Genomic DNA, 49,294 nt, shown 5'->3' with positions numbered 1-49,294 from the left:
GACCTCACAACACCGACGATCAACTCCCTTTCACTGCAGGCGAAAGCTCCCGCACCAGTTCGATCGCCCTCGCGAGCGTCGCCAGCCGGGCGTCCAGCGTGTCGCCCGCCGGGTAGAGCCGCACGGTGTCCACACCGGCGTCCCGCCACACGCGCAGCCTCTCGCGCACCATCGGCTCGGTGCCGATCAGCGTCGTGCCGAGCACCATCTCGTCGGTCACCAGCGCGGCCGCGCCGTCGCGATCCCCCGCCTGCCAACGGTTCCGCACCTCGGCCGCGACCTCAGCCCACCCCTGCCTGCTGTAGGCCCGGTTGTAGAAGTTCGTCGACGCCGAGCCCATCCCGCCGAGGCTGAACGCCAGCTCCTTCTTCCGCCCGGCCACCATCGCCCGCAGCGCGTCCTCGTCCGGCGCGAACGCCACCTCCGCGCCCTGGCACACGTCCAGATCCGCACGCGTGCGCCCGCTGCGCGCCAGCCCCTCGTCCAGGTGCGCGAAATACGCCTCCGCCGCGCCTTCCGGCACGAAACTCGTGCCGAGCCAGCCGTCCGCGATCTCGCCCGTCAGCCGCAGCATCGCCGGGGACAACGTCGCCAGGTAGATCGGGATCTCGTGCTCGGCGCGCATCGACAGCCGCATCGGCACCGCGTCCCCGCCGGGCAACGGGATCTGGAACTCGGTGCCGGAATAGGAAATCTTGCCGCCCGCCACAACCCGCCGCACGATCTCGACGGTCTCCCGCATCCGCGCCAGCGGCCGCGCGAACGGCACCCCGTGCAGGCCTTCGATCACCTGCGGACCGGACGCGCCCAGCCCGAGCAGGAACCGCCCACCGGACAGATTGGACAGTGTGATCGCGGTCTGCGCCACCGCGACCGGCGTGCGCGTGCCGAGCTGCATGATCCCCGAGCCCAGCAACATCCGCGAAGTGCGCGCCGCGAACCAGCCCAGCGCGGACGGCCCGTCGGAACCCCACGCCTCGGCGACCCAGCAGACGTCGAGCCCGAGCTTCTCGGCCTCCACCACGAAGTCCGTCACCTCGCCGAACCCGCCGGAGGCCTCGACGGTCGTCGCCGTGCGCATCAGGCTTCCGCGCGCTTCTTGAGGCACTCCAGCGTCGCGGTCATGTTGCGCTCGAACTCGCGCATCCGCACGAACACGATCTTCTGTTCCTTCTCCGGCATCCGGTCGATCGCCAGCGACAGCCCGGACCGCCCCGGGCCGAGCCGCATCCACTGCGACAGCTCCGTGCCGCCGTCGCGGGGCTCCACCCGGAACCGCCACGTCGCGCTGGGCTCGGCGGGATCCCCCACGGCCCAGGCGAACACCCGCCCCGGCTCGAACTCGACGATCTCCGACGTGGTGGCCCACTCCCCGAGCGCCTCGTGCTTGCTGCGGCCGACGAACCGGGCCCCCACGGCCGGACCGGTGGTGCCGTCGACCCATTCGACCGACTGCAGCTCGTCGCTCATCGCGGGCATCAGGCCGATGTCGGAGACCAGCGCCCACACCCGCTCCGGCGGGGCGTCGACCCAGGTCCGCACCTCCACCGTCGGGGTGTCCGCGTAGCGCGCGCCCGTCCACTCCATCGCCGGCCGTCCTCCTCGTCGTCGCGGGGTCCGGCCACTACAGTTGCGTAATGAGACTCAGCCTGTCAAGAACCTGTCGCGCACGTCCGGCCTGCTCTTGAGCCGCTCCGGGAAGCCCGGCCCGAGCCGCATCCGGGTGTCGTCCGCGCGCAGCGGCTCGCCGCACCGCGCGCAGACGACCTCGGCGTGGGTGTCGTGGCCGCACGTCTCGTGGTGGAAGGTGATCGGCGCGCCCTCCTCGCCGGCCAGCCAGCGGTCGCCCCACCGGGACAGGGCGGCGAGCACCCCGAAGAAGTCGCGCCCCTTCTCGGTGAGCAGGTATTCGTGGCGGCGGGGCTCGTCCTGGTAGGGCCGCCGCTCCAGCAGCCCCTCCTCGACGAGCCGCCGCAGCCGGTCGGTGAGCGTGTTGCGCGCGATGCCCAGCGACTGCTGGAAGTCGTCGAAACGGCGGACGCCGTAGAAGGCCTCGCGCAGCACCAGGGACGTCCACGCGTCGCCCAGCAGGTCCAGTGACCGGGCGATCGAGCACGGCCAGTTCGCGAACGACGTCCTCTTCATGCGGCCAGGGTAGCCCCGCCGCGCCGGTCAGCTCTCCCGGTAGAGGACGAGGTGCTCGTGGTAGAGCACGCCGTCGCGGACGTCGCCGGTCGCGGTGAAGCCGGTGTCGTCCACGTAGTCGATGTGGTTGCCGGTCACGGTGTAGCGGCCGGTGTAGGCGCTCTTCCGGTTGCCGCGGGCCTCGTCGTAGCGCCCGTCGGGCAGCAGTTCCTGGCGGATGTGGCCGTCGGCGGTGACCCACATGCCGACGAAGTCGTGGTTCTCCATGCCCCCAGGGTGCTCCCCGCGCAGGCGGGCAACCAGGGAGCGCCGCACCCCCTCTACAGGTCGAGCACGAGCGAGGGAGTCTGCGACCGCGAGACGCACGGCATCAGGTATTCCCCGGCCGCCCGCTCCTCGGGGGTGAGCACCGAATCCCGGTGATCGGCCTTGCCACCGAGCACCCGCACCTCGCAGGTGCCACAAGTGCCTTCCCGGCAAGTCGACGGCACCCCGGCGCCGGCTCGGTTCACCGCGTCCAGCACCGACTCGTCCGGACCGACGCGGACCGTGCGCCCGCTCCCGGCGAGCACGACCTCGAACTCCGCGTTCCGGCCGAACTCCTGCGGCTTGGGCGCGAAGCGCTCGACGTGCAGTGCCAGCGCATGTCGATCGCACAGCTCCTCGACCGCGGCCAGCAGCCGCTCCGGTCCGCAGCAGTACACCGCCGTGCCCGGCTTCGCCGAGGCCAGGAGCGCATCGAGGTCGAAACGGCCGCGATCCGAGGTCCAGATCGTCACGTCGCCGAGGCCCCGGAGGACATCGCGGTAGGGCATGCTCCGCACGGTGCGTCCCAAGTAGACCATCCGCCACGGCGCTCCGGCCCGCGACAGCATGGGGAGTAGCGGGGTGATCCCGATGCCGCCCGCGATGAACAGGTACTCCGGCGCCGGGGCGAGCGCGAAGTTGTTGCGTGGCCCGGTCAGCGTCACGACATCACCCACCGCCAGCCGGTCGTGCGCGTGAACTGATCCGCCGCGACCGTCCGCCTCACGCCGGACCGCGACGCGCCACCGGTCCTGTTCGGCCGGATCACCACACAGCGAGTACTGACGCGTCAGGCCGGGCGCGAACCGGATATCGACGTGCGCACCGGGCGCCCACGCCGGGAACCGGCCGTCCACCGGGGTGAACTCCAGCTCGACCACCCCGTCGGCGACGACGAACTTGCCGGCCACCACGGCCTGGATGCCCGGCCGGGTCCGCACCCGTGCCGGGCGCGGGCCGCCGGGGTTCCACCGCACGAGCAGTTCCGGCACCCCGCGCCCTTCGCCGACCGGACCGTACTCCAGCTCGTCGTACGGCGTCGCGAGCCGGAGTCCGGGGAGTCGCTCGTGGATCACGCGCAACTCGGTCTTGAGCAGCAGCCTCGCCAGCGGCGCGCCGAGGCAGGCGTGGACGCCCTGGCCGAACCCCAGGTGTGGTCGCTCGAACCCGCGGTCGAGCAGGACGCCGTCCGGGTTGTCGAACACGGAACCATCCCGGCTCCCCGAGGCGTAGGCGAGGAAGACCTCGTCACCCGCCCGCAACCGGGTCCCGCCCAGCTCCGTGTCGCGGGTGACCACCCGCGACATGCCGGTGATCGCCGATTCGTACCGCAGCAACTCTTCCAGTGCCCGGGCCCGGCTGGCGTCGTCGTGCTGTGCCGCCTCGTACGCGCCGTCGCGCGAGAGGAGGTGGGCCAGCCCCGTGCACAGCAGGTTCGACGACGTCTCGTGTCCGGCCAGCATCAGGCCGGGGAACAGGGACAGCATTTCGAAGTCGGTCGTCTCGGCCTCGCCGCTGTCGCGCACGTTCCAGACGTGGCTGATCAGGTCGTCGCGGCGGTCGCGCCTGCGATCCGCCATCACCTCGCGGATGTGTTCGTGCAACTCCAGCAGCGCATCGGCCTTCTCCTCGGGCGACGCCCGGTAGTGGGTGTCCTTCGGCCCGAGGAAGAATGCCAGCGCGAACCCGATCCAGTCGGCCTTGTCCACGTCCAGGCCGACGATGTGGGCAATGGTCCGCAACGGCAGCGGCAGGGCGAAGTGGCGTTTCAGCTCGATCTCACCGCGGTCGGCGAACTCGTCGATCAGGGCGTGCGCGTTCCGCTCGATCCAGGGTTCGAACCGGGCCAGGCGCCGCGGCATGAAGAACGTGTTGACCGCGGCTCTCAGCCGGTCGTGGTCGGGGTTGTCGTGCCCCAGCAACGTGCCCCGGTCCGGAACCCGGCCGGCGAACCTCTCCCGCCACGGTGACGGCAGTTCGGGCACGGCAGGCCTGGAGGAGAACACCTCCGGCTGGTGCAGCGCCTCGACGATGTCGCCGTAGCGCGACACTACGTAGCGCCCCATCGACTCGCTCCAGGTCAGGCCTGGTCGCGAACGGGCCTCCGCCAGGTCGCCGAACAACGCGCGGGGATCGGTGAAGGGACAGCTCACGCCACCCTCCCGCTGTGCAGCACGACCTCGGCGCCCTCATCCGTCCACACCAGACAGCGCAGCTCGTGGGGGCCTTCGGTGATCTCGCCGGTCTTCAGGCCCGCCGCCGCGGCCTCGACTCGGGCGGCCGCCACGTCGGCGACCCGCAGCAGCAGCGCGGGGTGCGAGGTCACGCTGTCGGTCCCGGCCAGCGCCACCCGCGCCCCGGCCACGTCGAACTGCGCCCACCGGTCGCCGTCGACGAACGTCGGCTCCGCGCCCAGCAGCCGCGTCCACGTGGCGACGGCGGTGGCCAGGTCGGCGACCGGCACCACCGTCGCGATCTTCGACACGTCCATCAGATCTCCTCCGCGATGCGCCGGGCGCCTGCGACGGCCAGCGCGACCGAGGTCAGGGTCGGGTTGCAGGCGGTCGCCGTGGGGATGACGCCGTTGCCCGCCACGTGCAGGCCCTCGACTCCCCACACGCGCGAATCCTGGTCGCACACCGAGGTTCCGTCATCGACGAGTCCCATTCGGACGGTGCCCTGGTAGTGCAGCGAGGCGCCGGCCGCGAGCGTGATCGGCTCGTCGTCCAGCGGCTCGCCCAGCGCCGAAGCGGCCCGGCGCACCGCGGCGCGGGCGGCGTCCAGCGCGGCTTCGTCCCGCGGCGTGAGCCCGTATTCGATGCGCATCGCGGGCATGCCGTAGCCGTCGCGCGCCGCGTCGTCGAACACGATCCGGTCCTCGGCCCGCACGTCCTTGGCGCAGAACCAGCCGAGCCCGACGATCGACCCGGGCGCGGGCACGTCGTCCGGCGCCAGCGGCACCGGGGACGCGTCCAGTTGCATCACCTGGCCGTGGAACGGCTCGGCGTCGGTGAACGGCACCCAGCTCACCCCGCTCTGCCGCACGATCCGCGATCGGCCGCGTGGATCGGTGTCCGCAGCCCCGACATCGCGCAACCGCACCGCGAACACCACCTGCGGCTGGTCGTTGAGGTACCGGCCGAGCGCGGGCGGCCGCACCGCGGACGCCCACAGCAGTTGCGGCGTGCGCAGCGCGTCGGCCGCGACCACGACCCGCGCGGCGCGGACCTCGTGCTCGCCGCCGTCCCGCAGGTCCCGCACCAGCACGCCCGCCGCGCGGCCGTCCTCGACGAGCACACGCGTCACCAGCGCTTCCGGGAACAGCGTGTGCCGCTCGTTGCGCCGGGTCGCCTCGCCGTACACGACGTCCGCGCCGGACCAGACCAGCGAGCCGTCCGGTTCGCACCGCACGGCCAGCGGCATCGGCCGCACCCGCCGGTCCTCGTCACGGCCGGGGTCGAACTCGGCGGAGAGCCGCTTGCGGACCTCGGCGGCGAACGGCGCGTCGTCGAAGGCGTGCGCGGACACCCCGAGCAGCCGTTCCGCCTCGCCGAGCAGGTCGTCCAGGTCCGGCAGGAACCCGATCCGCTCGCTCTCACCCGGCCGCGGGCAGGCGGCCGTCCAGTGCGCGCCCATGCCGCCGACGTTGCTGGACATGGCCGCGGCGGGCAGCGCGTTGCCGCCGAGGAGGAACGTCCCCGGCCGCCCACGCGGCGCGCCGCCCGGCCCCTCCGAGCGCCGCTGCGCCCGCTCCCGCGCGACCGGATCGGCGATGTTCTTGACGTGGACGCCGGGCGGGTCGGCCAGCATCGGCCCGGTCTCGAACGTGGCCAGCCGCAGGTCCGGCCGGGTCTCGGACAGGATCCGCGCGTACGCGGCGCCGCACGGTCCGCTCCCGACGATCGCCACGTCCACCGCGCCGGGGAAGGCCCTCACGCCGCCACCAGCCGCTTGCGGTCGCGCCCGCCACCGGGCACCGGCATGTAGGAGATGCGCAGGCGCACGGACACTTCCACGTCGTGCTCACCCGGCGCGAGCGGCTCGCCGGTGTCGAAACCCAGCACCGCCCGCTCCCCCATCTCCCACCGGTCGCCGGTGATCCCGGGCATCTCGGCGAAGGTGTAGGTGTTGCCGTGCACGGTGAACGTGGTGCGCCCGGGCGGCACCGGGACGCCGTCGAGCACGAGGTCGACGGCCTCCACCATGGACAGGAACAGCCCGCGGTAGTAGGGCATCCGCACCTCCACCTCGCCGCCGGATCGTTCGCGGGCGCGAAGGCCGCACACGATGTACTGGTCGAACATCGGGGTCTCCTCACTCGCCGAGCAGCCGCGCCAGCATCTCCTGCTGGCGGCGCACCTGCTCGACGCTGTCGACGGGGAAGGCGTCCTGGATGTGCCGGTTGCCCTCGTACTCGCTGGACAGGTAGCCGGTGAACCCGCCGCCGGCGAGCACCGGCACGATCTCGTCGTAGGGGATGCTGTACTCGTACCCCTCGTCGGTCATCTCGTAGAACTTCGCCTGCACGTGCCCGATGAACGGCAGGTGCTCCAGCATCTCCTTCGGCTCGGTCCAGATGTAGTGGGTGGCCTGGCGCGCCAGCCCGAACTCGACCGGCCCGCCGCCGCGGTAGTTCACGATGTCCATCAGCGCGTGGGTGTCACCGTGGTCGTCGTAGGTCCGGACGATGTAGTCGACCAGCGCGGGGTCCGCGCCGTCGCGCAGGGCGCGTTCGCTGACCACGCGCGGGAACCGACGGACGTGCACACCCATGTCCGGCATCAGCCCGAGCACGTGCGGCCCGGCGCGGTGCATCACTTCGAGGTGCTCGAGGATCCACGGGTGGGAGAAGTGGAACGGCGCGTGCACTTCGAGCAGCAGCCGGACGCCGCGGTCCTCGGCGTACGGCGCGGCGGCGGCCATCACCTCGGGCGAGAAGTTGATGGTGGCCTTGACGATGCCCGCGCCCAGCCGGACGGCGATGTCGATGTCGCGGCGCACGGAGGCGACCTGCTCGTCGAGGGTGAGCCAGCGGTCGGCGTGGAGCTTGGTGTCGAGGAAGGCGTTGGTGGCGACCGGGGTCGTGCCGTAGGCGGCCATCCAGCCGTGCCACCGCTCGGCGAACTCGTCCGTCACCACCGGGTAGCCGGGGATAGACTGCTCCGGGATGATCTCGATCCCCGTGGCGCCCATGGCCGCGGCGGCGGCGACGCAGTCCTCGACGGACATGGTGCGCAGGAAGTACTCCTCCTGAAACGAGTACAGGCTCACGCCGCGGCGCGGGCGGTCGGGTGGAGCGGTCACCGGGGTTCCTCCTGGTTCAGATTCAGAATGATGATTCTAGTTTTGCGGGCGCGAAAAAGCCAGCGCCATCCGCGGGAAGTGCTAGCGCCGGCGCTTCCTGGGCGCCGGTTCCGGCTGGGTCAGGAACGCCAGCACCATCCGCGCGAGGTCGGCCAGGATGTCCGACCACTCCCCCTCGCCGGAGGCCTGCTGCGTGCTGCCCAGCGCGAGCCAGCGGGCCAGCACGCTGTACACGACGGTGAAGCTCCACTCCAGCGCGCGGTGCGGATCGGGGTGGCCGATCTCGTCCTCGCGCTGGGCGAGCGCGTCGACGAACGCGTCCCGCAGCTCCGCGTGCGCCGCACCGCCCAGCTCGGCGATCTGCGGGTCGGTGTTGGCCAGCAGCATGAACGGGCCGAGCACGGCGGCGTTGCGGCGCAACAGCTCCGCGGCCGTGCCGATGACCCGCTCGACCGCTTCGCCGAACGTCTCCCCCGCGGGGGGCTCGGTGGCGAACGCGGCGCGCTGTTCCTCGGCGATCCGCTCCATCTCACGGGCGTGCGCGGTGCGGATCAGGTCGTCCTTGCTGCTCACCCGGCCGTAGATCGACCCGGTGGACACGCCGGCGCGCTGCGCGACGTCGGCGAGGGTGAAGGAGTCCGAGCGGTGCTCGACCAGCAGGGCGATCACCGCGTCCAGCGCCTTGTCGAACGACAGCCTGCTGCGTTCCTGCTTGGGCTCCCGGACCCGGGCGTTCACGCTCTCCACGGGCCGACCGTACGGCACGCCGGTCACCGCGGGCGACACCGGGATCACGCCGGCACCGCCGCCGCGGCGTAGCGGCCGCGCAGGAACACCATCGGCTCACCCGCCGCCGGGTCGACCTCCAGCACGCGCACCCGGCCCAGCACCAGCTCGTGGTCGCCGGCCGGCTGCACGGCTTCGATGTCGCAGCCGACCCGCAGAACCGTGCCGGACAGGCGTGGCCCGTACGGCGCCGGGCCGGGCAGGCCGTGCACGGCGAACCGGTCCGGCGCCTTGCGCACGAAGTCCCGGCACAGCTCCTCCTGCCCGGCCGCGAGCACGTTCGCGCAGAACCGCCCGGTCTCCCGGATCCGCGGCCACGAGGTGCTGGCCCGGTCGGGCAGGAAACCCACGAGCGGCGGGTCCAGCGACACCGAGGTGAAGGTGCCGACCACCATCGCGATCCCGGCGCCGGCGGTGACCACGCAGACGCCGGTCGGGTAGTGGCCCAGCGCCCGCCGGAATTCGGCGCCGTCGGACGGGTTCACGTCAGTCCTCCTCCTTCGCGGGTGGCGCGGTCGATGTCCGCCGCCATCTGCTCGTGCTTGCCGTCGAGGTCCCAGAACAGCATCGTCAGCGCCTGCAACACGATCAGCAGCAGCGGGGCGCCGTAGAACATCAGGCGGATCGCGGTGAGCGCCGGGCCGGACGCCTCGCCGGGCGTGTATCCCGCGACGCCCAGCCCGTAGGCGACGGCGGCCGAGCCGACCGCCGAGCCGACTTTGGTGGCGAAGCTGATGCCCGACGAGAGCAGCCCCTCGTTGCGGGTGCCGAACCGCCACTGCTGGTACTCGACCGTGTCGGCGACCATGGTGAACATCGAGACCATCGACAGGTTGATTGCCAGCGTGCCGACGATGTAGCAGGTGAGGAACGCCGGGAAGTTGCTCTCGAGCGGGATCATCGCCGCCCAGAAGACGAACCCGACGGCCAGCGCCTGGACGTTGCCGCGCCGCTTGCCGAAGCGCCGGTAGTAGGCCGGGGCGACGAACCCGCCGACGATCATCGCGCCGGACACCAGCGGCAGCAGTACCGAGATCGCCCACGGCGCGTGCAGCACGGCGAGTGCGAAGTAGACGGTCACCGCGAGCACCATGCCCAGGCGCACGAAGTTGAGCACGCCGTAGACGAAGGTGATCTTCCAGACCTTGTTGCCCCACAACGTCCGCAGCGCCGCGCCGGGGCGGAGCGCGTCGGTCTCCGGGGGCAGGGCGTAGCGCTCCTTGCAGGCCACGAAGGTGAACACGAAGAACCCGACGGACAGCACGCTGAAGATCAGCGTCGCGATCGTCCAGCCGCGTTGCTCGTTCCCGCCGCCGAGCAGGGCCACGAACGGCGTGGTGCCCGCGGTGACGATGATCGACCCGACCGAGCTGCCGATCGCGCGCAGCCCGCCCATCTGCATGCGTTCCTGCGAGTCCCGCGTCATCATCGGCAGCAGCGAGCTGTACGGGACGTTGACCAGCGAGAACAGCAGGCCGAGCGTCAGGTAGGTGAGGAAGGCGTAGATCAGCTTCCCGGTGTCGCCGATGTCCGGGACCGTGAAGGTGAGCACGCCGAGCACGCCGAACGGGATCGACGCGAAGATCAGGTAGGGCCGCGCCTTGCCCCAGCGCGAGCGCGTGCGGTCGACCAGCACGCCGATCGCCGGGTCGATGATCGCGTCCAGCAGGCGGGCGACGAGGAACAGGGTGCCGAGCGCGGCGACCGGCACCACGGCCACGTCGGTGTAGTAGTAGAGCAGGAAGCCGCCGACCAGGTTCCAGGAGAGGTTCGAGGCGAGGTCGCCCGCGCCGTAGCCGAGCTTCTCCCGCCATCCGAGCCGGACCGCGTGTCCGGGCGTCACCCGCGGGGTGACGTCGCTGGTGATGTCCACAGTGCCGCTCCTTTGCGCACACGGCGCCGTCGTGGCGCCGGGGAAGACCCTGACCACGATGCGGCACGACCCCATGGTAAAGGAAATTCATAGTTCGGATTCTGCTTATCCACGGAAGCGATGTCGCGCGCTTGACCTGGGGAAATGTCCTGTTGGGCCCGCTGGGACGCGGTGCCGGTGGTGCATAATCCCGGCGACGGCGGGGTGTGCCCGCGAGCCGCCCGTCGGGGAGCCGCCCCCTCCCCGCGCCCGGTCGCCGCCGTCGCTGCCAGGGAGTCGTCCGTGTCTCTCGCCCCGCTTCGGGCGCTGTTCAGCCGCCTCGCCGCGCCGCCGCTACCGGAGGGCGCCGCCCGCCGCGCAGGGGCGCGGCGCCGTGCCGCCGCCCCGCAACGGGCACCAAGCGCCGTTCACCCACCTCGCCGCACCCGCCCGCCGCCCGCGGGCTTTCCCGCGCCCCCACCTCACATCGGTCACCCACCTCGCCGCGCCCCGCCACCCAAGGCCTCCTCCATGCCCACCGGGCACCTCGCGGAGGTCGCGCCCCGCCGCGCGCCCGCGGGACGCGGTGCCCCCACCCCACGGCGGGCACCGCGCGGAGATCACCCGCCGCCCGTCTGCCCGGCACCGCGCCCCCACCCCACACACCACCCACCTCACCGCACCCCGCCACCCAAGGCCTCCTCCGTGCCCACCGGGCACCTCGCGGAGGTCGCGCCCCACCGCGCGCCCGCGGGACGCGGTGCCCCCATCCCACGGCGGGCGCCACGCGGAGGCCGCCCAGCCGCCTGTCGGCGCGGTGCCGCGTCCCCACCCCACACACCACCCACCTCACCGCATCCAGCCATCCCAGGGAGTCCCGTGCCCCTCGCCCCACCCCGCACCAGGCGTCGCGCGTTGTTCGGCTGCCTCGTGCTCGTCACGGCGCTCGGTGCGCTCGACCAGACGATCGTCGCCACCGCGCTGCCCTCGATCGTCGCCGAACTGGGTGCGCCCTCGCGCGTCTCGTGGGTCGTCACCGCGTACGCGCTGGCGCTGACCGACGCGATGCCGGCCGCCGGCGCGCTCGGCGACCGCTTCGGCCACCGCCGGGTGCTGGCCCTCTCGATCGCGGTGTTCGTGGCCGCGTCCGCCGCCTGCGGGTTCGCCGGCGACGTCGGCCTCCTGGCCGCCGCGCGGCTGGCGCAGGGCCTCGGCGGCGCCGGCCTGCTGGTGCTGCCGCAGGCCGTGGTGGCCGGCGCCGTGCCCGCCCGCGAGCGCGCCGCGTTCCTCGGGCCGCTCGGCGCCGTGTACGCGATCGCCACGGTCGCCGGTCCCCTGCTCGGCGGCTGGCTCACCGACGCCACGTCCTGGCGCTGGGTCTTCTGGCTCAACCTGCCGCTCGGGGCCGCGGCGGCCGTGCTCGTCCGGACCGCCGTCCCGGCCGGCCGCGGCCACGCCGGGCGGGCGCGGTTCGACACGCTCGGCGCGGTCCTGCTCGCCACCGCGGCCACCGGGCTCGTCCTGGTCACCACGGCGGCCGCCGAAACCGGCTGGAACGCGGCCACCACAACGGGAGCGGCGCTCACCGCACTCGCCGGCGCAGCAGCTCTCGGCTGGGAGCGGCGGGCCGCGACCCCGGTCCTCCCGGTGGCGCTGTTGCGCGACCGCACCGTGCGGTTGTGCTGCGTGCTGGCACTGGCCGGCGGGATCGGCCTGTTCGGCGTGCTGGCCTACGTGCCGACATGGGTGCAGGAGGTGTACCGCACCTCGGCGACCACCTCGGGGCTCCTGCTGTTGCCGGTCACCGCCGGGATCGTCGCCGGGGTCAACGTCTCAGGGTTCGTGGTGCGCCGCTGGGGTGCGTGGCGCCCGTTCCCCGTCGCGGGGTGCGCGTTGTCCGGCAGCGCGGCCGCGGCACTGGCGTGGACCAGCGCGGCGCCGCTGCCAATCGTCGCGGCCCTGCTCGCGCTGCTGGGCCTGGGCACCGGGCTGTTCATGCAGATCGTCGTCGTGGTGGCGCAGCACGCGGGCGGCCCGCGGGTGGTCGGCGCGGTCACGGCCGGACTGGCCTTCGTGCGGGAAACCGGGGTCACCGTCGGCGCCGCCGTGCTCGGCGCCCTGGTCGCCCGGGCGGCAGGAGGTTCGTACGCGCCGGTCTTCACCACCACGGCGGCATGCTTCGCCGCCGGCCTGCTGTGCGCCCTCGCCCTCCCACGACGATTACTAGAATCAAAATGCTGATTATGTTTCAATGGCAGTCCCGACCTTCTGGAGTTGATCGACGATGACCGCGCTCCGCTGGAGCTACATGGACCACTGGCGGGCCGACAGCCCGCGCGGGCCCGTGACGCAGTACACCGCCCGCCGCCACATGGACGACTTCGTCAAGCAGATCAGCGCGGTCGGGTTCGAGGGCCTGGACATGTTCGACTTCCAGGTCTTCGCGCTGAGCGGCATGTTCGGCTCGGTCGCGAACTACCAGGACTACCTGCGCGACCACGGCATCGACAGGATCGTGAACCTGTTCCGCGGCATCATGTACGACCCGCGCCTGGCCGATCCGCACGTGCGCGAAACCCACGACGAGATCGTCGAGAGCACACGCCGGATGCTGGGGATGTGGCAGGCGCTGGAGATCGAGAACCTCATCGTGATGCCGGCGAGCCTCTACACCGCGGCGGCGCCGGTCACCGACGACAAGATCAAGGCCGCGGCGGAGTGCTGGAGCCGCGTCGGCGAGATGACGCTGACCGAGTTCGGCGTGCGGACGACCGCGCACCACGAGTTCTTCTGCGCGATCCGCACCGAGTCCGACATCCGCAAGTTCTACGACTGGTCGGACCCGCGGTACGTCAGCTTCTTCTGCGACACCGCGCAGCACTGCATCGCCGGGCTCGACCCGGTCGCGTTGTTCCTGGACCTGCACGAGCGCTGCTCCGGATTCCACTTCAAGGACACCCGCCAGGTCGACACCACCGACGCGTACCGGCACAGCCCGGACGCCGAGCTGATGGCGCCGCAGACCGACCGCTGGTTCCACGAGATGGGCACCGAAGGCGGGCTGGTCGACTTCCCGCGCCTGATGCGGGCGATCCGCGACACCGGCTACACCGGCTGGATCACCGTCGAGCACGACAAGGCCAACATCGGTGGCGACTACGCCGAGGCCACCGCCCTGTCCATGTGGTACGCCCGCAACGTCCTCTCGGAGATCTGCGCATGACCATCCGCCTCGGCTACGCCATCAACCAGTGGAAACCGAACTTCGACGACTTCACCCGCCCCGAACAGCACCGGCGCGCGCTGAAGGTGATCGCCGCGTGCGGCTTCACCGGCGTGGAACTGCGGGCGGGCACCGGCCGGTGGGACCCGCTGGGCCGCCCCTCCTCCATCGCGGCGACCTACGGTTCCACCACCGCCTTCCTCGACCTCGTGCGGGAGATCGGCCTGCGGGTGTGCTCGTACTACGTCGATCCCGGTGAGCCGGTGGACGAGGAGCTCAGCCGCGGCCGGTCCATTCTGGACACCGGTCAGCACGCCGCGATCGTGGAGTCGCTGCGGCCGTTCGCGGAGTTCCTCGCCGAGGCCGGGGCCGACCGGCTGGTGGTGCGGGCGCTGCCAGAGCACGGCGCGCTGACCGACGGGCGTCTCGGCGACGCGGCGGACGGGTGGAACGCGGTCGGCGCGATGGCGGCGAAGTCCGGCGTCCGGGTGTCGCTGCACGTGGACTGCCTGTCCGCGGCGGCCGACGAGAAGGTCCTGGCGGAGCTGCTGGACGGCACCGACCCCGGCCTGGTGGGCCTGACCGTGGACACCGCCGAACTCACCGTCGCCGGCCTCGACCCGGTGCACGTGCTGTCCGGCAACCTCGACCGCGTGGACCACCTGCACCTCAAGGACACCCGCTACGTCGACGAAGCCGGTGAGCGGCTGGCCCCGCACGCCGCGGCGAGCATGCTCGCCGAAGGCGGCGCGCGGGAGATCGACCGCTGGTTCTACGAATGCGGCACGCGCGGCGGGCTGGTCGACTTCCCCGCCGTCGCCGCCCTGCTGCGCGAGTGGTCGGGCTGGGCGGTGTTCGAGAGCGAGCAGACGCCCAACCCGGCACGCAGCGCCATGCTCAACGGCTGGTACGCCCGCCGCCTGTTCGACCCCAACCGCTGATCGAGGGAGATCCCGTGTCACTGCCCCTGTCCGTCAACGTCGAACTGCTGTTCCGGGAGACCGGCGACGACATCGGCGACCGCATCCGCGCCGCGGCCGACCACGGCTTCGGCGTGGTGGAGATCTGGTCGCACAGCGACAAGGACCTCGACCGCGTGGAGAAAGCGCTCTCCGACACCGGCACCACGCTGCACACGATGCTCGTCGAGGGACGGCTCACCCTCGCCGACCCCGGGACGCACGAGGCGTTCGTCGGTCACGTCCGCGCCGCCGCGGAGGTGGCGAACCGCCTGGGCTGCACCCGGATCGTGACCGGCTCCGGGGTCGGCCTGCCGTACCGGAAGCGGGCCGTGCAGCACGGCATCGTCGTCGAGGCGCTGAAGGCGGGCGCGGACGTCGCGGCCGAGCACGGCGTGACGATCGTGCTGGAGAACCTGAACACCCGCGTCGACCACCCGGGCACCCTGTTCGACACCACGGCCGAGTGCGTCGCCGCGGTGCGCGCGGTCGGCTCGCCCGGGCTGGCCCTGCTCTACGACGCCTACCACTCGCTGCAGATGGGCGAGACGCCCGCGCGGGAACTGGACGGCGCGATCGACGTCGTGTCGCACGTGCAGATCGCGGACCTGCCGGACCGCGGCGAGCCGGGCAGCGGCACCGTCGACTGGGCCGCGCGGCTGCGGGAGCTGCGGCAGCTGGGCTACGCGGGACCGTTCGGTCTGGAGTACGTGCCGACGACCGGTTCGGCGGACTCGCTGCGGGCTATCACGGAGATCGCCGCCGCGCTCTGACGTGGCGCGGCCGGGTGGCCGTTGCGCCATCCGGCCGCACTACTTGCGCCGCCCGCGCCACCCGCGCTGGTCCACAAAGGACCGGATTCGGGGCGCGGTATCGTTCGGCTCCCCCAACCGGAGTTCGAGCGGAGAAGTCCCATTTCCAGGTATGACAGAACCGGCCGCGGGCCGGGCGTGCGCAGGGTGCTCGGTGTCGCGGCGGGAGTCGCGCTGGTCTTCGGCCTGACGGCGTGCGGTGACGGCGGTCAGGCGCAGATCGTCCCGCCGGCGGCAGCCAAGCCTTCGCTGGAGGCGGAGGTGGCCGCCACGACGCCGGCCGTCGCCACCGCGGCCTGGGTGTCCGCGGTGCTGGAGAACCGGTACGACGCGGCGTGCGAGCTGATGGTCGACGAGGGCACGGAACCGCCGCAGCGGGTGAGCCCGGAGATGTGCACCCAGGCCCGCTCGACGCTCGACGGCCTGCGCGAGGCGTGGCGGAAGGACGTCGTGACGCTGCCCGCGCAGGTCACGGTCGCCGACATCACGCCGCAGGGCCAGACCGCGCTGGTGCCGGACACGGACGTGCACGTGAACGGGCACTCGCTGCGGGACCTGCAGCTGATCGGCGCCACCGGCGGTGGGTCGTTCCAGCTCAACCTCGCGCTGCGGCAGCTGGGAGCGGCCTGGTTCGTCAGCGACGTGAACATGAGCTTCGGCGGCTGACCGGCCGGAGCGAGTCCCATCGCGGATCCACCGGTGCGGCGCCGCGGTGGAAGCGGCGAACTCCGGCTTGCTCTTGGCGATGTGGCTGTGCAACCCGTGCGCAAAGGCCAGCCCCGCAACCCATGCGCATGGCCGAGCGATTGTGCCGTCGATGCTTCGGCGGCTGACCGCGGAGCGAGGCCGACCGCGAGTTCCGCCGCGGATTCCACCAGTGCGCCGCCCGCCGTGGAGGCGGCCTGCTTCTCGGCGATGCACTGGTGCGCCCCGTGGGCGAACGTGCCGGCCCTTCGCAGCCCTGCGCGGGGCCGAGGGATCTGCTGTCGACGGCGGCTGACCGGCCGGAGCGAGTCCCATCGCGGATCCACCGGTGCGGCGCCGCGGTGGAAGCGGCGAGCTCCGGCTTGCTCTTGGCAATGTGGCTGTGCAACCCGTGCGCAAAGGCCAGCCCCGCAACCCATGCCCATGGCCGAGCGATTGTGCCGTCGATGCTTCTGCGGCTGACCGGCGGTGGTGGGGGCGGCTTCCCCACCACCGCTGTCACCACTCCCGCGTCAGCTTCTGCATGATCTCCTCCGCCGAACGGCCCACGAGCACCTCATGCCCACCCAGCGGCACCACCCACCCACCACCGCACCACCGCTGCCACACCCGCTCCCCCAAAGCGACCACCACCCCGGCGTCTCCCCCGGCTCCAACCACACCCCGGCAAAGCCCCCAGCCGCGCATCCGCGCGCACGTAGACCTGCACCACCTCGCGGCGGCTGACCGCCGGCGGTGGGGGACGCCGATCCCCCCACCACCCGCTGTCACCACTCCCGCGTCAGCGTCTGCGTGATCTCCTCCGCCGAGCGGCCCACGAGCACCTCATGCCCACCCGGCGGCACCACCCACCCGCCACCGCACCAGCGCTGCCACACCCGCTCCCCCAAAGCGACCACCACCCCGGCCGTCTCCCCCGGCTCCAGGCGCACCCCCGCGAAGCCCGCCAGCCGCACATCCACCTCGCCCGGCGCGCGCACGTAGACCTGCACCACCTCGCGGCCGCGGCGCTGGCCGGTGTTGGTCACGTCCAGCCGCACCAGGTCGCCGTCCACCCGGGCTGGGCCGAAGCGGAACGTCGTGTAGCCGAGCCCCGAGCCGAACGCGAACCGCGCCCGCCTCCCGGTTCGGGCCAGGTGCCGGTATCCGGTGGGCTCCGCGGCGCGGTAGTCGCGGCGCAGGTCCGCGTCCAGCGTCTCGCCGTGCGTGGACCGGTCCTCGTCGCGCAGCGGGACCGTGACCGGCATCCGGCCGCCGGGTTCGTCGTCGCCCGCGAGGACCCTCGCCAGCGCGTCGCCGAACCCCTGCCCGCCGAACCAGCCCTGCAGCACCGCGCCGACGTCGCCGGCCCACGGCGCGTCGACCGGCCGTCCGGCGTTGAGGACCACCACGGTCCGCGGGTTGACGCGGCCCACCTCGCGGATCAGCTCCTGCTGCGCCTCCGGCAGCGCCGAGGTCGCCAGATCCCGGCTCTCGCGCGAAGTCTCCAGCTCGTCCCCGACCACGAGCACCACCGCATCGGCCGCCGCCGCCGCCTGCCGCGCACGGGCCAGCGCCCCCGGTTCCGGCGGCGGGGTGCACGACACCGTCAGCGCCTGCACCCGGCTGCCCGCCGACGTCATCTCGGCGACCACGGTCACCGGCTCCCCGGCGCGCAGCTCGATCCCGGCGCCGGTGGTCTCCGCCCGCGCGACCTGCCCCATCACGTCGTCCGGCGCGGGAGCCGGCCGCGAAGCGAGGACCACACCGTCGACAGCTAACACAGCGGCACCCGAACCGCCCGCGCCGAACGTCCACCGCCCCCCGACCTCAGGCCTGAACACGGCGGTCAGCCGCAGCACTCCCGGCTCGGTCGTCGGCCCCGCGCCGGGCACCTCGCCGAACCAGATGAAAGCGCTGTCACCACGCATCTCGGACAGCACCAGGTCACCACCGCGGAAGTGCTCCAGCAGCACACCCGGCCGCCCGTCCGGAGTGGACACGTCGAAGGCGCCCAGCGTCGCCGCCGGGACGCTGTCCACCCCGCGTTCGTGCGTCACCGCACCGGGAAAGCGCTTGCGCAGCGCATCGAGTGGCGTGGTGGCGCCGCCCTCGGGCCGGATCCGGCCGAACGTCGCGCCCTGGTAGCAGGGCCGGTCCGCGTTCGGCCCCATCACCGCCAGCCGGACGCCCGGCTCCAGCGGAAGCACGCCGTCGTTGCGGCACAACACGAACGACGCCACGGCCGCGTCGGTCAGCACCTGGCGAGCGTGCTCCGGCGGCATCGCGGGCGCGGTGACCTGGCGGCTGCTACCCTCCAGCGCGCCCACCCGGCCGGCCAGCCGCAGCAGCCGCGTCACCGCGTCGTCGAGCCGTTCCCGCGGCACCTCCCCGCGCTCCACCGCCTCGGCCAAGCGCACGCCGAAGTGGATCGCGGGGCCCGGCATCTCCAGGTCGAGCCCGGCGAGCGCGGGGCCGAGGGTCTCGTGCAGGGCGAAGTAGTCGGACACCACGAGCCCGTCGAAACCCCACTCCTCCTTCACAATCGCCAGCAGTTCCGCGTGCGCGGCGCAGGGCGTGCCGTTCAGGCGGTTGTAGGCGGCCATCAACGCCCACGCGCCGGCGCGCACCGCGTGCTCGAACGGCCGCAGGTACACCTCGCGCAGGGCGGTGTCGTCGACGTCGGCGCTCATCCGCTGCCGTTCGGTCTCGGTGTCGTTGCACACCAGGTGCTTCGGCACCGCGGCGACGCCCTGTCCCTGCAAGCCTTCGACGAAGGCCGCGCCGAGCACCCCGGCCAGCAGCGGGTCCTCCGACAGCATCTCGAACGTCCGACCGGACAGCCCGGTGCGCGCCAGGTTGAGGTTGGGCGCGTACACGGCGTCGAAGCCGCGGCGACGGGCCTCCGAGCCCTCGGTCGCCGCGACCGCGCGCACCACGTCCGGGTCCCAGGTCGCGCCCAGCGCGATGCCGCTGGGCAGCAGCAGCGACGTCTCCCGCTCGTCGAAGGTCGGGCTGACCAGGCCGAGCGGGCCGTCGACCAGGTGGACCGGACGCAGCCCGGCGGCGGGTTCGGCCGGGGTGCGGTACCCGGTCTCCCCCGCCGTCAACGCCGCCTTGCGCGCCGTGTCCAGCGCGCCGGTCACGCCGCGGCCCGGAAGCGGGGCATGACGCGCGTGGCGAACAGCTCCATGGACCGCCGGCCGAACGCGACGCGCTCCGGGGTCAGCGGGCCGCCGAGGAAACCGCCCAGCACGTTGCCGATCCCGATGCCCTGAATCTCGCGCAGGTGCTCGGTGACGGTTTCCGGGCTGCCCCACAGGCACCAGGTCCGCTGGTAGCCGGGCTTGCGGGCGTCCGGCGGCGGGGGCAGCGCCACGCCGGTGATCCGCTCGGCGGCCGCGTTCGCGACGTGCTCGCGCTCGATCGCCTCCTGGTACTGCTCCATCAGCAGCTGCAGCTCCTCCTCGGCCTGCTCGTCGGTCTCGGCGAGGTGCACGTGCTGGTAGGTGTGCGTGGTCCACTCCAGCGCGCGGGCGACGCGGGCCTCGTCGTGCCCGGCCGCTTCGAGGGCTTCGCGGTAGGCCTGGAAGTAGCGGCGCAGGTGCTCCAGCGGGCGGCCGTCGTCGATGGTCGGCGGGGTGAAGGCGAGGATGAACGCGGGCTGGGCCTTGTCCGCGGCGCGCTGCGTGCTCGACGGGCGGGCGGCGACCGACATCAGCTGCGGGCCGTCCGCGGAGTAGGGCGCGGGCACGATCCGCGAGACGACCGAACCGCGGTAGTGCCCGTTGTCGAACTCGACCGGCGGGTCGGAGATCTTCTTGGCCCACAGGCGTTCCACGATCTCCAGATTGGACACCGACAGCCGCGCGGTGTCCTTGTAGTCGATGCCGAGGCCGATCATCTCCTCGGGTGTGGTCCCGCTGCCGGTGCCGACGAGGACCTTGCCGTCGGTGAGCTGGTCGATGAGGTTGAGCCGCTCGGCGAAGCGCACCGGGTGGTGCAGCGGGATGGTCTGCACGGAGAACCCGAAGTGCAGACGGGGCAGCTTCGCGGCGAGGTAGGCGGCGAACACCACCGGGTCGCTGGCCGGTGGCGCGTAGCCGGTGAAGTGGTGGTCGGGCAGGAAGACGGCGTCGAAACCGAGCCGTTCGGCCTCCACCGCGTGGTCGACCATCGCCTCGATGACGGGCCGGTCGTCCGCCGGGCCTGCGGACCGGGTGGTCAGGAACGCGGAGAAGTGCACGGCGACCTCCAGTGGTCGGTCAAAATAAATTCAGAATCTTGATTCGGATTTTTAGCGTAGACTGCTCCGCGTCCCCGGGTCAACGGCGAGCGAAGAGGGAGACGATGAACCTCACGAACCTGGACCTGAACCTGCTCGTCCCCCTCGACATGTTGTTGCGGGAGAAGAGCGTCACGCGCGCCGCCGCCCGGCTCGGGCTCAGCCAGCCCGCGCTGAGCTCGTCGCTGGCGCGGTTGCGGCGGCACTTCGGCGACCAGCTGCTTGTCCGCAAGGGCAACGCCTACGAGCTGACACCGCTGGCCGCGCAGCTGCGACCGCGCGCGGAGGCGGCGCTGACCGGGGTCCGGCAGGCGTTCAGCCGCCACCCGGGGTTCGACCCGGCGACCTCGGACCGGGAGTTCCGGATCCTCGGGTCGGACTACGTGATGGCCGTGCTGGGCGGCGCGGTCGGCGCGATCCTCGACGAGCGCGCGCCGGGGATGCGCCTGCGGTTCGAGCCCGCCTCACCGCCGGTCGTCGAGCAGGCGCCGGAGAGCCTGCGCGGGGCCGACGCGGTGCTGTTGCCGCACGGGTTCCTGCACGGCGTCCCGCACCTGGACCTGTTCTCCGACACCTGGTGCTGTGTCGTGGCGACGGCGAACGAGCAGGTCGGCGACGCCCTGACGATGGACGACCTGCGGAAGCTGCCGTGGGTGTTCACCTACCTGTCCGCGACCGCGTTCACCACCGTCGCGCGGCAGCTGCAGGCGCTCGGGATCGAACCGCGGGTGACCGCCGTCGTGGAGAGCTTCCTCGCGCTCCCCCACCTGGTCGCGGGCACGGACCGGATCGGGCTGATCCAGGGCCACCTCGCGGCGCGGCTGTCCGGTTTGGACGGTGTGCGGGTCCTGCCGTGCCCGTTCGAGCCCGTGCCGCTCGTGGAGGCGCTGTGGTGGCACCCGGCGCACGAGGACGACCCGGAGCACCGCTGGATGCGGGAAGTGTTCGGCGAGGCCGGGCGCGCCCTGCCTAGCGCAGCACCCCCGCCAGCCGGCCGGCGATGAGCTCGCGCGCCTCGGTGACGATGCGCTCGATCAGCTCGGCGACGGTGGGCACGTCGTTGATGATGCCCTGCACCATGCCCGCCGACCAGATGCCCAGTTCCAGGTCGCCGTCTTCGAAGACCTTGCGGCCACGGGCGCCGGCGACCAGGTCGCGCACGTCCTCGAACTTCCCGCCCCGGTCCAGGATGCCGACCACCTCGCGGGAGACGGAGTTGCTCGCCACGCGGGCGGTGTTGCGCAGCGGGCGGAAGATCAGCTCGGTGTCCCGCTCGGTGGCGGCGACCAGCTGCGCCTTGACGTTGTCGTGGACCGGGGCTTCGGCGGTGGCGAGGAAGCGGGTGCCCATGTTGATGCCGTCCGCGCCCAGCGCCAGCGCCGCCACCAGCCCGCGCGCGTCGCCGAACCCGCCCGAGGCGATCATCGGGATGGTGATCTTCTCCGCGGCGGCCGGGATCAGCACCAGGCCGGGGATGTCGTCCTCACCGGGGTGGCCGGCGCACTCGAAGCCGTCGATGGAGATGCCGTCCACGCCCAGCTCCTGGGCCTTCACGGCGTGGCGGACGCTGGTGCACTTGTGCAGCACCTTGACCCCGCCCGCGCGGAAGGCGGGCAGGTGCTCGGCCGGGTTGAAGCCCGCGGTCTCCACGACCGGGACCCCGGACTCGACGATCACGTCGCGGTACTCGGCGTACGGCGGCGGGTTGATCGAGGGCAGGATGGTCAGGTTGACGCCGAACGGCTTGTCGGTCAGCTCCCGGCAGCGCGCGATCTCCTTCGCCAGGTCCTCCGGAGTCGGCTGGGTGAGCGCGGTGAGGAACCCGAGGCCGCCCGCGTTGGCGACGGCCGAGGTCAGCTCCGCGCGGCCCACCCACTGCATCCCGCCCTGCACGATCGGGTACTCCACCCCGAAGACGTCGCAGAACCGCGTGCGCACCATTGCGTCAGCCCCTTCCGGTGTCCTGAGAGAGCCGACGATAACGCGGCTGAACGAGCGCTAGGTATGGGCCGTGAAGTTCATCTCCTTGAGCCGGAAGGCTTGACAGGCTCCCAGCGGCTGAAGGCGAACGGCGGCCAGCCGAGGTCCACGGTGATCCACCGGAACGGCGGGCTGGTGTTGATGCGCAGCTCCTCGTGGAACGGAACCCGGCGGAAGCGGTAGCCCGCGGTCAGGACGGCGATGGCGTGGTCGGCCAGTTCCACCTCCGACAGCCAGGACCGCTGCCTGCGGTCCCCCGCCCACCGCGCCGGCAGCTCGTCCGGCTCGCCGTCGAATTCGTAGAGCACGCTGACACCGCCAACCCGGTCCACCGACAGGAAACCCTGGCCCTCCTCGCACGTCACGACCAGAACGGGGCTCGCCGGGCCGGGTGGCGCGAACCGGATCTCCTGCTGCACATCCGTTCCGGGGCTCGCCCGCCGCCCCTGGACGCCAGTGCGCTCCTCGACGAGCGCCGCGATCGCCTCGGCCCAGCGGCGCGCTCGCGCGGCCAGTTCGGCGCTACCGGAGGTCATCGGCCAGCCGCCGGAGCACCTGGTCCGCCACCTCGCCGAGCGGGACCACCTCCACACAAAACCGCTGCCACGTTCCCGACGCGGTGCGCCACCCGACGGCACCGGCGATCGCCTCGGCCCAGCCAGGTGCGCCCCCACTATCCGACATCACCGGCCAACCGCCGGAGCACGTGGTCCGCCACCTCACCCAGCGGGACGACCTCCTCGAATCGGCCCTGCTCGTCCTCGAACGCCAGCGCCTCCGGCTGGGGCGCCGCGATCGCGTCGAGTTCCGCGTCGCCCGCGCGGAAGGTGATCCACCAGTGCCACGGCGCGCTCGGGGGCGGCTCCACCGCGGGTTCGACCTCGATCACCACCCGGTGGCCGCGCGCCTCGAACGCCGCGGACCACGTTTCTTCCCAACTGCGCAGCGCCTCCCGTTGCCGCTTCATCCGCCAATCTTGCCCGGCGAACCCGCCCGATCTGTAGTGACATTGAAGGATGACGACGTTCCGCTCACTCCTGGACAAGGTGGACGAACGACTCGGCGACGGGCTGGAGCACGCGCTCTGCGCCCACCACGAACGCCGCCTGCGCAGGCTCGGCTGGGGCGAGGTCCTCGAACCCACCGGGACCGAGGACCGCTTCGGCGGGCGGGCCGTCACCCGGCACGGCAACCGCCTGGAGGTGCTCGTCGACGGCGAAGAAGCGCTGCCCGCCATCGCGGCCGCCATCCGCGGCGCGAAGTCCCACGTGCACATCGCCAACTGGCACGCCAGCCCGGACTTCCGGCTGACCCGCGAACCGGACGCGCCGACCCTGCGCGACCTCCTCGCCTCGACCGCCCAGCGCGGCGTGGACGTGCGCCTGCTCGTGTGGGCAGGCCCGCCGGTGCCCGCCTTCCAGCCCACCCGCGGGATGGTCCGGGCGGAGCAGCGGAAGTTCACCGAGAACACCGCCGTCCGGTGCGTCCTGGACGCCCGCGAACGGACGATGCACTGCCACCACGAGAAACTGGTCGTGGTCGACGACGAGGTCGCCTTCGTGGGCGGGGTGGACTTCACGGCGCTGGAAGGCGACCGCCACGACAGCCGCGAGCACCCGCCGGACCGGCCGATCGGCTGGCACGACCTGATGACCCGGTTGCACGGGCCGGTCGTCGCCGACGTCGCGGAGCACTTCCGGCAGCGCTGGACCGAGGTGGCCGGCGAAGAGCTGCCCAAGCCCGCGACGCCGGAACCGGCGGGCACCAGCAACGTGCAACTGCTGCGCACGGTCCCGGACAAGACCTACGCCTTCGCGCCGCAGGGCGAGTTCACGATCCTCGACGCCTACCTGCGCGCGCTGCGCTCGGCGCGACGGCTGGTGTACCTGGAGAACCAGTTCCTGTGGTCGCCGGAGATCGCGGAGGTCCTGATCGACAAGCTGTGCGACCCGCCGGACGAGAAGTTCCGCGTGGTGCTGCTGCTGCCACGCAAACCGAGCAACGGCGCGGACACCACGCGCGGCCAGCTGGGCCGGCTCCTGGACGCCGACGACGGCAACCACCGCCTGCTGGCCACCACGATCAGCAGCCACGACGGCGAGTCGTCGGCGCCGGTGTACGTGCACGCGAAGCTCGGCATCGTGGACGACGAGTGGATGACGATCGGCTCGGCGAACCTCAACGAGCACTCGCTGTTCAACGACACCGAGGTCAACGTCGCGACCGACGACCGCGACCTGATCCGCGCCACCCGGCTGCGCCTGTGGGCCGAGCACCTGAGACGGCCGGCGGCGGACCTGGACGCCGACCCCGCCGACGTCGTCGACAACCTGTGGCGCCCGATCGCCGAAGAGCAGGCCGAGCGCGAACGCCGCGGCGAGCCGCGAACCCACCGGCTGGTGCTGCTGCCCGGGGTGTCCCGCCGCGCGGAACGGCTGCAGGGCCCGCTGCGCGGCCTGCTCGTCGACGGCTGAGCCGAGGGCGGGCGCCGCGGGCGCATCCGCACTAGCGTGGGCGGCGTGCGTGTGGCGACCTGGAACGTGAACTCCGTGAAGCAGCGGGTGCCGAGGCTGCTGCCGTGGCTGGACCAGCGGCAGCCGGACGTCGTGTGCCTGCAGGAGACCAAACTGGCCGACGACGCCTTCCGCGACCTGCTCGGCGACGAGCTCGCGAACCGCGGCTACGAGACCGCACTGGCCGGTGAGCCGCGCTGGAACGGCGTCGCGATCCTGTCCCGGGTGGGCCTCGACGACGTCGTCACCGGCCTGGCCGGCGCGCCGGGCTTCCCGCACCCCGAGGCGCGCGCGGTGGCCGCGACCTGCGGCGGCGTCCGGATCCACTCGCTGTACGTGCCCAACGGCCGCACCCCCGGCTCCGACCACTACCAGTACAAGCTGGCGTGGCTGGCGGCGTTGCAGGAGGTCGTCGCGGACGGACCGGAAGCCGCGATGCTGTGCGGCGACATGAACATCGCGCCCGCCGACGCCGACGTGTTCGACCCGGCGGCCTACGAGGGCCACACCCACGTCACGCCACCCGAGCGCGCCGCGCTGGCCGCGCTGACCGGCCTGGGCCTGCGGGACGTGGTCCGGGACCGCTGGCCGCACGAGCGGGTCTTCACCTACTGGGACTACCGGGCCGGCATGTTCCACCAGGACCTCGGCATGCGCATCGACCTGGTGCTGGCCTCGGCGCCGGTGGCCGGGCGGGTGGCGGCGGCGTGGGTCGACCGGCACGCCCGCAAGGGCACCGGGCCGAGCGACCACGCCCCGGTGATCGTCGACCTGGACGAAGCCCCCGACGGCGACATCGGCCCGGTCGTGCCGCCGCCGTCCGCGCGGGGACGCAAGGGCAAGGTCACGCTGCCGCAGTCGAAGTGACTCGGTCCGCGCTGCGCCACGCCCACGCAGCGCGGACATCAGCTCCGCCGCTCAGGCACGGGCCAGGAAGTCGTCCACCAGGCGCGCGCAGAAGGCCGCGTCGCTGGGGCGCCGCAGGATCAGGGCGTTGAACAGCAGCGGGCCGACGAGCCGGGCGGCCGCGAAGTCGACGTCCTCCTCGCCGGGCAGGCAGTCGGCGAGAACCGCGTCGAACGGACGGCGGTAGGTGTCCACGACGTGCTCGCGCAGCGCGGCGAGCCTGCCGCGCTCGCCCTCGTCCGGCGCGCCCCCGCCGTCCAGGCCGATCGCGGCCATCCACACCAGCGCGGCCATCGCCGGGGCGCCCTCGATCTGTCCGGCCTGCGCCCGCACCAGGCGCAGCAGGCGCTCGCGCGGCGTGCCGCCGGCGGGCGGGTCCAGCGGTGGCAGCAGTTCGCTGAAGGCCGCCGCCAGCAGTTCGGTGTTGTTCGGGAAGTGCCGGTACAGCGTGGACCGGGCGACACCGCTGCGCGAGGTGACCGCCTCGATCGTCACCGCCCGGACGCCGCCCTCGGACAGCAGGGCGACGGCCGCGGACAGGATCGCCGAGCGCGACCGGTCCAGCCGCGGGTCACGGCGGCCCGGCACCTGCTGCGTCGTCACGGCCGGATTCTCCCAGAACTGTTTTCAGAACTGCCAGTACTGCTACGATACCGACGGTTTCGTTTCCTGTCGGAACGAGGTGGCATGCGCGTCGTCGCACGGTCCGGGCTCTCGTCGTCTTCGGCAGCGCGCCGCGCCTGGACCGTGGGCGTGATGTGCTCGGCGGTCGGCCTGGTGATCGCCATGGTCACGATCGTCAACACCGCGCTGCCCGCGCTGGCCGCGGACACCGGTGTCACGCAGGCGCAGCAGACCTGGATCGTGGACGTCTACACGCTGGTGCTGGCCGCGCTGGTGCTGCCGATGGGCGCGCTGGGCGACCGCTGCGGCCGTCGCGGCGTGCTGGTCATCGGGCTGGCGGTGTTCGCGGCAGGCTGCGCCGCTCCCCTGCTCGCCGAGTCGCCGGCCTGGCTGATCACGGCGCGGGCGCTGACCGGGTTGGGCGCGGCGATGATCATGCCCGCCACCCTGTCGATCATCAACGCGAGCTTCCCGCCCGAGCGGCGCGGGCGGGCGATCGGCATCTGGGCGGCGGTGGCCGGCCTCGGCGGTCTCGGCGGGCTGGTCATCGCCGGGTTGCTGCTGCAGCACTTCTCGTGGCATTCGGTGTTCCTCGGCCCGGCCGTGCTGTCCCTGCTGCTGGCGCTGGCCTGCGTGACGGTGCCGACCTCGCGCGAGCGGGTGCACCACCGGTTCGACTCGGCCGGCGCCGCGCTCGGCGCGCTCGCGATCGGGGCGCTGGTGTTCGGCATCCTGCGGGCGGCGGACGTGGGGTGGGCCGACGCCGAGGTGATCGTGGCGCTGGTGGCCGGTGTCGTGCTCGGCGCGGTCTTCGCATGGTTCGAGGCGCGGCACGCGGCGCCGCTGCTGGACGTGCGGCTGTTCCGCAACCGCGCCTTCGCCACCGGGTCGGTATCGGTGACCGTGCAGTTCACCGCGGCGTTCGGCGCGCTGTACGTGCTTGCGCAGTACCTGCAGCTGGTGCAGAGTTACGGGCCGCTGGAGTCGGGCCTGGTGCTGTGGCCGATCGCGGTGTCGCTGCTGCCGCTGTCGATGGCTTCGGCGCACATCGCGCAGCGGATCGGGCTGGGCGCGCTGACCTGCCTCGGGCTGGTCGTCGTGGTCGCCGGGGTGCTGCTGCTGGGCCGGCTCGGGCCGGGCAGCTCGTACGTCGAACTGGCGATCGCGGTGTGCGTGCTGGGCGGCGGGCTCGGCCTCACCGCGCCCGCGGCCACCAGCGCGATCCTGGACAACGTGCCGCCGGACAAGTACGGCGTCGCGTCGGCGGTCAACGACGCGACGCGGGAAATCGGTGCGGCGCTGGGGATCGCGCTCGCCGGGAGCGTGCTGTCGGCGACCTACACCCCGGCGGTGCGCCCGGCGACGGAGGCGCTTCCGGCGGTGGCGCGGGAGGCCGCGGACGGGTCGCTCGCCGGGGCGCTGGCGGTCGCCGAACGGCTGGGCCCGGCGGGCCGGCAGGTGGCCGACGCCGCACGGGCCGCGTTCTCCGACGGGATGTGGTTCAGCCTGCTGGCGCTGGCCGGCATCGTCGCGGCCGGCGTCGTCGCCGCCACGTGCCTGCGCCCGCCGCGCTGATCAGCTCTCGTGCAGGATGACGCCGCGGATGTTGCGCCCGGCGTGCATGTCGGCGTAGGCCTGGTTGACCTCGTCCAGCCGGTAGGTCGTGGTGATCAGCTCGTCGAGCTTGAGCGTGCCGGCCTGGTACATGCGGGCCAGCCGGGTGATCTCATAGCTCGGGGTGCCCATGCCGAAGATGACGCCCTGGATGCGTTTCTGCATCATCGACAGCGCCCACAGGTTGATCGGCAGGCCCTCGTCCTTGACGTCGCCGATGCCGGTGACCACGACGGTGCCGAACTTGCCGATCGCGTTGACCGCCTGTGCGACGTGGTCGCCGGTGGTGATGCCGACGGTCACGACGGCGGAGTGCGCGCCCTGCCCGTTGGTGACCGACCGGCCGAAGTCCGCGGCCTCGTCGATGTCGGCGAACGCGTGGGTGGCGCCGAACTCCAGGGCCTTGTCGCGCTTGAAGGCGACCGGGTCGACCGCGAGGACGTACGCGGCGCCCCGGGCGCGGGCGCCCTGCACCGCGTTCATGCCGACGCCGCCCACGCCCATCACGATCACCGTGTCGCCGGCCTTCACCTCGGCGCCGTACTCGGCCGAGCCCCAGCCGGTCGGCACCCCGCAGGAGAGCAGGGCGGCGACGTGGAACGGGATCTCCGGGTCGATCTTGGTGAGGGAGAACTCGGGCACGATCGCGTGCTGGGCGAAGGTGCCGACCATGGTCATCTGGGCGACGTCCGCGCCGTCCAGGTGGGCGCGGTAGGTGCCGTCGGCCATGCAGCCGCTCAGGGCGTACATGCCGAGGTCGCAGAGGTTGCCGCGGCCGGACGAGCAGGCCTCGCAGCGCCCGCAGGAGGGCACGAACTGCGCGACGACGTGGTCCCCGGCGGCGAGGTTGCGCACGCCCGGCCCGACCGCCTCGACGACGCCCGCGCCCTCGTGCCCGCCGATGAGGGGCAGGTGCGGCGTCGGCATGTCACCGGTGGTCGCGTGGTCGTCGGAGTGGCACAGGCCGGCCGCCGCGAAGCGGACCCGGACCTCGTGCTCCTTCGGCTCGTCCAGGTCGATGTCCACGATCTGCCACTTGCCCGGCTGTTCGAGCAGCGCGGCCGCACGGGTTCGCATCATTGCCCACCTTCACCTCTACAGACGCCGACCTGGCGAAGGTAGAACAGGTTCTAATTCGCGTCAAGCACGCCGGGCTCGACAGGAGCCCCGCGCGGGGTGACAATCCCGGGATGGACCGGCAGTCCCGGGTGGAGCTGAGCACCTCGCAGGTGCCCGCGCAGGACGCGTTCGCCTACTGGCGGGAGATGATCTGCGAGACGTTCGTCCAGCTGGCGGCCGCCCCGGTGACGGCGGGACCGTTCGCCGGGCGCATCGAGCACGTTCCGGTCGGCGCGCTCGAACTGTCCACTGTGGTCGCCGGTGGGCAGGTGGTCCGCCGCACCCGCAGCCTGATCGCCCGCGGCGCCGACGAGTACCTGCTCGCCAGCATCCAGCTCCGCGGCCGCGGACGGGTCGAGCAGGACGGCCGCGTCGCCGAGCTGACCGGCGGCGACATGGCCTTCTACGACAGCACCCGCCCGTACACGCTGCGCTTCGACGACGACTTCCGCCAGCTGGTCGTCCAGGTGCCCAAGCGGGAGCTGGCCCTGCGCGACACCCGCGCCCTCACCGCCCGCACGCTCGGCCCCGGGCCGGGTCAGGTGGTGCCCGCGTTCTTCACCTCACTGGCCGGCGCCGCGAAGGCCGGCACCGCCACCCCGCTGCTGCCGCACGCGCTCGGCCTGCTGTCGGCCGCGGCCTCGTTCGCGGCCCGCACCGAGCCCGCGCCCGATCCGGCGCGTGCCCTCGTCCGGGAGCGGGCGGTCGCGTTCATCCGCCGCAACCTGGCCGATCCCCGGCTGGACGTCGACGTGGTCGCGCGGGCCTGCCGCGTCTCCCGGCGCACCTTGTACCGCGTGTTCGCGCCCGGCAGCGTCGCCAGGGAGATCCGCCGGATCCGGCTCGAGCAGGCCCGCGAAATGCTGCGCGCGCACCCGGACCGGCCGGTCGCCACCATCGCCGCGCGCTGCGGCTTCGACAGCGAATCCGGGTTCCACCGCGCCTTCCGCGCCGAGTTCGGCACGACCCCGGGTGGCACACGCGGTCAGTGACCCCGGCACGCGCGGACAGTCCGGCGGGCGCCCGCCCGCCGCATGATGCCCTCCACCAACGGAAAGCACGGAGGAGGCGTCATGGAGAGCACGGTTCGGGTCGCGGCGGTGCAGGCGGAGCCGGTGTGGCTGGACCTGGCGGGCAGCGTGGAGAAGGCGGTCGCGCTGATCGGCGAGGCCGCGCGGGGCGGGGCGAAGCTGGTGGCGTTCGGCGAGACGTTCGTCCCGGGTTACCCGTGGTGGATCTGGCTCGACTCCCCCGCCGCGGGCATGGCGTTCGTGCCGCGGTACGCCGCGAACTCGATGACCCGCGACGGCGACGAGATGCGGCGGCTCCGCCGCGCCGCCGCCGACCACGGTGTGCACGTGGTGCTCGGGTTCAGCGAGCGCGACGGCGGCAGCCTCTACATGTCGCAGGCGTTCATCTCGGAGACCGGCGAGCTGATCTCGGTGCGCCGCAAGCTCAAGCCCACCCACGTCGAGCGCTCGGTGTACGGTGAGGGCGACGGCAGCGACCTGCAGGTGCACGACACGCCGCTGGGCCGGATCGGCGGGCTGAACTGCTGGGAGCACTTCCAGCCGCTGACCAAGTACGCGATGTACAGCCTCGGCGAGGAGATCCACGTCGCGTCGTGGCCGAGTTTCTCGGTCTACCGAGGCGCGGCGACCGCGCTCGGGCCGGAGGTGAACACCGCCGCGAGCCTGGTGTACGCGGTCGAGGGCCAGGCCTTCGTGCTCGCCGCGTGCTCGGTGATCGGCGAAGCGGCGCAGGACCTGTTCTGTGACACCGAAGCCAAGCGGCAGCTGCTGCGGCGCGGCGGAGGCTTCGCCCGCATCTTCGGCCCCGAGGGCACGCCGCTGGCCGAACCGCTCGCCGAGACCGAGGAGGGCATCCTCTACGCCGACCTCGACCCCGCGCTGATCGCGATCGCCAAGTCCGCCGCCGACCCGGTCGGCCACTACTCCCGGCCGGACGTGTTCCGCCTGCTGGTCAACCGCAACCCGGCACCGCGCACAGTGGAGGCGCCCGCGGACCCGGCGGTGACCACGCCGCCCCACCCGGCCGAGGAGCTGAGCGAGCTGCTGCCGGGCTGACACCGCCGCGGGTGCCCCGCTCTCCGGGGCACCCGCGCGGGTCAGGCCGTCAGACGCTGGCGCAGTTCCCAGGACGCGCGCTCGACCCAGTTGCGCGCGAGCCTGCCGTCCCGCACCTCCCACACGGCGGTGCCGGTGAAGGCGATCGGCCGCCCGTCCGGCTCGGTGCCCAGCACGCCCTTGTTGCGACCGTGCACGCGCCACCGGGACGGGACGCGCGCTGCGTGGGTTCCCACATCCTCAGCCCGATCCGGACCCGCCGTCCGGGTCCCAGCGCAGCGGGCCGTGCCTGACCGCCGGAAGCGGTCAGTCCGCCATGCTCACGTCGCTGTCGCGGCGGGGGCGCTTCGCCGGCGGGCCGTCCGGCGACGCAGGGCTGTCCGGTGTGGACGGGCCGGCCGGGCCGGCGGCGTTCGGCGGTGGCGCGATCTTCTGCCACGAGTGCCAAGGCCCGCCCTGGTCCTTGAAGCCCGGGTCGTCCCGGTCCCAGAACGCGCGGTTCGCGCCGTTGTCCGGGCCGGGGCTCTCGTAGCGCTCCTCCGACGAACCGCTGGCGTTGGAGCGGCCGCGGTCCTCGATGCCGTGGTAGGTGCTCGTCTCCTTGTTGTGCTCCAGGTTGTCCGCGCGAGTGCTCTGCATGCCGCCGTGGTGGTTCCAGTGCGTGCTGGCCGACGGCTCGTGCCCGAGGACGCCCTTGCCGTGCCCCTTGATCTCGTTGCCCGGCAGCCCGGCGTACCCGGCGTCGCCGGGCTCCTTGGTGTCGAAGCGCCGGTTCGGGTCCATCAGCCAGTCCTTGAGCTGCTTGCCCTTGATCTCCTGGCCGGTCACCGGGTCGATCGGGATCGGCGACTTCGCCGCGTCCTTCCACAGCGGCAGCATGTTGCCGTGGTCGTGGCTCGGGTTGTCGTACCCGGCCGCCTCGCGCCGGTTGTACTTGTAGACCTTCTCGCCCTTGCGGTTGAACTTCGGCTTGCCCTGCTTGTCCGTCTTCTGCGCGCCGTACTTCCCACCCGGGGACAGCTGCTGGTACAGGCTTCCGCCGGGCGAGTTCTTGGTCACCGGGACGGCCGGGACGTTCGTGTTGACCGTCAGCGCGGGCTTCTTGCGCTTGCCCGTGCTCTGCTTCGACGTGCCGCCGGCCGAGCAGCTCTGCGGGGTGAGCCCGAGCGGGTCGGCGAACGCGTGCGGGTTGCCGACGTAGGCGTGCGGGTTCGGCCCGCCTTCGAGCCCGAGCGGGTCCGGGCTCAGGTACCGCGCGAGCGCCGGGTCGTAGTAGCGGAAGAAGTTGTAGTGCAGGCCGGTTTCGGCGTCGGCGTACTGGCCCTGGAACCGCAGCGGCGTGTCCACCGGGCCCGCGGACCGCTCCACCACGGCGCCGAACAGGCTCGTCCGCGCGTACCACGCGATGCCGCCCTGGTCGGTGACGAGCTCGGCGGGCGCGCCGGCGGGGTCGGTGACGACGGCGTGGACCAGCTCCTGGCCGGGCAGCCGGTCCCGCTGGAGCAGCGGGCGGAAGCTGTCCGGCTCGTAGTCCCACACCGTCACCCGCGCACCGTCCGGTGTGGTCACCGCCTGCTCGGCGAGCACCTGGCCGTCCCACGCGAAGTCGACCCGCTCCAGCACGTGCACGCCGTCCGCGGCGAGGTGCTCCTTCGCGATCCGCCTGCCCAGGGCGTCGTAGGTGTAGCGCCAGGACGTGCCGTCCGGCGTCAGCACACCCGCCAGCCGTCCGCGCGGGTCCCAGGAGAACCGCGACACCTGCCCGCCGCGGTCGCGCGCCACGACCCGGCCCTGCCCGTCGTGGGCGTACCGGGCGCGGCCGGCGGCGGTGACCACCGTGCCCGCGACGGCCCGCGGTCCGAGCAGGTCCTGGTCGGTCGCGGTGGGCCAGACCGCCTCGGTGACGTTGCCCGCGGCGTCGTAGGCGTACCGCTCGTGCCAGCGCGGCGTGCGCACCCCGGTCACGCGGCCGCGGTTGTCCAGCGCGAAACCGCGCGGGCCGGTCAGCGTGTCCTCGATCCCGGTGAGCAGGCCGTCCGGCCGGTAGCTGAAGGCTCGGTGACCGGCCGGTGCGGCCGGCCCGGTGAGGGTCTGCGCGCCGAGCAGCCCGCCGGGCAGCCAGGACTGGGTGAGGGCGGCCGCGCCGAACTCGCGCCGCACCTCGCGGCCGGCCAGGTCGTGGGTGAACCGCAGCGCCCGCCCCGCGGCGTGCACCGCGACCGGCTGGTCGGTCGCGTCGTACTCCCACACGCTGTCCGCGCCGGACGGCGTGACCCGGCGGACGCGGCGGCCCTGCGCGTCGTAGACCGAGCGGACCGTGCGGCCGTTGACCGTCTCGGCGAGGACCCGGCCCGCCGCGTCCCGCTCGAAGGTGACGCGGCTCGTGCCGTCCTCGGCCGACAGCAGCCAGCCGGTGGTGCTGTAGGTGTACCGGGTGGTCACTCCCCCGGTGGTCTCCTCGGCCAGGTTGCCCGCCGCGTCGTAGCGGTAGGTGGTGGTCTGCCCGGCCGGGCCGGTCCGCTCGACCAGCTGCCCCGCGGCGTCGTAGCGGTAGCCGACCGAGGCGCCGGTGAAGTCGGTCTCCCGCACCAGGTTGCCCGCCGGGTCGTAGGTGTACCGCCACACGAGCCCCTGCTCGTTGGTGACGGCGGTCAGCCGCATTTCGGTGTCGTAGGCGAAGGAGACGCGGGTGCCGTCCGGCCGGATCTCGGCCGAAGGCAGGTCGAAGTGGGTGACTTCGGCGCGGGTCACCGCCGAGGTCGCGTCGGTGTGCGCCCGGTTGTTTCCCTCGCCGTCGAACACCCACTGTTCGAGCGCGCCGTCGGCGTGCCGGTGCCAGGCGAGCTTGCCGTCGACCGTGTACCCGAAGCGCTCCACCTCGCCGAGCGGGCCGGTGATCGCGGCGACACGGCCGAACCGGTCGCGGTCGTACCGGGTCACGGCGCCCTGCGGGTCGGTCACGGCGACCGGCAGGCCGCTCGCGTCGCAGGCCACGGTGAGCGTGTTGCCGAGCGCGTCGGTGACGGCGGTGACGTTGCCGCGCGCATCGTAGGTGTAAGTGGTGACCGCGCCGTCGGGCTCGGTCACGCGGCTCAGGTTGCCGCGCTCGTCGTACTCCCAGCGCGTGACGACGCCGGGCGCCTCGGTCATGGCCACCGGCAGGCCGGCGGCGTCGCGCTCGATCGTGGTCTCCGCGCCGTCCGGCCGGAACACCGCGGCCAGGTCGCCATCGTCGTCGTAGCGGTACCGGGTGGTGCGGCCCAGCGGGTCGGTCGTGCTCAGCAGGCGGTCGGCGTCGTCCCACTCGAAGGCGGTGGCGTGGCCGAGCGGGTCGACCTCCCGGACCACCTGGCCCGCCGCGTTCAGGTGGAACTCCGTGCGGTGGCCCAGCGAGTCGGTCGAGTAGGTGACGCCGTCGCTGTACTCCATGGTGCCGGTGAGGAACCCGCCGGACCCCTCGGTGCGCACCACGCGGCCGGCGTGGTCGTAGACGTAGCGGTACCACTCGCCGTTGCGGTCGGCCCAGGCGACGACCCGGCCGGCCGCGTCGTAGGAGTAGCGGAACGGCGCGCCGGAGGCGTTGGTGACGTCGGTGAGGCGGCCCGCGGTGTAGCCGTAGCGGACCAGCTCGACCTCGCCGCCCGCGGCGACCGAGTGCAGCGCGGTGATCCGCTCGCCGTCGGTCTCGACGCGGACACGGTAGCCGCCGCTGTGCCGGATCTCGGCGGGCAGGCCGCGCTCGTCGCGGACGAACTCGATCCGGTTGCCGTGCCGGTCGCCGGTCCAGGTCAGCGGCAGTTCACCGGAGCCGGGCGCGAAGTAGAGCACCCGCGCCTGCTCGCGGTCCTCGATCAGGTACCCGCCGTCGTCCGTGCGAGTGAGTGAGCGCCGCGGGCCGCGGGCCGCCGTCGTCCAGGCGCCGTCGGCCGGGTGCGGGAAGTGCTGGAGCGTGCCGTCGGCGGCGGCGAAGCTCACGCCGCGGTCGTGCACCTCCAGCCGCTGGTCCAGTGTGGACACCCAGGCTGCGCCGAGCAACCGTCCGGCGCGGAACGACGAGAAGTGCGTGCGCTCGAACACCAGCGGCAGCGTGCCGAGGAACTCCGCGTCGACCTCGGTCATCACCATCTGCCCGGTGGCGACGTCGATCGGGTCCTTCTCGCAGCGCAGCTTCTCGATCGAGCGCGGGTTGTCGCCCTGGTCCTTCAGCTTCGGCGTGCCGTCGGTCTTCGGCGGGCTCTTCGGGGCGCCGGACGGCGTGGTGACGTCGTTGAGCTTCGGCGGCGCCGACACGGGGGCCGGGCCGAGCTCGGGTGCGGACTTGGCCGTGCCGCCCGGCGGCGGGCCGTCCAGCTTCGGCGGGGCCGAGACCGGCGGGGTGTCCGGTGTGGACGATGCCCTGGTCGTGTCGCCCGGGGTGTCGTTGAGCTTGGGCGGCGGGGCGACCTTCGCCGCGTCCGGTGGCGGCGTCTTCGGCGTGCTGCTCGGGATGGTGCCGCCGCCCTTGCCCGCCATGGGGTCGACGCTCTTCGGGCCCGCGGGGAGGCTGTCCGGCTTGGCCGACGTCGGCGGCTTGTCGGTCTTGATCTTCTTCAGCTTGCCCGCGGTGTCGGTGAAGATGCCGCCGGCCTTCTTCAGCAGCTCCGAGAGCGCCTTGAGCGCGTGGGTCAGCTTCCCGGTGAGGTCCGCGATCTTGGCGGCGGTCTTGGCGACCTCGCTGATCACCTGCGGCACGACCCACGCCAGCGCGATGCCGAGGGTGGCGATCACCTGCAGCGCCCACGAGATCATGTGCCCGACGACCTCGGCGATGATGTCGCGCACCAGGGTCCGCACGGCGGCGACGACGGTGCCCGCGGTCTCGATGCCGCTCGCGGTGCCTTCCCCGGCTTCCTTCGCCGCGGCGAGCAGGTCGCCGACGTCCTTGGCCTGCTGCCGGTAGGTGTCGGCGGACGGGCCGGTCCAGCCGGTCAGGTCGCTGTTGACCGCGTTGGCCAGGTCGGTGCCGATCTCGCCCAGCTCGGCCGCGATGTTCTTCCACGTCTCGGAGTGGGCCTTGACTGCGTCCGGGTTGCCCGCCAGCGCGTCGAGGGCGTCCTTGAGCGGGCCGACGTGCTCGATGAGCCAGCCGACGCCGGCGGCGAGGATCGAGCCGAACGGGTCGAGCACGAACCCGAGCGCGTCGAGCCCGGCCGCGGCGGCCCCCAGCGCGCCGGAGGCCCAGTCGCCGCTTTCGATGGCCTTCTTGAGGTCCTGCGCGCCCTCCAGGAGGGAAATCCCCGAGATCGCGGTCGTCGAGCTCTGCTCCTGCGCGACCAGGGGGTTCACCACGGGTTGTTCTCCTCGTCGTCGTCCGTGCGGGCCTGCGGCCGCTCCTCGGCGGGTTCGGCGGCCGCCTGCTCGTCGTCGGTGTCGGCGTCCGGATCGGGGAACCGGCTGCGCAGGTTGTCGACCAGCAGCGAGCGCGTCTGCGGGTCCTCGTCGCCGACCTCCTCCTGCATCACCTCGGCGACCTGCGCGGCGATGCCCGCCTGCGCGCGGCGCATGGTGGCCAGGATCTGCGCGGACAGCTCGTCCAGCGGCATGGTGCGGGCCCGCCCGGACAGGTCCAGATCGGTGACGCTGCCGTCGGCGCGGACCGTGACGCGCACCGAGCCGTCGGTGTTGGCCGAGGTCAGCCGGATCTCCTCGGTACGCGCCTGCGCCGCGCGGTAGCGCTCGGCCTTCTCCGCCAGCCCCTGCGCCCACGCGTTCATCCGCGCGGCCGCCTCGTCCGGGTCGCGCATGAGGTCGCCCAGTCCGTTCGCCGACGTCACCGGATCACCGTGCCGATCCGCGGGCTCACCGGGGTGGCCTCGCGCAGCTGCCGCTCGAACGGCTCGGCGTTGGTCGCGTCCTGGTCCTCGTAGCTGGTGGCCGCGGTGCGGATGTTCTCCGCGGTGATCCGCACGCCCTCGGCCGCGGCCTTGAGCGCCTCGACCGCGTCGCCCTGCGTCGTCGCGTTCACGATCGGCGGCAGGAAGGCGCAGAGCAGGCCGTAGGCGGAGTCGTCCATGACGACCGTGTTGGCGGCGTCCACCGCGGTGTTCAGCCGGTCGGACAGGGCGTCGAGGTGACTGCCGTGCGTGCGCAGCTCGTCTGGGTCGACTTCGTAGGACACGAGGGTTACTTCTTCTCTTCCTGCTTGTTCTTCTTCCAGTCGCCGATGACCGGCGGGGCGACCACGTCACCGCCTTCGAAGAGGTCGGGGTCACCTTCGAGGTAGTCCGCGACGCGGTGTTCCTTGTCCTCCGCGCCCTGGCCCTTGCCGCCGTGCGGGGCCATGCCGCCCGCGGCCGGGGTGCCTGCGCGGCCCGCCGCGCCGGTCGCGCCCGCCGCGCCACGCGCCGCCGCGGCTTCTTCGGCGGCCGCCGCCGCACCGGAGGCACCGGCGACCCCACCCGCGGCGAGCCGGGCACCGCTCGCGCCCGACGCGCCACCGACGCCGCCGAGGCCGCCGAGGCCACTGCCGCCGGCGCCGCCACCGAGGCCCTTGAGCGCCGCCGCGCCGGCACCGCCCGCGCCGCCGAGGCCCTTGGCCCCGGTGCTGGTGCCGCCGCCGAGCGGGGTGCCCGCCGGGCCACTGACAGAGTCGAGCCCGGCCAGCGGGTTGCCGCTCACAGTGGGCCCGCCGAGACGGCTGGCGATGCTGTCGCCGTTGATACCGCCGGAGTAGCCGATGGTCGGCATGCGCGCCGACGAGCTGCCGGACGTGCCGGTGTCGACCGCCGAGGCGGCCACCGTCGAGTCCGGGATGTCGAGGTCGGGCACGGACGCGTGGTTCTCCAGCGTGCCGCCGCTGTAGTTCCCGGGGGTCCCGGTCGGGTAGTCCGGAGTGGACAGATGTGGCACGGCGCCGGTTCCGCTGCCGTAGCCGGACGCACCGCTGTAGGTGTTCAGCGCGGGCGCGCCGACCCCGGTGCCTGCGCCCGAGGTGTCCAGGCCGGGCACGGCGGTCCCGGGGACGGAGGTCCCGGTCGGCAGCGACGGGGGGTTCAGGTTCGCCGCGGCCACCGCCGCGGTCACGTCCCCGGTGCCCGCGCCGGCGGCCGCGGGAGCGCCCGCGGTGGGAGCCGAGCGCAGACTCGCGGCCTGCGCGGCACCGGCTTCGGTGGCCGGGATCCGCGCCGAAGCCGGCCCGGTCGCGCCGGTGCGCAGCGACGCGATCTGCGCGTTCGGCCCGCCCAGCTTGGGCGGCGCGACGAACGCCGGGGTGATGGTGGCGCCGGCGACGGTGTCGTCGTACTGGGTCATGATCCGCGCGGCCTGCTGGCGTGCGGCCTCCGACTGCTGCAGCGCCTGCTGGTCGAGCTGCGCCTGCTGCGCGTACACGACCGGGTCGGTGATCGTCTGCAGGTGCGCGTTGGCGGCCTGCACGTCGAAGTTCACCGGCGGGTTGGCCGCCATCTGCTTCTGCGTCTCGTTCAGCGCCTGCGAGTGGATCTCCTGCTGGCGGCCGGTGAGCGTGGCGCCCTTGGCGGTGTTGCCGAGCCACAGGCCGACGTCGGCGAGGTGCTTGCGGGCCGCGTCGCCGCCCTCCCCCTGCCAGTCGGCGAGGCTGTCGTTGATGGCGTCGGCCAGGTTCTGCTGGTGCTCGGTGAGTTCCTTGCCCAGCCGCACCCACTCCTCGGAGGTGACGGCGACCGCGGCGGAGTCGGCGTTGGTGGTGATGGCGTCGAGCATCTGCTGGTGGGTCGCGTTGTCCCACAGCGAGCTGGGCGCCGGGCCGTGGTCGCGGATCTCGACCCCGTCGTCGACGCTGTCGCGGACGGCGACGATGCGCTGCTCGTAGCGCCGCTGGATGGTCTCGTCGCGCAGCAGCGGGGTGACGACGTCCCCCAGCCAGCCCTTCGCGATCTCCTCGTCGACCTGCTTGGTGACCTCCTCGCGGATCTCGTCACCCGAGGTGTGGTCGTGGCCGATGGGACCGATGTAGTACGGCGAGCTCGGGTCCGCGGTGACGTCCTGCACCCCGCCGCCGACGTCGGACAGCTCCACGATCTTCTCCCCTTCGAGGTTGCTCGGTCAGGCCTGCTCGGCGCGGTATCGCCGCAACGTGGTCCCGGTGTCGCCATCCTGGGACCGGTAGTTCTTCTGGGCGAGCTTGATCGCCTCGATGTAGGTGGGCAGTTCGGCCTTGGCCTGCGTGAGCTGGGTGAGCAGGCCGCGCTCGTCGCTCGCGGTCTTCACCATCACGTCCGACACCCACTTCGCGGTGGTGGTGTCGCTCATCGGCGGCGCCTGCCCGAACGCCTGCAGCGCCGACCAGCGCGACTCGAGCGCGTCGACGATGCCCTGCAGCGCCTGGATCATCTTGTCGCCGGTCCGCTCGTCGACGGCGAACCCGCCCTCGGTGGCCAGCCGCTTCAACGCGACCGCCTGCACCATCCGGACCGCCTTCTCCGCCTTCGGCGCTTCCTCGCTCATCCCCGGTTCCTCCCCGATCTCAGTAGACGGCAGCGATCATGTCGCGGACGGCTTCGGCGACCGCCGGGAACCCCGCGGGCGTGTAGGTCGCGGTGATCGTCCCGGTCGCGTCGGTCCGGGTGCTCACCAGGTACCGCCCGTCCTCGGTGTCCAGCCACGTGACCGGGGTGGCCGAGCGGCGTTCGCCGTGGCGTCCGCGGCCGTGCGCGGTGAAGTAGCCGCCGCCGCGCCGCGGGGCCGCGAAGACCTCTTCGAGCCGGTCCTCTTCGGACACCGCGCGGGCGCGCGCGGGCCGCCGCGACCGCACGACCGTGGTGACCTGGAGGCTGCCGAAGGCCTCGGTCTCCTCCTCGTCGAACTCCTCCTCGGCCTGGCGCAGCGCGGCCAGCGCCGAGCGCGGGCGCTCGTCCTCGCGGCGCGACACCGACAGCGGGGTGCCCGGCGCGGGGTCGGCCGGGGTGAGCGAGCCGGCCACGCGGGGCACCAGGTCCTCGTCCGGGAACAGGGAGAACCACAGCCTGTCCTCGCCGGGGGCCTGCCGGATCACGAGCGCCTGCGCGCCGTCGGTGGCGGCGTGCACGGCGAGGTCACCGGCGCGGGAGTCGGTCCCGCTCGCGGTGACCGTGACGCGGTGGTCGCCGAGCAGCTCGAACGCGGTGCGCACGCCCGGGTCGAGCCGGCCGCGGGTGGACAGGCCGCGGTCCTCGAGGTCGGCGTGCACCCGGAGCGCGAGTCTGGCGAAGCGGAGCGGGTCCACGGTGGTGTGGCTGATGCGCAGGGGGAACACGCGGACGTCGACGCCCAGCGCCCGCCCGACGACGACGGCCTCCACGCTGCCGAGCGTGAAGTCGAACCGAGACACCATCGACGCTTGTGTCACCTTTCGGATTCCGGCCTCGGACGCGGGGCCGTGAGGCGTGGACGGCCAGTGTGGCTTGTTCGTTGATCAGTGTCGGCGCCGGGGCGCCCGCTGTCGAGCGACCCACCGGCACACGGTGGAGATCACAACGCACCGGAGGGGTGACGGAACGCCGTTTTCCTCCGGCGTTGCCCGAAAGAGCCGCGAATCAGGGGCACGCGGGCACGCGGCGGGGCGCTCATTTGAGCACGGGTGTCATGGGGTGAGCGGGATCCCGAGCGCCTCGCTGACGGCATCGTCCAGGGTGCGGACGCTGTTGAGCAGAAACTGCCCCACGGGTTCCACGGGCCCCGGCAGGGGCGCGCGGTTCTCGTCGACGTAGCGGTCCCGGATCACCTCGTGGAAACAATGCACCGGCAACACCTCGCCGGGCAACAGCGGCCGGTGCTCGATGGCATGCCTGCCTCACAGACTAGGCAAACCCGGCACACAGCACGAGACCCGACGATGGTGCCCATGCGAGACGACCAGCCCGCCTACCAGGGCCGCCCCCTCCCCCGCCCGCACGACGAAGTCGTCGACCAGGGGCTCGGCTTCGACATCGGCACCCTGTTCGACCGCCGCCGGGCGCTGCGCTTCCTCGGCATCGGCGCGGCCGGTGTCGCGCTCACCGCGTGCGGCGCGGGGTCCACTGGCTCCACGACGACCACCACCTCGGCCACGACGGGCGAAATCCCGGACGAAACGGCAGGCCCCTACCCCGGCGACGGCTCCAACGGGCCGGACGTGCTGGCGCAGAGCGGCATCGTGCGCAGCGACATCCGCTCCAGCTTCGGGGAGTTTACCGGCACCGCCGAGGGCGTGCCGATGACGCTGGAGCTGACCGTGTCCGACCTGGCCAACGGCGGTGCCGCGTTCGCCGGCGTCGCGGTGTACGTGTGGCACTGCACCCGCGAGGGCGGCTACTCGATGTACTCCGACGGCGTCGAGGACCAGAACTTCCTGCGTGGCGTGCAGATCGCCGACGCCGACGGGCGCGTGCGGTTCACCAGCGTCTTCCCGGCCTGCTACGACGGCCGGTGGCCGCACATCCACTTCGAGGTCTACCCCGATCAGGCGAGCATCGCCGACTCGTCGAACGCGATCGCCACCTCGCAGGTCGCGCTGCCGCAGGACGTGTGCCAGACCGTCTACCAGCAATCGGGCTACGAGGACTCCGTCGCGAACCTGCGGAAGGTGAGCCTGTCCAGCGACAACGTCTTCGGTGACGACGGCGGCGCCTCCCAGCTGGCGACCGTCACCGGGGACGTCACCGGCGGCTACACCGTGAGCCTCGCGGTGCGCGTGGACACCCGGACCACCCCGTCCGCCGGCTCCGGTCCGGGTGGGACACCGCCGTCGCGCTAGCCGGTAACGAAGATCCTCCTGCTCACGACAAGCCGTGCGCACCGATCAGGAGGATCTTCGTGACCAGTCAGCCGCCCGGCCACCCCTACCCGCAGTGGCCACAGCCGCCGCGGCGCAACATCGGCGCCATCGTCGCCCTCGCGATCGCCGGTGCGCTCGTCGTCGCCGGGGTGTCGGTCGGCGTCACGCTCGCCGTCACGGCAGACGACGACAGCATCAAGGCCGCGCCCGCCACCACCTCCCGGCCCCGGCCCACGACCTCGAAGTCGCCCACGCCGGTGATCCCGGTCAACCCCCGGCAGAACGTCGAGGTGAAGATCGGCGAGACCATCGGCTTCGGCAGCCACGCCGACCGGCCGGAGGTCGCCTTCACGCTCACCAAGGTCACCGTCGGCGGCCGCTGCACCGAGCCGTACGCGCAGAAGCCGGAAAACGGGCGGTTCATCTTCCTGGACATGACGGTGACAACGTCGTCGTCGATGAGCGGCGACTTCGCGCCGAGCCTGCTGAACCCGAACAACTTCTCGATCATCGGCCCGGACGGCGTCACCGAAACCGGCGGCAGCCTCAGCAGCGCACCGGCGATCGGCTGCCTGTCGCGCAGCAAGCTGTTCCCGCTCGCGCTCTCGCCGGGCCAGAACTACGTCGGCACGGTGGTCCTGGATTCCCGCAACACCACCGGAAGCCTCGTGCTGGCCCCGTACGGACTGGACGGTTTCAACGGCTGGGAGTGGAACCTCGGCGAACACGCCTGACCCTCCACAGTGGCCCGACCACACCCGGTTGACCAGCGCGTCGAACTCGCGGAGCGGCAGGGTTCGTTGAGCTCCAGCAATTTCTCCGGCATCCAGCCGATGGCGTAGCGGGTCTCCGCATGGCGGTCGCGCCGTTCGGGATCGACGTCGTGGTCGTCCAGCCCGGCATCATCAGGACCTGTTTCGAGGACGGGACGGCCGCGCAGCTGACAAGCTGGACCAGCCGCGCCGGTTTGAGCACGTTGACCGCCAACTGGTCCCGCGCCAAGGCGAGCGGCACGTCCTCCACCGCCGGCGGCGGCGCGTTCGAGGTCCTCGCCCTTGCAGGCGTCCATCGGCAGCGCGTGGTCTCCGGCTTCCCGCAACGCCGCCATCCGCGCCACGATCCCGGTCGACATCCCCGTCACCAGACACCTTTACCGCTCAGTCGCCCAGACCACCGGTAACTCCGCCACCCCGCGCACCAGACTTCCCGTCCGCACCACGACATCCGCGGCCGGCACCGCGAGCCGTAGCGACGGGAACCTCGTCGCCAGCGCCGGCAACGCGACCTGCAGCTCCACCCTGGCGAGCTGCTGGCCGAGGCACTGGTGCACGCCGTGGCCGAACGCGACGTGCCCGGCGGACGGCCGCAGCAGGTCGAGCACGTCCGGATCGGGGAAGCGCGCGGGGTCGCGGTTGGCCTCGGGCAGGCACACGGTGACGCACTCGCCCGCGGCGATCCGCTCGCCGTCCAGCTCGATGTCCGCCAGCGCCGCGCGCACCGTGAACGGGATGACGCTGTGGTAGCGCAGCAGCTCCTCGACCGCCCGCCCCGGCTCGGCGCGCAGGACCTCCGCCGCGCCGGGGTGGGTGCGCAGCGTGAACGCGCCCAGCGCGAGCATGTTCGCCGTGGTGTCCAGGCCCGCGCCGAGCAGCACGAAGCCGATGTTGACCAGTTCCTCGTCGGTGAGGTCGGCCGCGGTGAGGCCGCTCAGCAGGTCGTCGGCAGGCGCGTCCCGCTTGGCCGCCACCAGGTCGCGCACGAACTCGTGCACCGCCGAGTACGCCGCTGCGGCCTGCTCCGGCGTCCGGTCCAGGCGGAACAGGTCCAGCGCGTGCCCTTGGAACCGCGCGCGGTCCGCGTAGGGCACCCCGAGCAGCTCGCAGATGACCTGCGCGGGGATCGGCTGCGCCCAGACACGCACCAGGTCCACCGGCCCGCTCGCCCCGGCGATGGCGTCGAGGTGCTCGTCGACGATCTCGCGCACGCGCCCCGTCAGCTGCCGCATGCGCCGGACCGTGAACTGGCCGGCGAGCAGGCGGCGGTAGCGCGTGTGCTCCGGCGGATCCATCGAGTTGAACATCCCGGCACGCGCCGACACCCCGTTGCCGGGCGCGCCGGGGACCGGCATGTGCCGCAGGTCCGACCGGGCGCTGAACCGCGGGTCGGCCAGCACCGCGCGGACGGTCTGGTAGCTCGTCGCCACCCAGCCGAGGTGCCCGTCCGGGTAGGTCAATCGCTTCAGCATTCCGCGAACGCTAGGAACACCGGCGAACGCGGAGCAACCGGCAAACAAGGAACTCCCAGGTCGGTGATCTAGCATCGGTGCAATGAGCGTGGAACCGAATGCACCGGCCCGTACCCGGCTGACGTTCGGCGAACGCCGGCGCATCGCCGCCGGGCTGGCGATGGGGCTCAGCTACGCGGAGATCGGCCGCAGGCTGGGACGGCCCAAGTCGACGGTCATCCGCGAGGTCGCCCGCAACGGCGGCGCCCACGGCTACCGCGCCGACCGCGCCCAGCAGGCCACCGCCTGGCGTGCCCACCGCCGCAGGCCGGTCCCGGCGCCGGAACCACCCGCGGCGGGCGGGGGCGATCCGCGGCGGTTCGAGCAGGACTTCGCCGCGGTGATGGTCCAGACCGGGGTGCCGCCGATGATGGCGAAGGTCCTCGTCCGCCTGTTCACTTGCGACACCGGAAGCCTCACCGCGGCCGAGCTCACCGCCGGGCTGCGAGTCAGCCCCGCCTCGGTGTCCAAGGCGGTCCGCTGGCTCGAGGAGCGCGGCCTGGCGCGGCGCGAACGCGACGGCCGCCGCCAGCGGTACGTCATCGACGAGCACGTCTGGTACCAGGCGTGGCTGGTCAGCGTCCGGTCGATGACGCTGTGGGCGGACTGCGCGCGGCAGGGCGCGCAGGTGTTCGGCGACTCCCCCGCCGGCGCCCGGCTGCGGGACACCGGCCGGTTCTTCGAGCACCTGCGCCGCGACATGGCGCAGGCGGCCGAGCACTGGCGAAACCTTCCGTATGACGGGTACGCGACCTAAGGTGTGATCATCGCAAAGGAGCGGTGATGACCAAGCCCGTGAAGGGCGACGAGGTCAGCGACATCGTCGCCGAGCACGACGAAGAACGGCCAGCGCGGCGGTTGTCGCGGGGGCCCGACCTGCTGGTGTACCTGGCCGCGCTCGCGGTCGCCCTGCTCGTGCTGAAGCAGGTCTTCTTCCCCTACAGCAAGGGCAACCAGTTCTACCTGGTGATCTTCCTCGGCTGCACCCTGCCGCTGGTGTTCCTCTGCTACCGGCCGCTGGCGCGGTCGCGGCGCTCCCCGGACAACCCGTGGCTGCTGGACTGGGCGCTGTCCGTGGTCGCGCTGGTCGTGGGCCTGTACCCGGTGCTGTCCGGCTACGACGACTTCCTCGACCGGCAGGGCCAGCTGTCCACGCTCGACATCGTCGCGGGCGCGTTGCTGCTCCTGCTCATCCTGGAGGCCACCCGGCGCACCACCGGCTGGGTGCTGCCGGTCGTCTGCCTGCTGTTCCTCGCCTACGCCTACTACGGCGGCTACCTGCCGCCGGACTGGGGCATCGCGCACGCCGGCGTGGACTTCAGCCAGATCATCAACGCCCTCTACAACGACGCGAGCGGCTTCTTCGGCACCCCGCTGGACGTGGCCGCCAGCTACATCGTGCTGTTCACGATCTACGGCGCGGTGCTGGAGGCCTCCGGCGCGGGACGGTTCTTCGTCGACATCTCCTTCGCCGCGTTCCGCCGGTCCCGCACGGCGCCGGGCCGCACGACGGTGCTGTCCGGGTTCCTGCTGGGCACGGTGTCCGGCTCGGGCACCGCGACCGCGGTCAGCCTGGGCTCGATCACCTGGCCGATCCTCAAGCGCGCCGGGTACCCGAAGGAGCACGCGGGCGGCCTGCTCGCCGCGTCGGGCATCGGGGCGATCCTGTCGCCGCCGACGCTGGGCGCGGCCGCGTTCATCATCGCCGAGTACCTGCAGACCTCCTACCTGACCGTGCTGATCTGGGCGTCGGTGCCGACGTTGCTCTACTACCTGGGCATCGTGTTCGCGATGGAGGCCGATGCCCGCCGCTTCCACGCCAAGCCGGTGGACGTCGAGCGCGGCGACCCGTGGCGGCTGCTGCTGCGCGGCGGCTACCACTTCCTGTCGCTGGCGATCATCGTGGTGTTCCTGGCGCTGGACATCCCGCCGTTCGCGGCCGTGGTGTACGCGACCGGGGTGGCGGCGCTGTTCGCGTTGATCGCCCGGCGGCGGGACCTGCGCGGCTGGGCGGTGGACATGGTGGGCGCGCTGTCCCGGGGCGTGCGGGGCGCGCTGCCGGTGATCGCGGTGTGCGCCGCGGCCGGGGTGATCACGTCCACGATCACCAAGACCGGGCTGGGCCTGGAACTCGCCGACGCGCTGGTCGACGTGGCGCGGGCGGTCACCGACAACGCGACGGTCGTGCTGGTGCTGACGGTGCTGCTGTCCGCGGTCGCGGTGGGGGTGCTCGGGCTGGCGGTGCCGGTGACGGCGTCGTTCATCATCGCCTGGGTGGTGATCGCGCCGGCGCTGGAGACGCTGGGCGTGGCGCCGGCCGAGCGCGCGATGTTCATCTTCTACTACGCGGTGCTGTCGGAGGTGACGCCGCCGACGGCGCTGGCGGCGGTCGCGGCGGCGGCGATCACCGGTGGCCGGGTCATGAAGACCATGTGGCAGTGCTGGAAGTACACGCTGCCTGCGTTCCTGGTGCCGATCGCGTTCGTGCTCACCGACAACGGGGCGGCGCTGCTGCTCCAGTCCGGGGCGGTGACGGTGGTGTGGGTGCTGGCGGTGTCCGCGCTCGCCGTCGCCGCGCTCGGCGTGGTGACCGGCGGGTGGCTGTTCGGGCCGGTCCACCCGGTGGTCCGCGTGCTCTTCGTGCCCGCCGCGGTGTGCCTGCTCTACCTGGAGCCGGGGCCGATCGTGGCGGGCCTGGCCTTCGGCGTGGCCGCGACGGCCGCGCACCTCGTGATCAGAAGGAGGCGGCATGAAACGACTGCTGACGGTGCTGGTGGCGGCGGCCCTGATCGCGACGGGCTGCGGCGGGAAGCAACCGAACCAGCCGGCGGCGGGCGGGAGCCAGGGGTGTGAGGCCGGCAGCGGCAGGCTCACCATCGCCACCGGCAACAGCGGCGGCGTGTACTACGTGCTCGGCGGCGGGCTCGCGCAGCTGATCAGCAACAACACCGGGCTGAAGGCGACCGCGGCGGAGACCGGCGCGTCGGTGCAGAACATCCAGCAGCTGGTCGACGGCACCTACGACATCGCGTTCTCGCTGGCCGACACCGCCGCGGACGCGGTGCAGGGCAAGGGGAGTTTCGACGGCAAGCCGCAGAAGGTGCAGGCGCTGACGCGGATCTACCCGAACTCGACGCAGGTGCTGGTGCGCACCGACTCGGGGATCAACAGCATCGCCGACATGCGCGGCAAGCGGATCTCGACGGGTTCGCCGAAGTCCGGCACCGAGGTGATCGCGAACCGGCTGCTGCAGGCGGCGGGGCTCAACCCGGACACCGACGTGCAGGCGCAGCGGCTGGACCTGGCGAAGACCGCGGACGGCATCAAGTCCGGCACGATCGACGGGCTGGTGTGGTCCGGTGGCCTGCCGACGGCGCAGATCACCGACATCACGACGACGATGAAGGGGCAGGTGAAGTTCATCGACATCACCCCGCAGCTGGCGGCGCTCAAGCAGATCAACCCGGTGTACGACACGGGCACGATCCCCGCGGCGACGTACGGGCAGCCCGCGGACGTGCCGACGATCGTGGTGCCGAACCTGCTGCTGGTGCGGGAGGACTTCCCGGCGAGCGACGCGTGCGCGATCACCAAGCTGATCTTCGACAAGAAGGCCGAGCTGGAGAGCGTGCACCCGGCGGCGAAGGAGATCACCCGGGAGAACGCGACGCGCACCCAGCCGGTGCCGATGCACCCCGGATCGCAGCAGGCGCTGGCGACTCCGTGAGCGGCAGTGGTGGGGGCGGCTCGCGCCGGTGATCTTCAGGAAGGGTGGCCTCCCGGAGGAGGCCGGGCCGCGCCGGTGACCTCCGGGAGGGGCAGTGGATTCCGGAGGACGCCGGGCCGCGCCGGTGACCTCCGGGACGCGGTGGCTTCCGGAGGACGCCGGGACGCGCCGGTGACCTCCGGGACGCGGTGGCTTCCGGAGGACGCCCGGGCGGATGCCTACGCGCGAGCAAAGCCGGAACCGCTCCGGTGACCAGCCGCCGGAGCGGGAACGCCGGCGGCTCCCGCACGAGCCCGGTCACCACTCGCCGGAACCGCGCCGCCTCCCCGGAACGAGGCTGCCCGCCGCCCGAAACAGCCAGCCTCCCCCGGACCAGGCCGCCACCTGCTCGCGACCAGCCACCTCGCCGCAACCCCGGCACCCCGGCCGCCCGGTTCCGGCCGCCACCCGCCGAAAACAGCCGGCCCCCACGCCAGGCCACCACCCGCTCATAACCGGCCACCTCGCCGCGACCCCGGCCGCCCAACCGCCCGGTTCCGGCCGCCACCCGCCGGAAACAGCCCGCCTCCCCCAAGCCACGCCGCCACCCGCTCGCGACCGGCCACCTCGCCGCAACCCCGGCCGCCCAACCGCCCGGTTCCGGCCGCCACCCGCCGGAAACAGCCCGCCTCCCCCAAGCCACGCCGCCACCCGCTCGCGACCGGCCACCTCGCCGCAACCCCGGCCGCCCAACCGCCCGGTTCCGGCCGCCACCCGCCGGAAACACCCCGCCTCCCCCAACCAAGCCGCCACCCGCTCGCGACCGGCCACCTCCCGGGCCGTGACCCGGCCCGGGAGGCGCGTTACCCGCGACCTCCTCCCCCGCATTACCTCCCGCGTAATCGACGCCCCGCGCCGCAGGCCACAGGATGGGGTCATCAGCCTCCGGAAAGGACGGACCCCATGACCGCCTACGTCATCGCCCACCTGATGCCCGCCGAGCCGCACGCCGACATCGCCGAGTACCTGGAGCGCATCCAGTCGACCCTGGATCCCTTCGGCGGCCGGTTCCTCGTGCACGGCGCGCCCGTCGAGGTCCGCGAGGGCGACTGGCCCGGCCACCTGGTGATGATCGGCTTCCCCACCGCCGCCGACGCCCGCACCTGGTACGACTCCCCCGCCTACCAGGAGATCGTGCCGTTGCGCGCGGACCACATCCCGGGCAGCATCGTGATCGTCGACGGCGTCGAGGCCGGCCACGACTCCGCGGCGATGGGCGCGGCGATGCGCGCCGCGATGGCCTAGATGAGTAAGTCCTAACCCTGGGTGGTGTGTGGAGATGGGTGAAGGGTGTT

General features: G+C 72.8%; 47 protein-coding genes. 18 read left to right on the top strand and 29 right to left on the bottom strand.

Going from position 1 to position 49,294, the window contains the following annotated elements:
• Positions 1-19: 19 nt before the first annotated feature.
• The 12 genes from L2C96_RS05335 to L2C96_RS05280 form a co-directional block, all read right to left on the bottom strand.
• Positions 20-1,081, bottom strand: a complete 1,062-nt coding sequence (locus L2C96_RS05335; RefSeq protein WP_020420836.1) for an LLM class flavin-dependent oxidoreductase — start codon at positions 1,079-1,081, stop codon at positions 20-22.
• Complete coding sequence (locus L2C96_RS05330) at positions 1,081-1,587, bottom strand: SRPBCC family protein (RefSeq protein ID WP_020420835.1); 507 nt, start codon at positions 1,585-1,587, stop codon at positions 1,081-1,083. The genes L2C96_RS05335 and L2C96_RS05330 overlap by 1 nt, the downstream gene beginning before the upstream one ends.
• 57 nt (positions 1,588-1,644) lie before the next feature.
• Positions 1,645-2,145: a winged helix-turn-helix transcriptional regulator gene (locus L2C96_RS05325; protein ID WP_020420834.1), complete on the bottom strand. Its 501-nt coding sequence runs from the start codon at positions 2,143-2,145 to the stop codon at positions 1,645-1,647.
• A gap of 27 nt (positions 2,146-2,172) precedes the next feature.
• Positions 2,173-2,412 carry an Atu4866 domain-containing protein gene (locus L2C96_RS05320; protein ID WP_020420833.1) on the bottom strand — a complete coding sequence of 80 codons (240 nt, stop codon included), beginning with the start codon at positions 2,410-2,412 and terminating at the stop codon, positions 2,173-2,175.
• A 53-nt stretch (positions 2,413-2,465) separates the two neighbouring features.
• A complete protein-coding gene (locus tag L2C96_RS05315; RefSeq protein WP_237335374.1) occupies positions 2,466-4,604 on the bottom strand; it encodes a cytochrome P450/oxidoreductase in 2,139 nt (712 codons plus the stop codon).
• On the bottom strand, positions 4,601-4,942 hold the full coding sequence (locus tag L2C96_RS05310) for a hypothetical protein (protein WP_237335373.1): 342 nt from the start codon (positions 4,940-4,942) through the stop codon (positions 4,601-4,603). Before L2C96_RS05310 ends, L2C96_RS05315 begins: the two co-directional genes overlap by 4 nt.
• Entirely contained in the window at positions 4,942-6,387 is a 1,446-nt protein-coding gene (locus L2C96_RS44980; RefSeq protein WP_237335372.1) for a GMC oxidoreductase, read from the bottom strand. Before L2C96_RS44980 ends, L2C96_RS05310 begins: the two co-directional genes overlap by 1 nt.
• A complete protein-coding gene (locus L2C96_RS05300) occupies positions 6,384-6,755 on the bottom strand; it encodes a C-glycoside deglycosidase beta subunit domain-containing protein (RefSeq protein WP_020420829.1) in 372 nt (123 codons plus the stop codon). Before L2C96_RS05300 ends, L2C96_RS44980 begins: the two co-directional genes overlap by 4 nt.
• 10 nt (positions 6,756-6,765) lie before the next feature.
• The gene (locus L2C96_RS05295; protein WP_237335371.1) at positions 6,766-7,755 is read right to left on the bottom strand and encodes a sugar phosphate isomerase/epimerase family protein; all 990 of its coding nucleotides are present in this window, start codon (positions 7,753-7,755) and stop codon (positions 6,766-6,768) included.
• 81 nt (positions 7,756-7,836) lie between these two features.
• Positions 7,837-8,502, bottom strand: coding sequence for a TetR/AcrR family transcriptional regulator (locus L2C96_RS05290; RefSeq protein WP_237335370.1), 666 nt, complete (start codon positions 8,500-8,502; stop codon positions 7,837-7,839).
• A 44-nt stretch (positions 8,503-8,546) separates the two neighbouring features.
• On the bottom strand, positions 8,547-9,026 hold the full coding sequence (locus L2C96_RS05285; protein WP_123683013.1) for a flavin reductase family protein: 480 nt from the start codon (positions 9,024-9,026) through the stop codon (positions 8,547-8,549).
• Positions 9,023-10,414, bottom strand: coding sequence for an MFS transporter (locus L2C96_RS05280; protein WP_237335369.1), 1,392 nt, complete (start codon positions 10,412-10,414; stop codon positions 9,023-9,025). The genes L2C96_RS05285 and L2C96_RS05280 overlap by 4 nt, the downstream gene beginning before the upstream one ends.
• 858 nt (positions 10,415-11,272) lie before the next feature.
• Between L2C96_RS05280 and L2C96_RS05275 the strand changes: the two genes are divergently transcribed.
• From L2C96_RS05275 to L2C96_RS05255, 5 genes are all read left to right on the top strand, one after another.
• Positions 11,273-12,634, top strand: a complete 1,362-nt coding sequence (locus L2C96_RS05275) for an MFS transporter (RefSeq protein ID WP_237335368.1) — start codon at positions 11,273-11,275, stop codon at positions 12,632-12,634.
• Positions 12,635-12,677: 43 nt separating this feature from the next.
• The gene (locus L2C96_RS05270) at positions 12,678-13,616 is read left to right on the top strand and encodes a sugar phosphate isomerase/epimerase family protein (RefSeq protein WP_237335367.1); all 939 of its coding nucleotides are present in this window, start codon (positions 12,678-12,680) and stop codon (positions 13,614-13,616) included.
• Positions 13,613-14,557, top strand: a complete 945-nt coding sequence (locus L2C96_RS05265) for a sugar phosphate isomerase/epimerase family protein (protein ID WP_237335366.1) — start codon at positions 13,613-13,615, stop codon at positions 14,555-14,557. The genes L2C96_RS05270 and L2C96_RS05265 overlap by 4 nt, the downstream gene beginning before the upstream one ends.
• Before the next feature lie 14 nt (positions 14,558-14,571).
• Positions 14,572-15,348, top strand: a complete 777-nt coding sequence (locus L2C96_RS05260; RefSeq protein ID WP_237335365.1) for a TIM barrel protein — start codon at positions 14,572-14,574, stop codon at positions 15,346-15,348.
• A 177-nt stretch (positions 15,349-15,525) separates the two neighbouring features.
• Positions 15,526-16,053, top strand: a complete 528-nt coding sequence (locus L2C96_RS05255; protein ID WP_237335364.1) for a hypothetical protein — start codon at positions 15,526-15,528, stop codon at positions 16,051-16,053.
• Between the two features lie 537 nt (positions 16,054-16,590).
• Here the strand turns inward: L2C96_RS05255 and L2C96_RS44320 are convergent.
• The 3 genes from L2C96_RS44320 to L2C96_RS05245 form a co-directional block, all read right to left on the bottom strand.
• The gene (locus L2C96_RS44320) at positions 16,591-16,725 is read right to left on the bottom strand and encodes a hypothetical protein (RefSeq protein WP_272882062.1); all 135 of its coding nucleotides are present in this window, start codon (positions 16,723-16,725) and stop codon (positions 16,591-16,593) included.
• A gap of 134 nt (positions 16,726-16,859) precedes the next feature.
• Complete coding sequence (locus L2C96_RS05250; protein ID WP_237335363.1) at positions 16,860-19,217, bottom strand: glycoside hydrolase family 3 protein; 2,358 nt, start codon at positions 19,215-19,217, stop codon at positions 16,860-16,862.
• Entirely contained in the window at positions 19,214-20,317 is a 1,104-nt protein-coding gene (locus L2C96_RS05245) for an LLM class flavin-dependent oxidoreductase (protein ID WP_237335362.1), read from the bottom strand. The genes L2C96_RS05250 and L2C96_RS05245 overlap by 4 nt, the downstream gene beginning before the upstream one ends.
• 104 nt (positions 20,318-20,421) lie before the next feature.
• Between L2C96_RS05245 and L2C96_RS05240 the strand changes: the two genes are divergently transcribed.
• Complete coding sequence (locus tag L2C96_RS05240; RefSeq protein ID WP_237335361.1) at positions 20,422-21,360, top strand: LysR family transcriptional regulator; 939 nt, start codon at positions 20,422-20,424, stop codon at positions 21,358-21,360.
• Here the strand turns inward: L2C96_RS05240 and L2C96_RS05235 are convergent.
• The 3 genes from L2C96_RS05235 to L2C96_RS05225 all read right to left on the bottom strand — a co-directional run bounded on the left by L2C96_RS05235 (position 21,326) and on the right by L2C96_RS05225 (position 23,303).
• Positions 21,326-22,297, bottom strand: a complete 972-nt coding sequence (locus L2C96_RS05235) for an NAD(P)H-dependent flavin oxidoreductase (RefSeq protein WP_020423119.1) — start codon at positions 22,295-22,297, stop codon at positions 21,326-21,328. The two genes, L2C96_RS05240 and L2C96_RS05235, sit on opposite strands and share 35 nt — an antisense overlap.
• Before the next feature lie 77 nt (positions 22,298-22,374).
• Positions 22,375-22,872 (bottom strand): hypothetical protein, encoded by a 498-nt coding sequence (locus L2C96_RS05230; RefSeq protein ID WP_237335360.1) that lies wholly within the window; start codon positions 22,870-22,872, stop codon positions 22,375-22,377.
• A gap of 137 nt (positions 22,873-23,009) precedes the next feature.
• On the bottom strand, positions 23,010-23,303 hold the full coding sequence (locus L2C96_RS05225; RefSeq protein ID WP_237335359.1) for a hypothetical protein: 294 nt from the start codon (positions 23,301-23,303) through the stop codon (positions 23,010-23,012).
• A gap of 49 nt (positions 23,304-23,352) precedes the next feature.
• On the opposite strand from L2C96_RS05225, the gene L2C96_RS05220 reads away from it, so the two are divergent.
• Together L2C96_RS05220 and L2C96_RS05215 are read left to right on the top strand one after the other, a co-directional pair.
• Entirely contained in the window at positions 23,353-24,810 is a 1,458-nt protein-coding gene (locus L2C96_RS05220) for a phospholipase D-like domain-containing protein (protein WP_237335358.1), read from the top strand.
• Between the two features lie 36 nt (positions 24,811-24,846).
• On the top strand, positions 24,847-25,716 hold the full coding sequence (locus L2C96_RS05215) for an exodeoxyribonuclease III (RefSeq protein WP_237335357.1): 870 nt from the start codon (positions 24,847-24,849) through the stop codon (positions 25,714-25,716).
• Positions 25,717-25,767: 51 nt separating this feature from the next.
• On the opposite strand, the gene L2C96_RS05210 is transcribed toward L2C96_RS05215, so the two are convergent.
• Positions 25,768-26,358: a TetR/AcrR family transcriptional regulator gene (locus L2C96_RS05210; RefSeq protein ID WP_237335356.1), complete on the bottom strand. Its 591-nt coding sequence runs from the start codon at positions 26,356-26,358 to the stop codon at positions 25,768-25,770.
• A gap of 84 nt (positions 26,359-26,442) precedes the next feature.
• Between L2C96_RS05210 and L2C96_RS05205 the strand changes: the two genes are divergently transcribed.
• Entirely contained in the window at positions 26,443-27,954 is a 1,512-nt protein-coding gene (locus tag L2C96_RS05205) for an MFS transporter (protein WP_237335355.1), read from the top strand.
• Here L2C96_RS05205 and L2C96_RS05200 read toward each other — a convergent pair whose 3' ends face one another.
• Complete coding sequence (locus L2C96_RS05200) at positions 27,955-29,073, bottom strand: NDMA-dependent alcohol dehydrogenase (RefSeq protein WP_237335354.1); 1,119 nt, start codon at positions 29,071-29,073, stop codon at positions 27,955-27,957.
• Positions 29,074-29,183: 110 nt separating this feature from the next.
• On the opposite strand from L2C96_RS05200, the gene L2C96_RS05195 reads away from it, so the two are divergent.
• Positions 29,184-30,104 (top strand): AraC-like ligand-binding domain-containing protein, encoded by a 921-nt coding sequence (locus tag L2C96_RS05195; protein WP_237335353.1) that lies wholly within the window; start codon positions 29,184-29,186, stop codon positions 30,102-30,104.
• Between the two features lie 81 nt (positions 30,105-30,185).
• Positions 30,186-31,199 carry a carbon-nitrogen hydrolase family protein gene (locus tag L2C96_RS05190; RefSeq protein ID WP_237335352.1) on the top strand — a complete coding sequence of 338 codons (1,014 nt, stop codon included), beginning with the start codon at positions 30,186-30,188 and terminating at the stop codon, positions 31,197-31,199.
• 41 nt (positions 31,200-31,240) lie between these two features.
• Here L2C96_RS05190 and L2C96_RS05185 read toward each other — a convergent pair whose 3' ends face one another.
• The 8 genes from L2C96_RS05185 to L2C96_RS05150 all read right to left on the bottom strand — a co-directional run bounded on the left by L2C96_RS05185 (position 31,241) and on the right by L2C96_RS05150 (position 40,935).
• Entirely contained in the window at positions 31,241-31,435 is a 195-nt protein-coding gene (locus tag L2C96_RS05185) for an ester cyclase (protein WP_308191131.1), read from the bottom strand.
• Between the two features lie 70 nt (positions 31,436-31,505).
• A complete protein-coding gene (locus tag L2C96_RS05180; protein WP_237335350.1) occupies positions 31,506-36,527 on the bottom strand; it encodes an RHS repeat-associated core domain-containing protein in 5,022 nt (1,673 codons plus the stop codon).
• Positions 36,521-37,012 (bottom strand): YbaB/EbfC family nucleoid-associated protein, encoded by a 492-nt coding sequence (locus L2C96_RS05175; RefSeq protein ID WP_020423107.1) that lies wholly within the window; start codon positions 37,010-37,012, stop codon positions 36,521-36,523. Before L2C96_RS05175 ends, L2C96_RS05180 begins: the two co-directional genes overlap by 7 nt.
• Positions 37,009-37,356, bottom strand: a complete 348-nt coding sequence (locus L2C96_RS05170) for a type VII secretion target (protein ID WP_020423106.1) — start codon at positions 37,354-37,356, stop codon at positions 37,009-37,011. Before L2C96_RS05170 ends, L2C96_RS05175 begins: the two co-directional genes overlap by 4 nt.
• A 5-nt stretch (positions 37,357-37,361) precedes the next feature.
• Positions 37,362-39,233: a hypothetical protein gene (locus L2C96_RS05165; protein ID WP_237335349.1), complete on the bottom strand. Its 1,872-nt coding sequence runs from the start codon at positions 39,231-39,233 to the stop codon at positions 37,362-37,364.
• A gap of 27 nt (positions 39,234-39,260) precedes the next feature.
• Positions 39,261-39,662, bottom strand: coding sequence for a hypothetical protein (locus L2C96_RS05160; RefSeq protein ID WP_020423286.1), 402 nt, complete (start codon positions 39,660-39,662; stop codon positions 39,261-39,263).
• A 19-nt stretch (positions 39,663-39,681) separates the two neighbouring features.
• Positions 39,682-40,527: an ESX secretion-associated protein EspG gene (locus L2C96_RS05155; protein WP_020423285.1), complete on the bottom strand. Its 846-nt coding sequence runs from the start codon at positions 40,525-40,527 to the stop codon at positions 39,682-39,684.
• A 249-nt stretch (positions 40,528-40,776) separates the two neighbouring features.
• Entirely contained in the window at positions 40,777-40,935 is a 159-nt protein-coding gene (locus L2C96_RS05150) for a hypothetical protein (protein ID WP_237335348.1), read from the bottom strand.
• Between the two features lie 102 nt (positions 40,936-41,037).
• Between L2C96_RS05150 and L2C96_RS05145 the strand changes: the two genes are divergently transcribed.
• The 3 genes from L2C96_RS05145 to L2C96_RS05135 all read left to right on the top strand — a co-directional run bounded on the left by L2C96_RS05145 (position 41,038) and on the right by L2C96_RS05135 (position 43,129).
• A complete protein-coding gene (locus tag L2C96_RS05145) occupies positions 41,038-41,928 on the top strand; it encodes an intradiol ring-cleavage dioxygenase (RefSeq protein WP_237335347.1) in 891 nt (296 codons plus the stop codon).
• A 59-nt stretch (positions 41,929-41,987) separates the two neighbouring features.
• Positions 41,988-42,683, top strand: a complete 696-nt coding sequence (locus L2C96_RS05140; RefSeq protein ID WP_237335346.1) for a hypothetical protein — start codon at positions 41,988-41,990, stop codon at positions 42,681-42,683.
• 119 nt (positions 42,684-42,802) lie between these two features.
• Complete coding sequence (locus L2C96_RS05135; protein WP_237335345.1) at positions 42,803-43,129, top strand: hypothetical protein; 327 nt, start codon at positions 42,803-42,805, stop codon at positions 43,127-43,129.
• Here the strand turns inward: L2C96_RS05135 and L2C96_RS05130 are convergent.
• On the bottom strand, positions 43,100-44,194 hold the full coding sequence (locus tag L2C96_RS05130) for a cytochrome P450 (RefSeq protein ID WP_237335344.1): 1,095 nt from the start codon (positions 44,192-44,194) through the stop codon (positions 43,100-43,102). The two genes, L2C96_RS05135 and L2C96_RS05130, sit on opposite strands and share 30 nt — an antisense overlap.
• Before the next feature lie 82 nt (positions 44,195-44,276).
• On the opposite strand from L2C96_RS05130, the gene L2C96_RS05125 reads away from it, so the two are divergent.
• The 4 genes from L2C96_RS05125 to L2C96_RS05110 all read left to right on the top strand — a co-directional run bounded on the left by L2C96_RS05125 (position 44,277) and on the right by L2C96_RS05110 (position 49,244).
• Positions 44,277-44,990, top strand: coding sequence for a GbsR/MarR family transcriptional regulator (locus L2C96_RS05125; protein WP_237335343.1), 714 nt, complete (start codon positions 44,277-44,279; stop codon positions 44,988-44,990).
• A 26-nt stretch (positions 44,991-45,016) separates the two neighbouring features.
• Positions 45,017-47,086 (top strand): TRAP transporter permease, encoded by a 2,070-nt coding sequence (locus tag L2C96_RS05120; protein WP_020423280.1) that lies wholly within the window; start codon positions 45,017-45,019, stop codon positions 47,084-47,086.
• On the top strand, positions 46,983-47,960 hold the full coding sequence (locus L2C96_RS05115; protein WP_027936658.1) for a TAXI family TRAP transporter solute-binding subunit: 978 nt from the start codon (positions 46,983-46,985) through the stop codon (positions 47,958-47,960). The genes L2C96_RS05120 and L2C96_RS05115 overlap by 104 nt, the downstream gene beginning before the upstream one ends.
• A gap of 942 nt (positions 47,961-48,902) precedes the next feature.
• Positions 48,903-49,244 (top strand): DUF1330 domain-containing protein, encoded by a 342-nt coding sequence (locus tag L2C96_RS05110; protein ID WP_237335342.1) that lies wholly within the window; start codon positions 48,903-48,905, stop codon positions 49,242-49,244.
• The last annotated feature ends 50 nt before the right edge of the window (positions 49,245-49,294 follow it).

This window comes from Amycolatopsis tucumanensis (assembly GCF_021654135.1).
GTDB lineage: Bacteria > Actinomycetota > Actinomycetes > Mycobacteriales > Pseudonocardiaceae > Amycolatopsis_E > Amycolatopsis_E tucumanensis.
This window is presented reverse-complemented; position numbering and strand designations above follow the sequence as displayed.

What these genes read in the sequence shown, in the direction of transcription:
- L2C96_RS05230 (WP_237335360.1), bottom strand. Translation starts at nt 22,872, where the DNA reads ATGACCTCCGGTAGCGCCGAACTGGCCGCGCGAGCGCGCCGCTGGGCC.
- L2C96_RS05220 (WP_237335358.1), top strand. Translation starts at nt 23,353, where the DNA reads ATGACGACGTTCCGCTCACTCCTGGACAAGGTGGACGAACGACTCGGC.
- L2C96_RS05130 (WP_237335344.1), bottom strand. Translation starts at nt 44,194, where the DNA reads ATGCTGAAGCGATTGACCTACCCGGACGGGCACCTCGGCTGGGTGGCG.
- L2C96_RS05190 (WP_237335352.1), top strand. Translation starts at nt 30,186, where the DNA reads ATGGAGAGCACGGTTCGGGTCGCGGCGGTGCAGGCGGAGCCGGTGTGG.
- L2C96_RS05270 (WP_237335367.1), top strand. Translation starts at nt 12,678, where the DNA reads ATGACCGCGCTCCGCTGGAGCTACATGGACCACTGGCGGGCCGACAGC.
- L2C96_RS05155 (WP_020423285.1), bottom strand. Translation starts at nt 40,527, where the DNA reads ATGGTGTCTCGGTTCGACTTCACGCTCGGCAGCGTGGAGGCCGTCGTC.
- L2C96_RS05300 (WP_020420829.1), bottom strand. Translation starts at nt 6,755, where the DNA reads ATGTTCGACCAGTACATCGTGTGCGGCCTTCGCGCCCGCGAACGATCC.
- L2C96_RS05330 (WP_020420835.1), bottom strand. Translation starts at nt 1,587, where the DNA reads ATGGAGTGGACGGGCGCGCGCTACGCGGACACCCCGACGGTGGAGGTG.
- L2C96_RS05320 (WP_020420833.1), bottom strand. Translation starts at nt 2,412, where the DNA reads ATGGAGAACCACGACTTCGTCGGCATGTGGGTCACCGCCGACGGCCAC.
- L2C96_RS05265 (WP_237335366.1), top strand. Translation starts at nt 13,613, where the DNA reads ATGACCATCCGCCTCGGCTACGCCATCAACCAGTGGAAACCGAACTTC.
- L2C96_RS05325 (WP_020420834.1), bottom strand. Translation starts at nt 2,145, where the DNA reads ATGAAGAGGACGTCGTTCGCGAACTGGCCGTGCTCGATCGCCCGGTCA.
- L2C96_RS05200 (WP_237335354.1), bottom strand. Translation starts at nt 29,073, where the DNA reads ATGATGCGAACCCGTGCGGCCGCGCTGCTCGAACAGCCGGGCAAGTGG.
- L2C96_RS05110 (WP_237335342.1), top strand. Translation starts at nt 48,903, where the DNA reads ATGACCGCCTACGTCATCGCCCACCTGATGCCCGCCGAGCCGCACGCC.
- L2C96_RS05205 (WP_237335355.1), top strand. Translation starts at nt 26,443, where the DNA reads ATGCGCGTCGTCGCACGGTCCGGGCTCTCGTCGTCTTCGGCAGCGCGC.
- L2C96_RS05160 (WP_020423286.1), bottom strand. Translation starts at nt 39,662, where the DNA reads ATGAGCGAGGAAGCGCCGAAGGCGGAGAAGGCGGTCCGGATGGTGCAG.
- L2C96_RS05235 (WP_020423119.1), bottom strand. Translation starts at nt 22,297, where the DNA reads ATGGTGCGCACGCGGTTCTGCGACGTCTTCGGGGTGGAGTACCCGATC.
- L2C96_RS05335 (WP_020420836.1), bottom strand. Translation starts at nt 1,081, where the DNA reads ATGCGCACGGCGACGACCGTCGAGGCCTCCGGCGGGTTCGGCGAGGTG.
- L2C96_RS05115 (WP_027936658.1), top strand. Translation starts at nt 46,983, where the DNA reads ATGAAACGACTGCTGACGGTGCTGGTGGCGGCGGCCCTGATCGCGACG.
- L2C96_RS05225 (WP_237335359.1), bottom strand. Translation starts at nt 23,303, where the DNA reads ATGAAGCGGCAACGGGAGGCGCTGCGCAGTTGGGAAGAAACGTGGTCC.
- L2C96_RS05125 (WP_237335343.1), top strand. Translation starts at nt 44,277, where the DNA reads ATGAGCGTGGAACCGAATGCACCGGCCCGTACCCGGCTGACGTTCGGC.
- L2C96_RS05135 (WP_237335345.1), top strand. Translation starts at nt 42,803, where the DNA reads ATGGCGGTCGCGCCGTTCGGGATCGACGTCGTGGTCGTCCAGCCCGGC.
- L2C96_RS05310 (WP_237335373.1), bottom strand. Translation starts at nt 4,942, where the DNA reads ATGGACGTGTCGAAGATCGCGACGGTGGTGCCGGTCGCCGACCTGGCC.
- L2C96_RS05240 (WP_237335361.1), top strand. Translation starts at nt 20,422, where the DNA reads ATGAACCTCACGAACCTGGACCTGAACCTGCTCGTCCCCCTCGACATG.
- L2C96_RS05120 (WP_020423280.1), top strand. Translation starts at nt 45,017, where the DNA reads ATGACCAAGCCCGTGAAGGGCGACGAGGTCAGCGACATCGTCGCCGAG.
- L2C96_RS05145 (WP_237335347.1), top strand. Translation starts at nt 41,038, where the DNA reads ATGCGAGACGACCAGCCCGCCTACCAGGGCCGCCCCCTCCCCCGCCCG.
- L2C96_RS05195 (WP_237335353.1), top strand. Translation starts at nt 29,184, where the DNA reads ATGGACCGGCAGTCCCGGGTGGAGCTGAGCACCTCGCAGGTGCCCGCG.